The sequence below is a fragment of the Halocalculus aciditolerans genome (assembly GCF_014647475.1).
Classification (GTDB): Archaea; Halobacteriota; Halobacteria; order Halobacteriales; family Halobacteriaceae; genus Halocalculus; species Halocalculus aciditolerans.
The window spans coordinates 1-55,010 of the sequence record NZ_BMPG01000001.1 but is presented as its reverse complement, the minus strand read 5'-3'; the positions used below and the strand labels follow the sequence as shown (position 1 = coordinate 55,010).

The following is a 55,010-nucleotide window of genomic DNA, read 5'->3' as shown; positions in this document are numbered from 1 at the left end:
TCCACGAGCAGGACGGACTGCCACGTCCCGACGTCGAGCGCGCCGTCCGTCACCGGCACAGTGACGCTCTCCCCGAGCACGAGGGCGCGCAGATGGCTGTCGGCGTTCCCGTCCGACTCGTCGTGCGCCCACCCCGCGTCGGGCGCGAGCGTCTCGACGAACGCCTCGACGTCCTTCAGCAAGCGCGACTCGGCCTCGTTGACGACGACGCCCGCCGTCGTGTGCCGGACGAACACCGTCGCCACCCCGTTCGCGTCCTCGGGAATCGCGCTCTCGACCGCGCCCGTCACGTCGACGACGCCGGTGTGCGATTCCGTTTCCACCGTGAACTCGGGCATACTCGCCGTGGTCGCGCCACCGAGGAAACAGTTCGGTTCGCGTCGGTGTGGCTCGGCTCGACAGGCGTGACAGTACTTTCGACGCCACCAAGAGCACGCGCTGCGAAGACACGGGTGTGACTCCGGCGTCCGCATCTAGTGCGCCCGTCGCTGACGTCGCCGCGGAACTCGCCGCGACCCTGGTGGCCGTCGGGCCGCGCGTCGCGTCCATCGCGGCCGCCATCGCCGTCGGCCTCTTCTTCGCGAACCTCGCCGTCGAGTTCGGCGCGATCCGCCGCATCGGCGCGCTCGCCGCGCCCCTCGCCCGCGCCGCCAACCTCCCGACCGCCGTCGGCACCGCCATCCTCGCGACCACCGCCTCGCCGACGGCGGGCTACGGGATGCTCGCCGAGTTCCGCGAGGACGGCGTCCTCGACGACCGCGCCACCCTCGTCGCCGTCACCATCAACACCGTCTTCGGGTTCGTCCAGCACATCTTCACCTTCTACGCGCCCGTCCTCATCCCGATTCTCGGCCTCCGCGTCGGCCTCCTCTACGTCGGCGCGCGCGCCGCCGTCGCGCTCGCCGTCACGCTCACGGGTGTCCTCGCCGGCGCGCTCTTCCTCCCCGAGCGGAACGTCCGCCACGCCGCCGACGCCGAATCAACCGATTCGACAGCCGGTGAGCGCGCCGTCGACACCCCGGACGAGTCCGACGGCGACGCCGGCCGCGGCGAGCGCGTTCGCGACTCGCTCGGATCGACGTGGGCGAAGCTCCGCGACATCCTCCCGCGGCTCGCCGTCGTCTACACGCTCGTCGTCCTCCTCACGCGTAACGTCGACCTTACGGCGGTCGCTTCGCAGGCCGGGGCGGACCCGCTCGCCGCCGCCGTCGGTCTCCCCGCGGCCGCCGTCCCCGTCATCGCCGTGTTCGCCGTGGACACGACGAGCGGCGCGCTCGCCATCGCCCCGCTCGTCCCCGGCGTCTTCACGCCCGAGCAGGCCGTCGCGACGATGCTCGTCGGCGGCGTCGTCTCCTTCGCCGTCTCCACGTTCAAACGCTCCATCCCCTTCCAGTACGGCATCTGGGGCGCGGAGTTCGGCTCGAAAGTCATCGCCGTCAACGTCGCCGGAAAAGTCGTCTTCATCGCCGTCGCGCTCGCCATCCTCCTCTGAGCGCTCGCTATTCGCTCGTCGGCTTCCCGTCCACCGTCTCCGGCGCGAGATACGTGATAAACTCCTCCACGGACGGCTCGTTCACCGTCACGTCGACGTGGATGTCGCCGAGCTCGGACTCGCCTCCGACCGCGAAGTTCACGACACCCTCGAACGCCGCCTGCTTCTTCAACTCGAAGTCGAACCCCTCGCCGTCGGCGTTCGAGAGGAACTCCCCGCGCGCCGTGTCGAGAATCTGCTGGTCGAAGAGCCGCTCCCGGAACCCCTCCACCTCGTGGGTCTCTGCTGTCACGCGGTCGCCGTGGCGCTCCACGTCCGCGTTCGGGAACAACCGCTCCACGGCGGCCGCGACGCGCTCTTCGACCTCCGTCGGCTGCACCGGCGCGGACACGCGAACGTCGACGCTGTAAATCATACGCCGTCTTCGCCCCCGTCGCCCTTCGGCTCGTCGGTCTCCGCGCCTCCGTCAGTCTCCACATCCCCGTCGGCCTCCGCGTCTCCGTCGGAATCCGCGCTCTCGGTGAGGAGTTCGTGTATCTCCGCCTGAAAGTCTTCGAGCGTCCCCGTGTTCTCCACGGTCACGTCCGCCGCCTCGATGGCGTCCGCCATCCCGAACGACCGCTCGCGCTCGTCGCGGGCCTCTAGCCCTTCGCCTCCTCCCTCCTCGCCGACGTCGCGCCCCCGGCTCGTGATGCGCTCTCGCCGCAGGTCGAACGGCGCGTAGACGTTCACGAGCAGGAAATCGTCGCCGAACGCCTCCTCGAACACTTCTACCTCTGCGCCCGACCGAATCCCGTCGACGAGCACCGTCTCCGACTCCGCGAGAGCCTCCTGAATGAGCGGGAGCGACCGGTCCGCGATGGCCGCCGGCCCGCCCTCTTCGCGGAGCGCCTGCGCCACCCGCCCGTGGTCCTTCGCCGGATCCAACCCGCGCTCTCGCGTCTCCGCGCGAATCACGTCACCCATCGTCACCACGGGAATCCCGAGGTCCTCCGCCACCGCCGCTGCCTCGCTCTTCCCGCTCCCCGGGAGCCCCACGACGCCGATGACTCTCATGGAATCGGAGTAGTCCGGACCGACCCTTACCGTTTGCCATTCTTTATGCCCGAGCGGCCCGCAAACGCCTGTATGGCGCAGCGCTCCCTCTTCGTCCGACTCGTCTGGTTCCTCCTCGTCGGCTGGTGGGCCACCCCCATCGTCGTCAACTTCGCCTGGCTCCTCGGCGTCACCGTCCTCGGCATCCCCCTCGCGGTCAAACTCATCAACGTCGTCCCCACCGTCCTCACCCTCAAGGAGCCCCGCGGCTTCAACCGCCCCGACCTCCAACAGCCCCAGCGCTCGCTCCTCGCACGCGCCCTCTACTTCCTCCTCGTCGGCTGGTGGCTCTCCTTCCTCTGGGCGAACGTCGCCGCCTTCCTCGCCGTCACGATCATCGGCCTCCCCCTCGCCGTCTGGATGTTCAACCGCCTCCCCTACGTCACCAGCCTCTACCGCTTCGACGGCTAGGCTCCGTGCGCTTCTCTCTCGTTCGCGGACCGGGAGACGCCGCCGACGTCTCCGAAAGCGCCGTCGGCGACTCGGCCAGGGCGGGACGCTTTGCGTCCCGCTCGCCCTCACCCGCCCCTCTGGGGCTCGCGAGGACCCTCTCGATTTTCCACCCCGGTGTGCCGTCTCCCCCCGGCGCATCCCACTCCCTTTTTGAGCACGCCCCATCTACTCCACGCCGAGGGCACGTAGCTCAGTCCGGATAGAGCGTCGGACTTCTAATCATCCGCAGGTATCTGGGGTGAGGAGACATCCGACGGTCGCGGGTTCAAATCCCGTCGTGCCCGTTTTCCCGCGAACCTCCGGCTCGCGGAACACTGGGAGGACTCCGCGGGACCTGCGGTCCCGCTTAGTCTCGTTCGCTGGCGCTCACGAGACTCCCGTCGTGCCCGCTATTCTGCCGAGCGGAGCTCGCGTGACTCCCGTCGTGCCGTTTTCATCGTGGTATCCGCTGTTCCGTCGGTGCGTTCTTCCGGTAGGTCCGCGTTCGTCGGGTATGACTTACGTCGGCGTCGACGGGTGTCCGGACGGGTGGGTGGCGGTCGCGTACGGGGGCGAGTCGTTCGTCGGCGGCGGATTCTTCGAGTCGTTCGCGGGCGTCTGGGAGTCGTATCCGGACGCGGAGACGGTGCTGGTTGATACGCCGATTGGGCTTCGGGAGGGAGATGGGTCGCCGCGGGCGTGTGATACGGCGGCGCGGGCGTATCTCGGGTCGCCGCGCGGGCGGAGCGTGTTCCCGCCGCCGGTGCGGGAGACGCTGCAGGCCGAGGAGTACGCGGAGGCGAAGCGGATTCAGGAGGCGGAGACCGAGGGGAGTCTCGGCCGGCAGGCGTGGGCGATTGCGGACAAGATTCGGGAGGTGGACGAGTTCCTCCGAGCGGACCCCGCGGAGCGCGTGGGCGTCGTCCGGGAGGCGCACCCGGAGGTGTGTTTCGCGGCGCTCCGCGGGGGCGAGGCGACCGCGTACTCGAAGACGGGGCAGCCGGCGGCGGCGTTCTGGGAGCGCGTCGACGCGCTCGAAACCGTCGACGCGGACGTGCTCCGGGCCGTGCGAGAAGTCGGGGAATCGCTCGACTGCGCGGCGTCGAACGACGACGTCCTCGACGCGTTCGCGCTCGCGCTCACCGCGAGCCCGCGAACGCCGGAGACGACGACGCTTCCCGCGGAGCCCGACACTGACCCGTCTGTCGAACCGGGTCAGAACGACACTGACCCGCGTGGTCTCCCGATGGAGATGGTGTACGCGCCCGAGGAGTGACTGTCGGCGGGTGAGAACTGGCGTGGAGCCGGCTCAGAGGAGCTGACCGACGTCTTCGAAGTCGGCGCGGCAGAAGGGACACCGATAGTTCGTCTCGAACCCGGTCGTCTGCGCGACGGTCTTCGTCTCCAGTTCGTGCATCGCGATTCCGCGCTCACAGTCCGGACAGTCGAGCTTCGGCACGTGTCAGTGTCACGCACGCGTTCGGCTTAAATGATTGGTGGGTTTCGAGAGGACAGATTCCCGGAGGGCGGCCGGACGCGCGCCCCGTCGTCGGCGGCGGATCGCGGGGCGACCCGTTGGCGACGGAACGTTTTTCCGGCGCTCGCCCCCAACTAGGGGTATGAGCATGGGTTCGGACATGTACCGCCAGCAGATCCTTGACCACTACAAGAACCCCCGGAACTTCGGGGGGCTGGCGGACCCGACGTTCAGCCACGAGGGCTACAACCCCTCCTGTGGCGACGAGATCGAGTTCGACGTCGAACTCGACGACGACGAGACCATCGCGAACGTCTCCTGGGAGGGCGACGGCTGCGCCATCAGCCAGGCGTCCGCGAGCCTCCTCTCGCAGGAACTCCCCGGCATGACGCTCGACGAAGTCGACGACCTCGACCGCGATGACGTCCTCGACCTCCTCGGCGTCGACGTCACCCCGATGCGCATCAAGTGCGCCGTTCTCGCCGAGAAAGTCGTCCAGGACGGCGCGGACATCTACCGCGGCGAGAAAGAACTCGAACAGACGAAGACCGAAGACGACGACTGACGGCGTCTAAGGGCGTCTGAAGCGGCTTCGACTGTCCGCCACGCCCTCGACGGTCGTGCAAGCAGCTATGTCGTTCTCTGCCGAATAGGCGAGTATGAGTGCGCTTTCCGCGCGCGTCGCCGAGTTCCCGAGAGCCCACCCTGTCGCGTCCCTCGTCGTCGCCGTGCTCGCCGTGGAGGCCGTCGGCGCGTCCGGCGCGGTGTTCACCGCACAAGGGCTGGCGGAGTGGTACGGGACGCTCCGGCGGCCGGGGGTCGCCCCGCCGAACTGGGTGTTCGGCCCCGTCTGGACGACGCTGTTCGCGCTCGTCGGCGTCGCCGCGTGGCTCGTCTGGCGGCAGGGCGAAGAGAATCCTCGGGGCGTCCGACTCGCCGGCGGCGTCTTCGCCGTTCACTTCGCGTTCAACCTCGGGTGGTCCGCCGTCTTCTTCGGACTGCGAGAAATCGGCGCGGCGCTCGTCGTCATCGCCGTGCTCTGGGTGCTCATCGCGGCGACGACGTGGGCGTTCGCCAGAATCGACCGGCGCGCCGCAGCCCTGCTCGTTCCGTACCTGCTCTGGGTGTCGTTCGCCGCCTACCTCAACTACCAGTTCTGGCTGCTGAACTAACCCGAATCAGGTCCCGTGCCGCCAGGAGTCCATGTACTCGCGCTGGACGTCGGTGGGGACGTCGATGTCGATGCCTTCGGCGTCGAGTTTGGTCTCCGCGATCTCCTTATCGAGGGCGTCGGGGACGTCGTGGAGGCCGGCGTCGTAGTCGTCGCCGCGTTCGACGAGTTCGCGGACGCAAACAGCTTGAACGCCGAAGGACTGGTCCATGACTTCGACGGGGTGGCCGAGGGCGGTGGGGGCGGCGAGGTTGACGAGCCGGCCTTCGGCGAGGACGTTGACGCGCGTGCCGTCGACGAGTTCGTACTCCTGCACGCCGTCGCGGACTTCGCGCGTGCTCGTCGCGAGCTCGCCGAGTTCTTCTAAGTTGATTTCGATGTCGAAGTGGCCGGCGTTCGCGAGGACGACGCCGTCCTGCATGTCCTCGAAGTGGCGGGCGGCGAGGACGTCGCGGTTCCCGGTCGTGGTGATGAAGACGTCACCGCGCTCGGCGGCGTCGTCCATGTTCGTGACCTCGTAGCCCTCCATGTGGGCTTCGAGCGCTCTGCGCGGGTCGATTTCGGTGACGACGACCTTCGCGCCCTGCCCGTCGGCTTTCTTCGCGACGCCGCGGCCGCAGTAGCCGTAGCCGGCGACGACGACGGTCTTTCCGGCCCAGGAGAGGTTCGTGGTCATCGCGATGTTCGCGAGCGCGGACTCCCCGGTGCCGTGCACGTTGTCGAAGAGGTGCTTCATCGGGGTGTCGTTCACGTTGAACATCGGGTAGTCGAGTTCGCCGTCCTCGTCCATCGCGCGGAGGCGGTGGACGCCGGTGGTCGTCTCCTCCGTCCCGCCGATGATGGTGTCGATTTTCTCGGGGAACTCCTCGTGGATGCGGAAGACGAGGTCGCCGCCGTCGTCCACCGTGACCGTGGGGTCGTGGCCGATGACGGCGTCGATAGCCTCGTAGTATTCGACGTCGTCGATGCCGTGCTCCGCGTAGGACGTGATGTTCTCGTGCGCGTCGAGCGCGACGGAGACGTCGTCGTGCGTCGAGAGCGGATTACACCCGGTGATGGCGACCTCCGCGCCGCCGGCGGCCATCGTCTCGACGAGCGCCGCGGTCTTCGCCTCGACGTGCAGCGCCATTCCCACTGTCTCGCCGGCGAGCGGCTGGCTGGCCTCGAAGTCCTCGCGGAGCGCGGTGAGAATCGGCATGTGCTCGAACGCCCAGTCGATCTTCTGTCGACCGGACGTGCGCGCCTCGTCGACGTCGTCGACGCGGTCGCTGATAGGGTCGGCGGTCATACATCGAGCGTCGGCGAGCGCGCAGTTAACGCTACCGAACACTCCCTGCTCATCGAACGAAGCGGAAGTAGGGTATCGGAACGCGGCCGGCGGACCGCCCGTAACCGGTTCCGCCGGCGTGTGGTGGTGGGTTCCGATAGCGACCGACGGTTCGTCGTTCGCGTCGGGCGGAGATGGACTCCACCTCGACGGCACCTAAGTCAACCGTCGCCGACACAAAAAACACACTGGCCGCGACTAATTCGGATTGAATCGTCTCGTGACGCCGCCGAGACCGCTATCGCTATGACCCGGTTCGGTAGACGGGTCGGTGTCGATATGATCCGGTTCGGCAGACGGGTCGGTGTCGCTGCGTACGGTACGCGTTTCGCAGTTGAAAAACCGGCTCGACTAGGTGTGGCTTGCGGAGCGGCTCGGGATTACTTCCCGTTGCCGTGGCCGCGCTGCTCGCCGTTACCGTTCCCGCGAGCGTCACCGCCCTTGCGGTCTCCGTCTTCGTCGTCCGCGTTGTCTTCATCGTCCTCGCGGTCTTCGTGGTCAGCGCGCTGCTGGTCGTTCCCGTCGCGCTCCGCGTCGTCGTTGTCGGTCGCGTTCGCGTCGTCATCGCGGTCGTCGCCGTGGCCGCGCTCGACCGCATCGTCGTCGTCGGTCGCATTTGCGCCGTGGCCGTTCCCGTGACCGCGCTCGGTCTCGTTCTCGGCCGTCTCGTTCTCGTCGCGGTCAGTTTCGTTCTCGTCCGCGTGGCCGTCGTTCTCGTGGTCACGCTCGGTCTCGTTCTCGTCAGCGTGCCCGGGGGCGTCGTCAGCGTGCCCCGGTGCGTCGTCAGCGTGCCCCGGTGCGTCGTCAGCGTGCCCCGGTGCGTCGTCAGCGTTCCCGGGGTTGTGTCCGACGACGAACTCGGCGACGGCGCTCCCCTCCATCTGGTCGGTGTCGTGGAGGTACTGGACGAAGGCGGCGACGCGCTGCCCGAACGTCGCGTTCTCCGATTCGTCCGTGGCGTTCGTGTCGTTCGCCGCGTCGAGGGTCGCGGTCGTCGTCGCGGTGTCGTTGTGCGCGCTCGCGGAGAGCGTGACGGTCACGGTCTCGCTCGGCGCGGGGAGGTCGACCGTGCCGTTCGCGTCGGTGGTGTACGTGCCGACGCCCGCGTACGTGGAGTCGTTCGCGGCGTCGACGTCGACGCTGGCGTTCGAGACCGCCGTGCCGTCGTCGGTGACGGTCACCGTGGCGGCGTTCCCGGCCTCCGCCTGGTCGACGTCGATACCGAGGGTCGTGTTTCCGCTCGCGGCGACGGCACCGCCGAGCGCGCCGACGCCGGCGGCCGCGGCGGTGAGCACGAGCGTCGCGGTCAGGACTGCGGTGAGCTTTCGTCTCATCACACTCCCTCGTATCGGGGGACACTGCATAAACCGGGGAAACCGTCCACCCCCGTGCACTCCGTTGAAAAACCGTTCAAACCGTTCGAGAGCGTTTACCGGGCCGGTTGAACGGTTAATCGAGGTTCGCGGCGGCGTCGGCGGCGCGGGCGCGAACGGCGTCGGCGTCGAGCGTTTCGACCTCGCGGTCGCGCATGAGGACGCGGCCGTCGCAGACGGTGTGGCGGACGTCGCTCCCGCGCGCGGCGTAGGCGAGGTGGCTGACGTAGTCGTGGACGGGCGTGAGGTGCGTCGCGGAGAAGTCGACGACGGCGAGGTCGGCGTTCGCGCCGGGTTCGATGCGGCCGGCGTCGAAGCCGAGGGCGTCCGCGCCGCCGCGGGTCGCCATGTCGACGGCGGCTTCGGCGGGGACGGCGCTCGCGTCCTCGGCGGCGAGCTTGCCGAGCATCGCGGCGTCCCGCATCTCGTCGAAGACGTCGAGGTCGTTGTTCGACGCCGCGCCGTCCGTGCCGAGCGCGACCGTCGCGCCCGCCTCGCGGTACGCTTGGACGGGTGCCGCGCCCGAGGCGAGTTTCATGTTCGACGCGGGGCAGTGGACGACGGCGGTGCCGCGCTCCGCGAGGAGTTCGATCTCGCTCGCGTCCGAGTGGACGCCGTGCGCGACGAAATCCTCGTCCGTGAGCATCCCGAGGTCGTCGGCGTACGCGAGCGGGCGCATCCCGCGCTCCTCGACGATGGGGTCGACTTCGTCTCGCGTCTCGTTCGCGTGGAAGTGGAGGGGAACGCCGGCTTCCCGGGCTTCCGCCGTGAACTCGCGCAGGAGGGCTTCGTCTACTGTCGTGAGGCTGTGCGGCATGTACGCCGTCTTCACGCGCCCGTCCGCCGCGCCGTCGTACTCTCGCGCGAAGGCGAGGGATTCCTCGTTGTCCGCGACTGCGTCCGCCTCGTCCTTACCTACCGTTACGACGCCGTGGCCGAGGCGCGCACGCAGGCCGGCGTCGGCGACGGCGTCGACGACCTCCGGCTCGTGGAAGTACATGTCCGCGAAGCTCGTGACGCCGCTTTCGATGAACTCGAGGAGCGCGAGCTCCGTGCCGGCGCGGACGTCCTCCGGGGTGAGCGAGGCCTCGGCCGGCCAGATGTCCTCTCGGAGCCAGGCGTCGAGCGGCTTATCGTCGGCGTAGCCGCGCAGGAGGCTCATCGCGGCGTGCGTGTGCGCGTTCACCAGCCCCGGCATTATGAGGCAGCCGTCGGCGTTCAGCGTCTCGTCGCCGGTTTCGACGTCGCCGACGGCGACGATGTCGCCCGAATCCTGATTCACGAGGACGTCGCCGGTCTCGACGGACATGTCGGGGAGCAGAACGCGCCCGTCCGTGATCTGGAGCGTACTCATAGTTCCAGCGTGCGCCGCCGCCTCCTTAGCGGGTCCGATTACTGACCGCGCGCCTCGTGTGAGGAACAGTGGCGTATCGAGCGGGTGGACGGCCGGCATCGGCAGTCCTTAGGGCGACGCGTGCGAACGCCGGAGTATGAAAATCGCCGTTCCGAACAAGGGCCGTCTCCACGACCCCACGCTCGACCTGCTCGACCGCGCAGGTCTCGGCGTGGAGGGCGGGAGCGACCGACAGCTCTACGCCGACACCGTCGACCCCGACATCTCCATCCTCTTCGCGCGCGCCGCCGACATCCCCGAGTACGTCGCCGACGGCGCGGCCGACATCGGTATCACCGGCTACGACATGGTCCGCGAGGCCGGCGCAGACCTCGAAGAGCTCATCGACCTCGGGTTCGGGAACTGCCGCATCGTCCTCGCCGCCCCGCAGGACGGCGACATCCAGCAAGTCTACGACCTCGACGGGAAGACCGTCGCCACCGAGTTCCCCCACCTGGCAGAAGAGTACTTCGCGGAGATGGACGTCGACGCCGAAATCGTCGAGGTCTCCGGCGCGACCGAACTCACCCCGCACGTCGACATGGCCGACGCCATCATCGACATCACCAGCACCGGGACCACGCTCCGCGTGAACCGCTTAGAGGTCGTCGACGAGGTCCTCAAGTCGAGCGTCCGCCTCTTCGCCCGCGACGACGTCGCCGGTACTGAAAAGACCCAGCAGGTCGCGATGGCGCTCCGCTCCGTCCTCGACGCCGACGGCAAACGCTACCTCATGCTCAACGCCCCGCAGGACAACCTCGACGCCATCGAGGAGGTCATCCCCGGCCTCGGCGGCCCCACCGTCATGGACGTCGAAGGCCAAGACACCGTGGCCGTCCACGCCGTCGTCGAAGAACGCCACGTCTTCGAGACCATCAACGCCCTCAAAGACGAAGGCGCGACCGGCATCCTCGTCACCGAAATCGAACGCTTAGTGGACTGAGCGCGCCTCCTCCCGATCTCTCGAAAAACACGTTTCTGCGGACGCCACAGCCCACCGCTCCGAGAGCGAAACATCGTCCACGACTGCCAGCTAGAACCATCACTTCGGCGGCGAGTCGGAGCTCTCGCCCGAGCCGGTTACTCGACTCTCGCTCGACTATCGGTGTAACCCGTTGCTGTGCGGTCGCGGCCTCCCTGTTGCACCCGCTCGCCGGAGGCGAGCGGCCTTCTTCCGTGTCTTTTTACGCGAGAGGTTCCCGCAGTGAGCGCGAAGCGCTCACGAGGAAACCCGAGCGGAAAAATTTACTCGAGCAGACCGAGTTCTTCGAGGCGGGAGACGATTTTGTCGACGGCGTGTTCGGCGTCCTCGGGCTTCTTCCCGCCGGTGATGACGAGTTTGCCGGAGCCGAAGAGGAGCGCGACGACTTCGGGTTCGTCGAGGCGGTAGACGAGGCCGGGGAACTGCTCGGGTTCGTACTCGATGTTCTCGAGGCCGAGGCCGATGGCGATGGCGTTGAGGTTGAGCTGGCGGCCGAGGTCGGCGGACGTAACGATGTTCTGCACGACGATTTCGGGGTCGTCCTCGACCTTGATGTTGAGCTCGCGGAGCTTATCGAAGACGATGCGGAGGGATTCGTGGACGTCCGCGGTGCTCTTCGCGCCGGTGCAGACGATCTTCCCGGAGCGGAAGATGAGCGCGGCGGATTTCGGCTCCTGCGTGCGGTAGACGAGGCCGGGGAACTGCTCGGGGTCGTAATCAGCGCCTTCGAGGTCCATCGCGACGGACTGGAGGTCGAGCTCCTGGCCGATACCCGTCGACGCGACCACGTTTTCAATGTTGATGGTTTCCTTGGGGTCGGTCATCTCTCGACTTAAACTGCGTATTTAAGGTTTATAAATGTTGGCGGTCCTGCGAGCCTCGCCTTCATATCTCGGTCGAACCCGAGCGCCAGCCGGCGATTTCGCTCGTGCGAACTGACTGGCGGATGCGGTCGCTGCGGGGTGGGTATCGTATCGGCACGCTCAACGGGGTGGGGCGGCGAGTGGGTGGCGTGTACCTCCTCGAATTCGCGGGCGAGGACGACGGGTTCGCGGCGGCGGAGGCCGGCGTCGCCGCGGGCGGCGTCGACCGGTTCTCGGCCGGGCTGGCGACGGCGACGGTGCTGGACGCGGGGCGCGTGGCGACGCTCGCGTACACGCATTTCGCGAGCGAGCTCCTCGGCCGGACGGACGCCGACCTCGGGAGCGCGCGCGTCCTCCTCGAAGCGTCGAGCGTCGAGCGCGCGGGCAGCGTCGCGGTCCGCGCGCGGGACGTCCGCGGCGCGACCGGCGTCGACACGCAGCGCGTCGAGCGCGAGTTAGGAAGCGTGCTCGTCGACCGCGGGTTCTCGGTGGACCTCGACGACCCCGACCACGAGCTCCGCGCGGTCTTCAGCGAGCGCGCGGACGGCGACGGCGTCTGCGCGCTCGGCTGGCTGGAAGCGGCGAGCGTCCGCGATTACGGCGACCGCAAGCCCACGGACCGGCCGTTCTTCCAGCCGGGGAGCATGGCCCCGCTGGACGCCCGCGCGCTCGTGAACCTCGCGCGCGTCGACCCCGGCGACCGCCTCCTCGACCCGATGTGCGGGACGGGCGGCGTCCTCCTCGAAGCCGGTATCGTCGGCGCGAAACCGATAGGGAACGACGCGCAGGCGAAGATGGTTCGGGGGACCCGGAAGAACCTCAGCGAGCTCTCGGACTCCGCGTTCGACGTGCTCCGCGGCGACGCCACCCGACTCGCCCTCCGCGACGACTCCGTCGACGGCGTCGTCTTCGACGCGCCCTACGGCCGCCAGTCGAAAATCGAGACGCACGGGCTGAAAGACCTCGTCGCCGGCGCGCTCGCGGAAGCCCGCCGCGTCTCGACTGGTCGCTGCGTCCTCGTCGCCGACCGCGACTGGCGCGCGGAAGCCCGCGAAGCCGGCTGGACCGTGAAAAACCGCTTCGAACGCCGCGTCCACCGCTCGCTCGTCCGCCACGTCCTCGTCCTCGGCTGAGCCGCCGGCGCTATCGACCGAGTTCGGCGAGGAGGCGCGAGAGGTGAATGCGGTCGCTGGTGCCTTCGCTGCTGATTCCGAGCAGTCATGGTTCGACTACGACGCGAACCGGGACTCCTCGCGGAGCGCGTCGGCGTCGAGGTAGTCGGCGAGGAGGTTGAGAGCGACGACGAACCCGACGACGAGTTCGAGGAGCACTCCCGGCGGAAACGCGAGCCACCACGGCGCGCCGGCAACCGAGAGGCCACCCATCACGGGAATGCCGACGACGCCGCTCGCGGCGGCGACGAGGACACCGAGGCCGATCCGCTTCGAGAGCGTCGTCCCCGCCGACCACTTCTCGCGTTCGAACCACTCGACGCGAAACAGCGTCGCCGCAGCCACGAACGGAACGATGACCGGCGACGAGACGAAGCCCGCAAACACGACCGGAAGACCGACGAACGCCCCGAGCGAGACGAAGAGCACGAACCAGAGGACGATAGCCGAAACACCGTACGCGACCGCGACTCCGACCCGTCGCTGGGTGCTATCACTCGACTCCATTTACTCACCATATCTGTTCCTCTATTTATAACTTATACAGCTGCTATCGCACTTGTGAGCGCGAGTTCTGGTGCTATCGACCGAGTTCGGCGAGGAGGCGCGAGAGGTGAATGCGGTCGCTGGTGCCTTCGTGCATGTCGAAGTCGACGCCGCCGGCGAGGCGGTGGACGCGGGCGAGTTCGGAGCCGGTGTAGCGAGAGCGCGACACGCGGAGAATCTCGTCGAGGACTTCCGTGCCGTCCAGTCCGTCGTCGACGAGGAGGTCGTCGAGTTCGGAGCGGGCGTCGGTGAAACTCCCGCTCTCGGCGTGGTCGAGCATTTCCTTCACGCGGTCGCCGTATCCGATATCCTGGAGGGTTTCGTAGGCGGCCTGCATCGTGACTTCGCCTTCCGCTTCGTAGGTGGCTTGCGCGCCGAGCACCGCTCGCCGGAGGTTGCCGTCGCCGTAGCCCGCGAGATACTCGAGGCCGTCGCCGTCGTACTCGACGGCTTCGCGTTCGACGATACGCTCTAAGGCGTCGACCGCCTCGTCGGTGTCGGGCGAGCGGACGGGCACGGGGAAGCACCGCGAGCGAATCGGCGGGATGAGCTTCGTCGGCTGGCGCGTCCCGATGACGAACTGCGTCGTCTCGTGGTGGCGCTCCATCACGCGCCGAAGCGCCTGCTGGAAGTCCTCCCGAATCGCCTCGGCGTTGTCGAGCACGATGGTCTTGTAGTCCCCTGACACTGGTTGGTAGGACGCCGACTCCTTCAGCACGTGATTGATGAGGTCGGCCTTCGACGACTCGCGCTTTCGCTTCGCGGAGATGAAGTGGGAGAACCGCTCGTCGTTCGCGATCTCCTTCTTCGTCATCCCGAAGAAGTCCGCGACGTTCAGCTCCACGAGGTCGTTCTCCGCGTCCTCGTGCGCCTCGCGCGCGAGCGCCCGGACCGCCGCCGTCTTCCCCGACCCCACCGGCCCGTGTACCACCAGATTCACCGGATCCGACACCACGTCGCCCAGTCGCTCCCGCACCTCGCGCTGCGGGAGGTCCTCCAGGTCCGGCGCGTGCGTGTCCAGCCAGAGCGGCGACTCCATTACCTCCTCGTAGCGCGAGCGCGAGTAAGAATCGGTCGGTTGCTAGTCGTCGTATCTGATCCTGCTACTCTTACTCTCGTTTTCGCCTCCTCCGAAGCCCCGGGCGCGCTCGCGGCCTGCGACTCGCTGTGCTCCTCGCGCACTCCGTGCGCTCCGGTGCTTGCATCGTCTCGACTCGCGAGCGCGCCCGCCCCTTCGATTCCCTCCCCGCGGTGGTTTGAGCAACTGACCGGTTCCGGCGGTTGCTTCATCGCCGTCGACGGTGGTCCTCTCCCCGTTCGCGGTGGCGTTCGCTCGGAGAGGATAGGTTCCGAAGCCGGTATACACGCGACTCCCCCAGTTTCGACTATGACGCTTCACGCGACCTTCCTGGGGACGAGCGGGGCGGTTCCGACGGTGAACCGGAACCCGAGCTCCCTCTTCGTGCGACGGGAGGGCGACGCCTTCCTCTTCGACGCGGGCGAGGGGACGCAGCGGCAGATGTTGAAGTACGGGACGGGTTTCGGGGTGAGCGACGTCTTCGTGACGCACGTGCACGGCGACCACGTGCTGGGGCTGCCCGGGCTCGTGCAGACGATGGACTTCAACGACCGGGAGGAGCGGTTGACGATTCACACGTCGAAGGGGACGGCCGACCGCATCGAGCAGTTGGTGTTCGCCGTCGGCGGCGACGTCGGGTTCGACGTGCGGGTGAGCGAGGTGTCGCCGGGCGAGGTCGTGCTCGACAGAGAGGAGTACGAGGTGCGGGCGTTCCCCGTGGCGCATCGGACGAGCGCCGTCGGGTACGTCCTCGACGAGCACGACCGGAAGGGCCGGTTCGACAGAGAAAAAGCGGAGGAGCTCGGGGTTCCCGTGGGGCCGAAGTTCGGGCGGCTGCACGAGGGCGAGCCGGTGGAGCTCGAGGACGGAACGGTCGTGGAGCCGGAGCAGGTGGTGGGCGAGCCGCGCCCGGGGCGGAAGTTCGTCTACACGGGCGATACGCGGCCGACGAAGGCGACCGTGGAGGCCGCCGAGGGCGCGGACGTCCTCGTCCACGATTCGACGTTCGCGAACGACGCCGGAGAGCGCGCAGAACACACGGGGCACTCGACGGCGGGCGAAGCGGGGAGCATCGCGCGACAGGCGGGCGTCACTCGCCTCGTCCTCACTCACGTCTCCTCGCGGTACGCCGGCGACGCCGGCGTCCTCAAAGACCACGCCACGCGGGAGTTCACGGGTCGCGTCCTCGTCGCCGCCGACGGCATGGAACTCGACGTCCCCTACCCGGACCGCTAGTTAATCTTCACTTCCTCGTCGACGAGGAGCGAGTCGGAGTCGACGTGGATTAGCTGAATCCGGTACTTCCCGGGGGCGAACTCGCCGCTCTGTTCGGCCACCGTGATGGCTTGTCCGGAGGCGAACTTCCCGCTCGCGTCCGACTCCAGCGGCGCGTACCCGTTTTCTCGTTCGTACGTGTCCTTCGCGAGTATGGCGTTGTAGTAGACGTCGCCGTCCTGTCGAATCACGAGACGGAGACCGGTCGTTTCGAGGTCGTCGCCACCTTCGTGCGTGATCTCGAGGACGTTCGCGCCGGCGCTCTCGCCTACGAGTTCGCTCGCGTCCTCGACGGCGAGTTGCGCGTTCGGCTGCGTCGGCCCGACGTCGCCCCCGAGGTGGAGGGCGGCCGAGCCGACGACGGCACCGAGCAGGACGGTGATGCCGACGAGCATCACGATCCCGATGACGTTCGACACGCCGCGACTCTCCGACCCCAGCCTGTCCGCGCTATCTGGTAGCATCCCAATCCCTGTCTGATTCACTAGCTGTCACACAGATATACTTACCGGTGGTATGTACTGACGCTCTTGAACTTCGCTCGGGGGTGCGCTTATAGGCGTCAATCGCCTAGCACACTCCGTGAGTACGCGGACGAGTGCGCTCGACGCCCTCGTGTTCGGCGTCGACGTGCAGAGCGGCGACGTGCGCGGCGACAGTCCCTCCTACGCGCTCGTAGTGTTCGACGGCGAGGTCAGAGAGCGCGACGTGGTGAGCCACCGGAAGCTCATGCGGCTCGTCGACTCCGAGGAGCCGGACCTCGTCGCGACCGACAACATGTACGAGCTCGCGGCGGACAAAGACTCCCTCGTCCACCTCCTCCGGGGGTTCCCGGCGGAGACGAAACTCGTGCAGGTGACGGGCGCGGAGCGGCCCGAGCCGCTCTCGCGGGTGGCGAAACGCCACGGCGTCCCCTACGGGAAGCCGGCGATGGAGGAAGCGGAAGCCGCCGCGCGCCTCGCCGCGCGGAACGTCGGCGAAGAGGTCTCCGCCTTCACGAACGAGACAGAAGTGAAAGTCGCCCGCGGGCGCTCGACGGGGAAGGGCGGGTGGAGTCAGGACCGATACACGCGTCGCATCCACGGCCACGTGAAGAACGAGGCGCGGAACGTCAAGTCGAAACTCGACGACGCCGGCCTCGACTACGAGATGGACGCCACGGAGAAATACGGCGGGTACTCGAACGCCGTCTTCACGGTCGAGGCGCGCGAGAGCGAGATTCCCCTCTCGGGGCATCGGGCGGGCGACACGCGCGTCGAGATCGAACCGGTGCGTCGGGACGGTATCGAGTTCCGGTCGCTCGCGCGCCGCCGGGACCGCGTCTTCGTCGGTATCGACCCGGGGACGACGACCGCGGTGGCGCTCGTGGACCTCGACGGCCGCGTCCTCGACGTCCTCTCGACCCGGACCGCCGACACGGCCGCGATCAACGAGTGGATCATCGAGCGCGGCCGGCCCGTCCTCGTCGCCGCGGACGTCGAGCCGATGCCGCAGACCGTGGACGCGTACCGCCGCACGTTCGACGCCGCGGGCTGGCAACCCGAGAGCGACCTCCCCGTCGACGAGAAACAGCACCGGACCCGGGAGACGGGGTACGGCAACGACCACGAGCGGGACGCGCTCGCCGCCGCGCTCTTCGCCTACGACGCCCACGAAGAACGCATCGCGAAGGCGACCCGGCGCACCCCCCGCGACCTCGACCGCGGCGACGTCGTCGCGCGCGTCGTCGCCGGCGAACACGTCGACGCCGTGATTCGCGACCTCAGCGAGGACGACGACTCCGAGGAGGACGACCACGAACACGAGGAGCGCGAACTCACCGAGGAAGAACAGCGGATCCGCGACCTCGAGACGCAGGTCGGCCGCCTCCAATCCCACGTCGACGACCTCGAAGCCATCATCGAGGAACGCGACGCCCGCATCGAAGAGTTAGAAGGCGAGCTCTCCGAGGCCCGCCGCGAGGAACGCCAGGAGGCCCGCGAGCGCCGCGAAGTCACGAAACTAGAGTGGGAGAACAACCGCTTAGAGGAAGAGCGCGACGAGCAGCGGGAGCGCGCGGAGGCGCTCGCCGGGAAGCTCGAACGCCTGAAAGAGCTCTGGAAGCTCGACCACTCCAACTTCGAAGACGTCGACGACGGCAGCCTCGTCGCCGTCAAACCCGTCGAGCAGTTCACCGTCGACGCCATCGAGGAAGCGGACGCCGAGTTCGGGCTCTCCAAAGGGGACGTCGTCTACATCCGCGACGCCTCCGGCGCGGGGAAGCGAACCGCCGAAAAACTCGCCGACGCCCGCCCGCGCGTCGTCCTCCTCGACGGCCGAACGAGCGACATCGCCGAAGACGTCCTCTACGACCGCGACGTCCCCTTCGGCCCCGCCGACGACGTCAGCATCCGCGAAATCGACGAGCTCGCCATCGCCGACGACTCGGCTGTCTCCGCCGTCGAAGCCGACTACCGCGAGCGATACGAGGAACGCGAACGCCAAGAGCGAGAGCAGCGACTCGACTCCATCATCTCCGAACACCGCGCAGATAGCGAGTAGCGGTCGTGAAGCCGGATCGAAGACCCGGCGTCACCCTGGACGGACGCGGGGAAACCCCTTTGCCGACCTGCATACAACTGTATGCATATGTCGAAGAGCATCCGGCTCTCGGACGACGCCTACGAACGCCTCGAAGCCCACAAGCGGGAGGACGAGACGTTCTCCGAGGCTGTTCTCCGCCTCGCGGGAGAGCGGTCACTCCTCGAGATCGCCGGAATCCTGAGCGACGAGGAAGCGTGCGCCCTCCGCGACGCCGTGGCGGAACGCCGTGGTCGCCGTCGCGACGAACTCGAACGTATCGTTGACGACGTAAGTGAGGCGTAGCGTGCTCCTCGACACCGCATTTCTCATCGATCTGATGAACGGGGACGGAGGGGCCGTCGAGAAGGCCGAAGAGATCGAGGAAGAGTTGATCCAGCAGCGCATCTCCGCGATGACGTTGTTCGAACTCTACTACGGAATCGCGCGGTCGGACCAGTCTTCCGACGAGGCAGACCGGGTGAAGGATGTCCTGGCCTCGAAGCCGACGTATCCCGCGGATGCAGCGGTCGTGCGGAAAGCCGGACGGCTCTCTGGGGAACTGATGAACGACGGCAACGCGGTCGGAGACGGGGACGTAATCATCGGTGCGACAGCCGATGTGGTCGACGAACCGGTACTCACCCGTAACGTGGCGGACTTCGAGCGTCTCGATGTCGAGACCGAGACGTACTGACCACCGCTGTCTTCGAGAGCGTCCCGCCTCCCCCAGGGCGGGGGCTGCCGGCCTCCCAACAGCCAAGAATGAGGAGCGTCTGCCTCCGAGTATGCTGAACGAAGGCGACAGCGCGCCGAGCGTGGAGGCGCAGAACCAGGACGGCGAGACGGTTTCACTGGACTTCGAGGAGCCCACGGTCGTCTACTTCTACCCGCGGGACGACACGCCGGGGTGTACGGTGGAGGCGAAGCAGTTCAACGCCGAACTCGACACCTATCGCGAGGCGGGCGTCTCGGTCTACGGCGTGTCGACGGACGACGTCGACTCCCACGAGGCGTTCTGCGAGAAGTACGGGCTCGACTTTGACCTGCTCGCGGACCCGGACGGCGGTATCGCGGACGGGTTCGGCGTCGACGCGTCGAGCGGCGCGGCGGAGCGCGTGACGTTCGTGCTCGCCGACGGCGAGGTGAAGGCCGCGTACGGGGGCGTGAAACCCGACGGGCACGCGCGCGACGTGCTCGGCGACATGCTCGACGACGGCTTAGTCTCGCTCGACTGAGTCGACGATTCGGTCGGCGGTCTCGTGGACGCGCGCTCGCCAGTCGCTCGGGCGGTCGCCGCCGCGTTTCGGCGGCGTGAACCCGAGGTCGACGGCGTCGTAGGTGAAGCCGTCGAGGGCGTCGGTGGCGAGGCGGCCGACGAACTCCGCGTTCTCGCGCTTCGTAGAGACGCCGCCGCCGGCGAGGTCGTAGTAGCCGGAGAAGACCTGAACGAGGTGGACGGGAGCGTCGAACGCGCCCTCGTCGGCGTACCGCGCGAGTTTCACGGGGTTGTTCGCGGGGTCGGCGCGCCGCATCTCCACTTCGACGAGGATGACGCGGTTCGGAGCGAGCGCCGCGGGCGCGAGTGAGAACCGCGGGACGGGCGAGTGGGAGCGACCGGAGGGAGCGACACGCGAGGCGCGGCCGGCGTCGTCGTCGGTGGCGACGTCGACGGGCGTGCGCTCGACGTACCGTTCGGTCCGCCACTTCCGACTCGGGAGGCGGGCGGCGAGGGCGTCGCGGAGGTCGCGGTGTACGTCGTCGGCGAAGTCGCCCACGAGCTCGCACGAGGTGGGGGAGCGACTTCACTCTACTCGTCCCCGACATTCGGACCGCGTGCGGCGGCGGCTGACAGTCCGGCCAGTCAGCATAGGTGTTCTTTTGAGCGCGGCGGCAGATAGAACCGATAATGAGCTACGAGCCGCGGTCTATCGAGCGGAAGTGGCAGGACCGATGGGAGGACGGCGGACGCTACGAGGTGGACCCGGAGGAGGACGACGAGGACGCGACGTTCGTCACCGTCCCCTATCCGTATCCGTCGGGCGGGATGCACATCGGGCACGCGCGGACGTACACCGTGCCGGACGTGTGGGCGCGCTACCGCCGCCTGCAGGGCGACAACGTCCTCTTCCCCATCGCGTGGCACGTCACGGGGACGCCGATTATCGGCGCGGTGAACCGCTTGCAGAAGGGCGAAGAGGAGCAGCTCTCGGTGCTGCGGGACACGTACAACGTCCCGGAGGAGGAACTGGAGGAGCTGGAGACGCCGATGGGCTTCGCGCGGTACTTCATCGAGAACCACTACAAGACGAACATGAAGTCGCTCGGGCTCTCCATCGACTGGCGGCGGGAGTTCACGACGAACGACGAGCGGTACTCGAAGTTCGTGACGTGGCAGTACGAGACGCTGCGGGACCGCGATAGGCTCGAAAAAGGCCTCCACCCGGTCAAATACTGCACGGACGAGGAGAACCCGGTGACGACGCACGACATCCTGGAGGGCGAGGAGGCGGAGTTCCAGGAGTACACGCTCGTGAAGTTCGAGAGCGGTGACACCCTCCTGCCGATGGCGACGCTGCGCCCGGAGACGGTGCGGGGCGTGACGAACGCGTACGTCGACCCCGAGGCGGACTACGTCGAGGCGGACGTCGACGGCGAGCAGTGGATCGTGAGCCACGAGGCGGTGGAGAAGCTCGTGCTCCAGCAGCGCGACGTGGAGATCCTGGAGCGCTTCTCTGGGTCGGAGCTCGTCGGCGAGCGCGTGACGAACCCCGTGACGGGCGAGGACGTCCTCGTTCTTCCGGCGCGCTTCGTCGCCGCGGACAACGCCACCGGGGTCGTGATGTCCGTGCCCGCGCACTCGCCGGACGACTGGATGGCGCTGCAGGACGCGAAGGCGAACGACGACCTCATGCGGGAGTACGGCATCGACCCCGCGGAAGTCGCGGAGATTCAGCCGAAATCCATCATCGACGTCGACGGCTACGACGACCCGTTCCCGGCGCGCGCGGCCTGTGAGGCGTACGGCATCGAGAGCGCGGACGACCCGAAACTCGAAGAGGCGACGCAGGACGTCTACAACGCGGAGTTCCACGGCGGGAAACTGAAAGATATGTACGGCGAGTACGCGGGTCGCGTCGTCGAGGACGTCCGCGACGAACTCGCCGCCGCGTTCCGCGAGACCGGGGATTTCGACATGATGTACGAGTTCTCCGAGGAGGTCGTCTGCCGCTGCGGCGGCGACGTCGAAGTCGCGAAACAGGACACCTGGTTCCTCACCTACAACGACGAGGACTGGAAGGCGATGGCGCACAAGGCCGTCTCCGAGATGGATACGATCCCGGAGAACACGCGCGGGCAGTTCGACCACACCATCGACTGGCTGAACGAGTGGCCGTGCATTCGGAACTACGGCCTCGGCACGCGCCTGCCGTGGGACGAGGACTTCGTCATCGAGCCGCTCTCGGACTCGACGGTCTACATGTCCTACTACACTATCGCGCACCGCCTGCAGGACATCCCGCCCGAGGAGCTCACGCGCGAGTTCTTCGACGCGCTGTTCTACGGCGCGGACGCCGTCGACGGCGACGCGCCCGAGCGCGCGCTCGACCTCCGCGCGGAGTGGGACTACTGGTACCCCGTGGACTACCGGGTGTCGGGGAACGACCTCGTCAGCAACCACCTCTCGTTCTACGTCTTCCACCACACGGAGCTCTTCGACGAGGCGAACTGGCCGCAGGGCGTCGCCATCGCCGGGATGGGGCTCCTCGAAGGGAAGAAGATGAGCTCTTCGAAAGGCCACGTCGTGCTGCCCGCGGAGGCCATCGAGGAGTACGGCGCGGACACCGTCCGGTTCTTCCTCCTGAACTCCTCGGAGCCGTGGCAGGACTTCGACTGGCGGCGAGAGGAAGTGACGTCGACGAAGAAGCAACTGGAGCGCTTCTGGAACCGCGCCCAGGACGTCATCGATCTAGCGGAAGGAACGCGGGAGCTGAAGCGCATCGACCGCTGGCTGCTGAGCCGCCTCCAGCGGACGATTCGGGAAGCGACGGAGGCGATGGACGGCTTCGAGACCCGGAAGGCGAGTCAGGCGGCGTTCTTCGGGCTGGAGGAGGACCTGCGGTGGTACCGTCGGCGCGCGGACCTCGACCGGCCGGGGGCGCGGTGGACGCAGAAGCACGTGCTCTCCGCGCGCCTGCGGATGCTCGCGCCCGTGACGCCGTTCATGGCGAACGAACTCCACGAGCAACTCGCGGGCGTGCCCGTCGAGGACGCGGCGTGGCCAGACGTCGACCACGAGTTCGAATCGCGGCGCGTCGAAGTGGAAGAGCAGTTAGTCGAACGGCTCACGGAGGACGTCCGCGACATCATGGACGTCACGGACACCGACCCGGACACCATCCGGCTCTACACGGCCGCGCCGTGGAAGCACACCGTCTTCGAGGAGGTCGTGGAGACCGGCCCCGACGTCGGCGCGGTGATGGGGACGGTCATGCAGCACGAGGGCCTGCGCGAGCGCGGGAACGAGGTGAACCAGCTCGTCCAAGACCTCGTCGAGGACGTCCGCGAGCGCGGCGAGGAGACGAGCGAGACGCTGCTCGACGTCGACGAGTACGACGTGCTCGACGAGGCGACGCGGTTCCTCGAACACGAGTTCGACGCGGCCGTCGAACTCTACCGGGAGTCCGACGTCGAGGACGAGGCCGCGGGGAAGGCGAAGCCGTTCCGGCCCGCCATCCACCTCGAGTAATCAGCGGTCGGTCGACGCGTCCCCGGTCTCGTTCGCCGCGACGGTCTCGCTGAGGAGCGCTCGGAGGCCGCGGCGGAGGCGCTCGGACGCGGCGTTTCCGGAGATGCCGAGTTCGGCGGCGACGTCGCCGAGCGACGCGCTGCGCGGGATGTCGAAGTAGCCGGCGTCGAGCGCGACGCGGAGGAGTTCTCGCTGTCGGTCCGTCAGCCCGTAGCGGTCGCTCTCCTCGGCGGCTTCCTCGACGAGGAGCGTGTGGAGGACGAGGTCGATGTCGTGGTCGTCGCAGGCGGCGCGGAACTGCGCGAACGTCCGCTGGTCGGGGAACGCGACGCGGAAGTGCCAGCCGCCGTCGTCCGCGGTCGCCTGCCGGATGATGCCGCCCGTGTCGACGATGACGGGGTAGACGCTCATCTCCTCGCCGGCGTCGTCGAGGTCGACTTGGTAGAGCCGGCGGTCGTCGACGGCGGCGATTCGGTCGGCCGCGTACACGGAGGCGTCGTCCTCGAGCGCGGCCTCGAATCGGTCGAGGGCGGCGTCGTCCCCGAACGCCCACGCGAGAATCGTGTGGTGCGCCCCGTCCATATCCGAGCGCTCCCACTCCAGCGTCACGCCCGGCGTCCGCTCCAGCGCGTCACGGAGTATCGGATACCCCAGCGTGAACTCGGCGACGTTCATCGTGACCTGTTCCTCCCCCAATCTCTTTAATACCCTGAATGTTCGCGGTCGCATCCCGTCCGGTCGCCGGATACCCGCACGTATTAGGTGGCGGCACGGCTATCGTCGCGTATGAGCGAGGAAGGACTCGGCGACTTCATCCTACAGGCGTTGTTCCGGCCGCGCGACCGCGGCGCGCGCGAGATGACCGTCATCGGCCTCCTCATCGGCCTCCTCCTTCTGGTCATCGTCGTCCCACTCATCCCCGTTCTCGTCGTCCTCTGGATTCTCGACCTCGTCGTCGGCGATACCGAGAGCGAGGAGGAGTACGCGCCAGCGCATTGAGGACGCGGTTCTCGGCCGCTTCGCGGCCGAGAACCGCGGAACGGCGAGCGGGAGCGACCGATGGGGAGCGCGGTCGGAACGGAGTTCCTCCCTGCTCGCGCCTGCGGCGCTCGCTCGTTCCGTCGCGTTCCGCGACGTGCTGCTCGCACTCGCTATCGCTCGCGCGAACGACACGCGAGCCAGCGCGACGTCCTTATGCTTGGAGATGTAGGGCCGCCAGCAACGGCTGAGAATCGCGATTAGGCGAACACGGCCGGAAGGCGTTCGCTCGCATGAGAACTGCGAGAAAGCCGGTGCCGCTGGAATGTGGTTCGTGCGTCGGGTTAGACGCCGAGGAGGTCGAACTGGGTGCCGTTTTCGTGTTCGTTGGCGTGGGTGTAGACGACGTGGGCGGCGGCGACGTCCTGGATGGCGAGGCCGGTGGAGTCGAAGACGGTGACGCCGTCGTCGGCGGTGCGGCCGGCCTTCTTGTCGGTGACGATTTCGCCGATTTCGCCGTAGATGTCGTCGTCGTCGAGGACGCCGTCGCTCCACGGGACGTTGATTTCGCCGGAGTGCGTGGTCTGGGAGTAGTCGTCGATGACGAGTTTCGAATCGAGGAGGACGTCGTCGTCGATTTCGTGTTTGCCGGCGGCGTCCGCGCCCATGGCGTTGATGTGGGTGTGGTCGCCGACGTCGGTCTCGTGGACGATGGGGTCTTCGACGGGGGTGACAGTGGAGAGGATGTCGCAGTGGCCGGCGTCGGTGATGGAGCCTTCCTCGACGTCGAAGTCGTCGCCGAAGTGGTCGATGAAGCGGGCGACGCGGCCCTCGTTGAGGTCGCTGACGACGACTTTCTCGATGTCGCGGACCTGGCTGATGGCTTCTAACTGCGTGTAGGATTGGACGCCAGCGCCGACGAGGCCGAAGGAGGTGGCGTCGTCGACGGCGAGGTGGTCGGTGGCGACGGCGGCGGCCGCGCCCGTGCGCTTCATGGTGAGTTCGGTGCCGTCCATGATGGCGAGCGGGTAGGCGTTCTTCGGGTCGGAGTAGACCATCGTCCCCATGACGGTCGGCAGCTCGAAGGCGTCGGGGTTGTCGGGGTGGACGTTCACCCACTTGATGCCGGCGGCGTCCCAGTCGCCCGCGTCGAGGTAGGCGGGCATCGACCGGAAGTCGCCGTTGTACTGGGGGAGGTCGATGTAGGATTTCGCGGGCATCTGCGCGTCGCCGTTCTCGTAGGCCTGGAAGGCCTCTTCGACGGCGACGATGAGCTCCGCCATGGGCGTGTTCTCGTGGACGTCGTCTTTGTTCAACAGTAGCGTCTCCATACCCGCAATTCCTGCCCCCGAACGCATAAATCGACAGGAAACACTCTGCCATCGCCGTCCACGCAAATCAAACAGCGTCAAAGAGGCGGTAAAATACGTCGAACGCGAGTCAATCTCGCGGCCGCGAAACCGTCACCGATGCGGTCGAGGCGAGAACGGGCGCTGTCGCTCACCGGGTAGCGCGCGAAAGAAAAACGGTGTTCGAAGCGGACGATACTCGACCGGAAGCGAAGGGGTCTGGGCCGGGTGGCCGGCGGATGGAGTGGGTGTTCGGAACCGACGTTACATCATGCCGCCCATACCGCCGCCCATACCGCCCATGCCGCCGCCCATACCACCGGGGCCGCCGCCGGCACCGCCGGGGCCTTCGTCTCCGCCGCTGTCGGAGTCAATCTGGCCGCCCTTGAGGTCGCCGGCGGCGATGACGTCGTCGATGCGGAGGATCATCACGGCCGCCTCGGTGGCGGACTCGATGGCCTGCGTCTTCACGCGGAGCGGCTCGACCACGCCTTCGTCTTCCATGTCGATGATGTCGCCCGTGTAGGCGTCGAGGCCCGCGCCGGTCTCGCCGCCGTCGTGGCGGCTGCGGAGGTCCACGAGGGAGTCGATGGGGTCGTGGCCCGCGTTCTCGGCGAGGGTGCGCGGCCCGACTTCGAGGGCGTCGGCGAACGCCTCGACGGCGAGCTGCTCGCGCCCGCCGACGGAGTCAGCGAAGTCGCGGAGCTTCAGCGCGAGCTCGGTCTCCGGGGCACCGCCGCCGGGGAGGACCTTGCCGTCTTCGAGCGTGACGCGAACGACGCCGAGCGAGTCGTCGATGGCGCGCTCGACTTCGTCGACGACGTGCTCCGTGCCGCCGCGGAGGATGAGCGTGACGGACTTCGCTTCCTCGACGTCCTCGACGAAGATGCGCTCGTCGCCGCCGATGTCCTTCTGCGCGACGCTGCCGGCGTCGCCGAGGTCGTCGGCCTCGATGTCCTTGACGTTCGTGACGGCGGTCGCGCCCGTCGCGCGGCCGAGGCGCTTCATGTCGGAGGATTTCACGCGGCGGACGGCGAGGATGCCTTCCTGCGCGAGGTAGTGCTGCGCCATGTCGTCGATGCCGCCGTCCACGAAGACGACGTTCGCGCCCGCGTCCTTGAGGGAGTCGACCATCTCGCGGAGCTGCGCCTCTTCCTGGTCGAGGAACTGCTGGAGCTGGTCGGGGTCGGTGACGTTGACCTCGGTGTCGATTTCGGTCTCAGCGACTTCGAGACCGTCGTCGACGAGCGCGATCTTCGCGTCCTCGACGGCGAACGGCATGTTGTCGTTCACGCGCTCCTTGTCGACGATGACGCCCTCGACGAGCTCGGAGTCCTCGATGGAGGAGCCGGTGACCTTCTCGACTTTGATGTTGTCCGTGTCGACGACGCCGTCGTCGGCGACCGACTGGACGGCGCGTACGACGAGGCCGGCGAGGACGTCCTTCGCGTTCTCCGCGCCCTTCCCGGTCATCGCGGTCGCGGCGATCTTCTCGAGGTATTCGTCGTCGTCCTCGGAGACCTCGATGGCGATGTCGTCGAGGAGCTCTTTCGCTTTCTCCGCGGCCTGACGGTACCCCTGCGCGAGCGTGGTCGCGTGGATGTCCTGCTCGAGGAGGTTCTCGGCCTCGGAGAGGAGTTCACCGGAGACGATGACGGCGGACGTCGTACCGTCGCCGACCTCGTTCTCCTGCGTCTCGGCGACTTCGACGATCATGTTCGCCGCCGGGTGCTCGATGTCCATCTCCTTGAGGATGGTGACGCCGTCGTTCGTGACGACGACGGAGCCCTGCGAGTCGACGAGCATCTTGTCCATGCCCTTCGGGCCGAGCGTCGTGCGGACGGACTCCGCGACGGCCTTCCCGGCGGTGATGTTCATCGACTGTGCGTCTTTCCCGGACGTGCGCTGACTGTCGTCGGAGAGGACAATCAGCGGCTGGTTACCCATCTGCTGCGCCATAATCACTCATTGATTGATTGCCATTCTATATAAAACTTTGGCAAGTGGGCGTCGACACGGCGCACGACGGGTTAACAGGGTGTGTGAGACAATACCAATGACGCGGTTTATATACACTCCCTGCTCGACGTCGACGCACCACGACCACCCGGAAAACCGACGACTCGACCCGACGCCGCCGCAAACCACCCGGTTCTCCACCGGCCACTCAGCTGCCGAATCCCGCCATCTCCCGCACTCAGTCGCCCGGCTCGCGGCTTCGCCGCCCGCGCTATCGTGGTTCTCGCTGCTCGCGTGTCACTCCCGCTGGCCGTTCCTGCTCGCTAATTCCGTGGTTCTCGCTCGGCCGCCGTAGGTGGCCTCGCTCCGACCCACGCTCACCCCGAGTACTCGTGGTACTCCATCCCCTGGTGTTTCAGCTCCTCCACGTGCTTCCGTTCGAGGAAGGAATACACCGAGCCGTGGGGCGCGCCGTCGAGAATCATCTCCGCCGCCGACCGCGCGATATCGACCTCCTGCGGCTGACCGATGACGCCGAACGTCGACCCGTAGATGACGACGCTCGCGCCCGTCAGCTCCTCGATGAGCTGACGCGTCCGCCCGTTCTCACCGATGAGCCGGCCCTTCTTCCGCCGCAGGTCGTTGTCGTTCCGCGCCGCCCGCTCGATGTCGATCGTATCGAACATCCGCATGTCGTCGTCCAGCAGGGAGAGCGCCGCGTCCGGGTCGAAGCCGCGACCGATCGCGCGCACGACGTCCGGCCCTTTCAGCGCGCGAATGGGGTCGCCCGCCTTCTCGACGGCGACGGAGCCGTTCTCCGAGTCCACGTCCAGAGAGACCTCCGCGGTCCGCTCGATGCGGCGAAGCGTCTCACCACCCGAACCGATGAGGACACCGATTCGGTCCTGCGGAATCTTGACGTGTTGAGTCATTATACACCGAACTAGGAAGTCGACGCGTAAAAGTCTTCCAGAGCCTGCCGAACGGACGTTTCTCGAACTGTAACCTGTTTCGTCCCGACGTTTCTGACGCGTGGACGCGACGCCTCGGCCCCTTTCGATGCCCCTCCCCAAGCTGCCGTCTCGCCGGCCGAGTCGCGTTGTTCGTGTCGCTTCGCTGTTCCCGGTGGCTGCCTTGGTGGCTGAAAACCCCTTTACTCGCCGCCGTCGGCGACGACCGTGGAGTGGCGGTCGCGCTGGTGCGAGAGCGTCTCGACGGCGGTGGGCGCGCCGAGGCGGCGGAGGCTCGGGACGGCGAAGACGTACGCGACGATCCAGAGGAAGCCGACGCCGCCGACCCACATCACGGTAGCTGCGCCGAGGGCGTCGCCGCCCGCGCCGCCGAGGAGGGAGCCGAGCGGCATCGCCGCGGTGCCCACGCTCCCGAGGAGCGCCATCACGCGGCCGAGGAGGGCGTCGGGAACGAGGCGCTGTATCATCGTCGAGGAGACGACGTTCGTGACGCCGACGGGGACGAACGCGACGGCGAAGCAGGCGACGGCGGCGAGCGTCGCGGGCGCGAGGAGCGCGGCGAACCACGCGGCGGCGGCGAGCGCGAACCCGGCGATGGAGAGCGTCCCGTAGGGAACGCCGTCGAAGCGCGTGGCGACGAGCGCGCCGAGGAGCGTTCCGGCGGAGATACCGGCGAGGAGGAAGCCGTACGTCCCCGCGCCGCCGCGCGCGTCGGCGAACGCCGGGAGGACCGCCCACGTCACGCCGAGGAGGGCGTTCGCCATGATGGACGCGCCGAACAGCCGGGCGATGACGGTGCCGCGGACGAACCCGATGCCCTCCCGGAGGTCGTCGAGGTAGGAGGCGGGGTCGTCGTCCCCGTCGTCGGTGACCGGCGGGACGCGGAGGCCGGCGAAGCAGGCGACGGCGACGACGAACGTCAGGGAGTCGAGCGCGTAGAGCGCCACCGCGCCGACGGCGACGACGAGGAGGCCCGCGACCCCGTTCAGCGCCATATCGACGCCCTGGTAGGCGAGGGAGAACGCGGAGTTCGCGGCGGTGAGTTCGTCCTCCTCGACGATGCGGGGGAGCGCGGCGTTCTGCGCGGGGTAGACGAACTGATTGAGCATCGCCACGACCGGCATGACGACGAGGACGAGCTCGGCGGAGAGCGCGCCGAGGACGTGCGCCGCGGGAATGACGAGGACGAGGACGGCCTGTGCGGCCTGCGTCGCGACGAGCGTGCGGCGGAGCGACCACCGGTCGACGAGCGGGCCGACGAACACCTGGAGCGCCGACGGCCCCATCGTGAGCGCGCCGGCGAGGCCGGTGTAGAGCATCGACCCGGAGAGCGAGTAGACGAGCCACATCGCCGCCACCGAGTAGACGCTGTCGCCCATGTTCGTGACGAGCCGGCCCACGAAGAGCCGCCGGAAATCCGGATACCTGAGGAGCTCTCGCATACCCGGTCGGACGCCGCCGAACGGAATAAGTAATTCCTGAACGACAGTTCTGTAAACGCGAGGGCAGAACGCGAGTTCTGTCGGGACAGTGGTTCGAACGCCCGTGGCTACCGCTCGCCGCGCTCGAAGGACGCCACCGACGCCGACTCGTCCACCACCGCCGTCGCCGTCTCCCCCTCCACCGTCACGTCGAGCCGAACCCGCAGCGGCTCCGCCGAGACGACTACGCTTCCCGTCATGCCCTCTCAGAGAACGCTCGCCCCTATGGACGTATCGCCGGCCCGACGCGAACCGACCTGACACGTCCCGTGTCGCCCTCACACTGACCGCCGCGCGTCGCGCCCTCAGGCCGCGTCGTCGTCCGCGATTGGCTCGGTGACGTAGTCGTAGAGGTCGTCCGCGTCGACGTCGACGCCCTGTCGCGCGAAGAAGTTCGCGACGTTCCGGCAGTCGCGCTCCAGGAAGTCGTCCGCGTTCCCGTGGTGAACCGTCACCGCCTGCCCGACGTCGATGACGAAAATCTCGCCCTCCCAGACGAGGAGGTTGTACTCGGAGAGGTCGCCGTGGACGAGGCCCGCGCGGAAGAGCCGCCGCATGTACTCGCGGACGTTCTCGTACGCCGTCTCGGGGTTCTCAAGATGGACGTCGTGGAGCGTCGGCGCGGCGTCGTCCTCCTCGCCGAGGAGCTCCATCACGAGGACGTTCCGCTGCACCGCGATGGGGTCCGGCACCGGCACGCCCGCGTCCTGCGCGCGCTTCAGGTTCGCGTACTCCTTCCGCGTCCACGCCAACACGACCGCCTTCTTGTCCCCGCGCAACCCCTCGAAGCGCGGGTCGCCCTCCAGGTAGTCCCGCATCTGCCGGAAGCTCGACGCGTTCACCCGGTAGACCTTCATCGCGACGTCGCGCTCGCCGCCGTCCGCCGCGGCCTCGTAGACGTTCGCCTCCTTCCCCGTCGAAATCGGCCGGCCGATGGCGGAAACGTGCCCGTCCTGCACGAGCTTGTAGATGGCCGCGTACGTCGCGTCGTCGAACGCGCTGTCGTCCAGCTTCAACTGGTCCGCGTCCTTCAGGCGCTTGCGGAACTCCGAGAACTCGCGGTCGCGCTTCCGCGCGATGCGGTCCGCCTCGGTGTCAGAAACGTCGATGTCCTCCCACTCGTCGCCCGCGGTCTCGCCCTCCCCGACGGATTCGACTAACGGGTTCTCCTCCGTCATCGCGCGTGAAGAATCGTCACTGGATGTGGCCCTCCTCGCGGAGCTGGTCCGCCTCCGACTTCTCGTACCGCCACGTGATGTCCCCCTTCTCGTCCTGCCAGTCCCACGGCTCCACGAGCACGATGTCGCCCTCCCGGATCCAGATGCGCTTCTGCATCCGACCCGGAATTCGCGCCGTCCGCTCTGTGCCGTCCGCACACCGTACTTCCACGCGGTTCGCGCCGAGCATGTTCGTCACCTCGGCGAACACCTCGTCGTCCTCGGGCATCCGGAGATTTCGACGGCCGCCCGATTCGTCGTCGCTCATACCACCCGATTACCCCGGCAGGAATTTAAACGGTATGGGAACTCCCGACCGGTCACGACGCCGCGTACCGCCGAACCAGCGCCGCGACGAACGCGAACTTCGCCGCCATCACGCCGACCGTCCCGACCGCCGTCGCCACCGGCCGCCGCTTCCACGCCCCGTAGAGCGCAACGACGAAACACCCGAGATTGACGAGGTTCAAAACGTTCGGCCACCCGAAGAGACCGGTCTCCCCTGACGCCAGCCACGCTTCCTCCGCTTCCACCACTCGACGCATCCACGCGTCCTCGCCCTCCGCCGGAGCCGGGAACAACACCGGATTCAGGAGGAGGAAACCCACTGTGGCGACGCCCAGCCACGGCTTCCGGCAGTAGAGCGCCGCCACCAACACCGGCCACGCCAGCGCCCGCGACCACCCGCTCTTCGGGTTCGAATGCCGCGCCCACACCCCCGAGACACCGCGCTCACTCGAACTCGCCCTCGCGCTCGCACTGTCCATACCCGTGTCTACGCGGCGAACGTTCAAATACGAACACGGACCCAGACTCCCTATCACGTAACTGTGGCCTCGGCGCGTCCCGCGGGAGTGCGACGCCCCGCGCCGAGCGCGTACAACCGACGTCGGCGTCGCCCGTTCGCCCTACGCGCGCAGCTCCGCGAGTTTCTCGCGGCCGGGCGCGATGAGGCGGTCGAGGTAGTCCGCCAGCGCGCCCTTCGCGTCCGCCGGATGGAGCTCGCCCGACTCTAAGTCCGCCGCGAGCGACTCGTAGTCGCCGTACTCGAGGTCCCCGCCGTACTGCTCGGGGCGCTCGACCACGACCTCCTCGAAGCGCGGGAAGACGTGGTACTCGAAGATCTGGAGCACCGGGTTCTCCAGGTCGCCCTCCGGATCCCGCGTCGGCGGGCAGAACGCCGAGTTCACCTTCTCTTCCAGTTCCTCCGTCGAGTCCTCCATGCTGATGGAGACGCCGGACGACGAGCTCATCTTCCCCTCGCCCGAGGTGAGGTCCGCGATGAGCGGCGTGTGGAGGCAGGTCGGCGCGTCGTAGTCGACCTTCGGGAGGACGTCGCGCGCCAGCATGTGGACCTTCCGTTGCTCCATCCCGCCGATCGCGAGGTCGACGTCGAGGTATTCGATGTCGAGCGCCTGCATCAGCGGGTAGACCGCCTGCGAGACCCGTACTGATTCGCCGCTCTTGATCTCGCTCATCGCGCGTTCCGCCCGCGACAGCGTCGTCTCCAGCTCGACGCCGTGGAGGTCGAGGACGTACTCCTCGTCCATCTGGAACTCCGAGCCGAACCGGAACTCCGTGGACTCCTCGTCGAGGCCGTACGCGAGGAACTGCTCCTTCATCCGATTCGCGGTCTCCTGAATCTCCTCGAACGTCCCCTTGTCGTTGAGGTAGGCGTGGACGTCCGCGAGGAGCACTGTCACCTCGAAGCCGGCGTTCTGGAGGTCGATGAGCTTGTTCGCCGTCAGGAGGTGGCCGATGTGGAGGACGCCCGAGGGCTCGTAGCCGACGTACGCCCGCTTCCCGTCGGGGTCGTCGGCCAGCGCTCGGACTTCGTCTTCGGTCACGACTTCCGCCGCGTTCCGCGTGACCAACTCGTACGCGTTCATAGAACCTGAAAAACGGAGGAGGAGGTTAGGCGTTCTGGATTAGACGACGTGCGTGACGTCGTAGGAGCCGAGCGTCCGCACCCATCCGGACTCCGCGAGCGCTTCGATCTCGGCGACGGCGGCCTGCGTGCGGTCCTCGTAGAGGCCGGCGTCGACGTCGACGTGGAAGACGTAGTCGCCGAGACGCTCGCCGCTCGGCCGGGACTCCACTCTAGAGAGGTTCACGTCGCGGTCCGCGAACGGCGTGAGGAGTTCCAGGAGGAGCCCCGGGTAGTTCGCGTTCGGGTAGACGACGAAACTCGACTTTCCGCCCGCCTCCGAGCGGTCCTCTGGGGGTGCGACGACGAAGAACCGCGTCGCGTTCGAGGGCTGGTCCTGGATGTCCTCGCCGAGCACGAGCAGGTCGTCGCCGGCGTTGTCCGGGTGGCCGATTCCCGCGACGCCCTCGTTCTCCCGCGCGAGTTCGACGCCGCGCGCCGTCGACGCCACCGCCTGCACGTCCGCGTCCGGATAGTTCGTCTCGATGTAGTCTCGGCACTGCGCGAGCGCCTGACTGTGCGATGCGACCGTCTTCACCGACTCCGTCTGCGAGAGGAGCGCGTGCCGAATCGGCGTCACGACTTCCTTCACGACCGCCACGTCCTCCTCGGCGAGCGTGTCGAGCGTCTCCGTCACCGACCCCTCGATGGAGTTCTCGATGGGGACGACGCCCCGGTCGGCGTCCCCCGCGCTCACCGCCCCCACAATCGCGTGCACGGACTCCCGGAAGTCGATGTCCGCGTCGTCGGCGATGGATTTCGCTGCGCGATGCGAGTACGTCCCCGAGGGCCCCAGCGTCACGACCTGCATGTGTTTGACACTCGTAGGAGCCGACGGGGAGAAAAGCCCATCGCCGAGACAGCCAGCAATCCTGTGTGGGATGCGTACCACCGCCGGAGTGGACATCGATTTCGACGCCTCGGAAGCCCACCACCGTAGAGACCACGGAGTCGCGGCTATGCGGCCAGGTGTTCAGTCGACGAATCCGGCGAGCACACAGAGCGCCGCGACGAGGCCGACGAGCATCGCGATGCCGTCGTGTCCGAACGCGCCGACACCGAACGCGACGAGCGTGAGCCAGACCCCGAGCAACATCGTCTTCACGTCCCTCCGGGCGTCACCGGACCCGCTCTCCTCGCCATTCGTTCGTGACATCTACTCGACTCGACGCGACGGTGCGGGAAAAAACGCGGTGTCGGTTCGACGTTAGCGGTTGAGGGTGTGGATGGCGTGGCCGAGCGCGTGCTCGGCGGCCTCCATCACGCCCTCGGAGAGCGTCGGGTGCGTGTGGATGGTCGCGGCGATGTCTTCGAGGGTCGCGCCCATCTCGACGGCGAGCCCGAGTTCGGCGATGAGCTCGCTGGCTTCGGGACCGACGATCTGCGCGCCGAGGATGAATCCCGAATCCCCGTCGGCGACGATGCGGACGAAGCCCTCGTGGTCGTTCGTCGTCAGGGCGCGCCCGGACGCGGAGAACGGGAATTTGCCCACTGCCGGAGTGAACCCTTCTTCTTCGGCTTCCGCTTGCGTGAGGCCGACCGTGGCGATTTCGGGGTCGGTGAAGACCGCCGCGGGAACGGCCTGATAGTCCATCGCGGCGGGCTCGCCGGCGACGACTTCGGCGACGACCTGGCCCTCCTTGCTCGCCTTGTGCGCGAGCTGCGGGCCGGGCGCGACGTCGCCGATGGCGAAGATGCCATCCACGTTCGTCTCGCCGGTGTGGTCGGTTTCGAGGCGGCCCTGCTCGTTCGGTTCGAGGCCCGCCGCGTCGAGGTTGAGCGTGTCGAGCACGGGCTGGCGGCCGACGGCGACGAACGCCTTCTCCGCGTCGAACGTCGACTCTTCGCCGTCCTCGTTCTCCGTCGTGACGACGATTCCGGCGTCGTCTGCGCGCTCCCAGCCTTTCGCGGCTTGCCCGAAGTAGAAGTCGACGCCGAGCTCTTCCGCGCGCTTCCGCACCACGCGCTTCACGTCCTCCTCGTAGCCCGGGAGGATGTCGTCCATCATCTCGACGACCGTCACGTCACACCCCATCTTCGCGAGGATAGTGGAGAGCTCCATGCCGATGTAGCCGCCGCCGACGACGACGAGCGACCGCGGGACTTGCTCTAGGGCGAGCAGCTGCGTCGAGTCGAGAACCGGGTCGTCGTCGTACGCGAACCCGGGAATCTCGATGGGTCGCGACCCCGTCGCCACGACGCACTGCTCGAACTCGATGGTCTCGGAGCCCTGCCCCTCACCGCCGTGCGCGACGCGGAGCCTGTTCTCCCCGGCGAACTCCGCGCGGCCGTGCACGATGTTCACGCCGTTCGCCTTACAGAGCTTCTCGACCCCGGAGGTGAGCTGGTCGACCACGCCGTCCTTCCAGTCGACCATCTGCTCCATGTCGACTTTCACGTCCGCGTGAATCCCCATCTCCTCCGCGGTATCGGCCTCGTAGCCGACGTTCGTCGCGTGGATGAGCGCCTTCGACGGGATGCACCCGACGTTCAGGCAGGTGCCGCCGAGTTCGTCCTTCTCGATGAGCGTGGTGTCCACGCCGAGCTGTGCCGCGCGAATCGCCGCCACGTAGCCACCGGGGCCAGCGCCGACGACCGCGAGTTCCGTACCGGTTGCGACGTCTCCAACGACCATTATTCTAAGAGCAAGAGGGTGGGGTTGTTCAGGTACTCCATCACCTTGTTCGTGAACGCCGCGCCCTCAGCGCCGTCGATGACGCGGTGGTCGATCGATAGCGAGAGCGGGAGCGTCGGGCGCGCGTACACCTCGCCGTCCTCCGCGACCGGCCGCTCGTCGATCGCGCCCAGCCCGAGAATCGCGGTCTCGGGATAGTTGATGATCGGCGTGGCGTACTCGCCGCCGATGGCCCCGAAGTTCGTGAGCGTGAACGTCCCGCCCTGCATCTCCTCGCGCGTGATGGAGCGGTCCCGGGCTTTCGCCGCGAGCTCGTTCACTTCTTCGGCGAGCTCGAGGATGCCCTTCTCGTCGACGCGCTTCACGACGGGCACCATCAGCCCGGCGTCGGTGGCCACCGCGATGCCGATGTTGTAGTAGTGCTTGACGAGCACCTCCTCGTCGTCCTCGCGGAGCTCCGAGTTCAGAATCGGGTTCTCCTTCAGCGCCGCGACGACCGCCTTCATGATGAAGGGCAGGTACGTGAGCTTCACGTCCTGCTCCGCCGCGCGCTCCTTCAGCTCCGCGCGCACCTCCACGAGGTCGGAGATGTCGACCGTGTCGTGGTGGGAGACGTGCGGCGCGGTGTACTTCGACTTCGCCATCTGCTTCCCGATGGTCCGCCGAATCCCCCGATACGGCCGGGACTCCACGCGCTCCTCGCCCGCGGACGCCGACGACGCGGTCGCCGACGCCGACGAGGATTCAGCTCGTTCTTCGGCGGCTTTCGCCTCCCGCTGCGCCCGCGCGTACTGCGTCACGGCCTCCGGGCTGACGAACGCCTCGCCGTCGCGCTCCTCGTCCGTCGGCACCGCGTTCAGGTCGACGCCCTCGTCCGCGGCGAGCTTCCGCGTCGCCGGCGCGGCGAGCGTCTTCTCACGCTCCGCGTGCTCCGCTGCCTGCTCGCCGAGCGGCACCTCGGCTTCGACTTCTTCGTCCATTCGCTCGACCGCGTCCTCGGCGTCCTCCTCCACTCGCTCGACGGCGTCCGTGAGTTCGCTCTCGTCTTCGCGTTCGCCGCCTTCTGCGGCCTGCCGGACGTCGCCCTCCGTCACGCGTCCGGACGGCCCCGAGCCGGACACGGTCGAGAGGTCCACGCCGAGTTCGCGCGCGAGCCGCCGCACGGACGGCGGTGCGAACGTCCGCCCGCTCGACGACGGCGCTTCCGACTCGGCCGTGCCCGCGTCCGTCGCGTCTTCGGCTTCGGGCGCGCCAGCGCCCTCCTCGACGACGGGCTCCGCCGCCTCGGAGTCACCGGCCTCGTCCGGAATCTCGAACGTGACGATGACGCTCCCGACCTTCACGACCTCGCCGGCCGGGTAGTGGATTTGTTTGACCGTCCCGTTGTAGGGCGACGGCACCTCGACGACGGCCTTGTCCGTCTCGACTTCGGCGACCGGCTGGTCTTCCGTGACGGTGTCGCCCTCCTCGACGAGCCAGTCGACGATTTCGCCCTCCGCGACGCCTTCGCCGACGTCGGGGAGCTTGAACTCTCTCAGCGCCATTAGAACTCTACTGCCTCCCTGATGCCTTCAGTGATGCGGGCGGGCTCGGGCAGGTAGTAGTCCTCCAGCGCGTACAGCGGGAACGGCGTGTCGAAGCCCGTGATGCGCTTCACGGGGGCTTCCTGGTGGAGGAGCGCTTCCTCCTGAATCGTCGCGGCGATCTCCGCGCCGAGGCCCGCGGTCTGCGGGGCCTCGTGCACGACCGCCGCGCGCCCGGTCTTCTTGAAGGACTCGACGACGGTCTCGGTGTCCATCGGACTCATCGTCCGCAGGTCGACGACCTCGACGTCGATTTCGCCCTCCAGGTTCTCCGCCGCTTCGAGGGTGGGCCGGGTCATCGCGCCCCAGCAGAACACGGAGATGTCCGCGCCCTCCCGGCGCACGGCGGCCTCGCCGATCGGCACGGTGTACGTCTCGTCCGGGACTTCCTGACGGAAGGAGCGATAGATCTTCTTCGGTTCGAGGAAGACGACCGGGTCCGGGTCGCGAATCGCGGACGCGAGCAGCCCCTTCGTGTCGTACGGCGTCGACGGAATGACGACCTTCAGGCCGGCCTCGTGGGTGTAGAAGGCCTCCTTCGACTCGGAGTGGTGTTCGGGCGCGCGGATGCCGCCGCCGTAGGGCGCGCGGATCGTCATCGGCACTGAGTACCGCCCTCGGCTCCGGTTCCGGAGGCGCGCGACGTGACTCACGATCTGGTCGAACGCCGGATACATGAACCCGGAGAACTGCATCTCGGGGACCGGCTTCATGCCGTACGCCGCCATCCCGACGGCCGTGCCGATGATGCCCGACTCGGCGAGCGGCGTGTCGATGACTCTGTCGTCGCCGAACTCCTCGTAGAGGTCGTCGGTCGCGCGGAACACCCCGCCGTTCTTCCCGACGTCCTCGCCCATCACGACGACGTCGTCGTCCCTGGCGAGCTCGCCGCGGAGCCCGTCCCGCACCGCCTGCACTAAGGTGAGATTCTGTGTGTCACTCATGGGTTAGTCCTCCAGCATCGCGTCGTCGCCGTACTTCTCACGCACCTGCTCGAACCACTCCTCTTGCTCCTGCAGGCGCGGTGGTTTCTCCGCGTAGACGTTGTCGAAAATCTCCGACGGCTCGGGGCGCGGCTCGGACTCCGCGTCCGCGATGGCGTCGGCGACGCGCTCCTCGACCGCAGTCTCGATGTCCGCGACTCGCTCGTCGTCGAGCCGGCCGGTGTTCCGGAGGAACTTCTCTAAGCGCGGAATCGGGTCTTTCGCCTTCCACTCCTCGACTTCGCCCTCCTCGCGGTAGACCGTCGGGTCGTCCGCGGTGGTGTGCGCGCCGAAGCGGTACTGGACGGCTTCAATGAGGGTCGGCCGCATCTCGCCTTCCTGGGGGTTCCGGGCTTTCTCGAGCGCTTCCGTCGTCGCCTTGTAGACGGCGAGCGGGTCCATCCCGTCGATCTGGATGCCCTCGAAGCCGTACGCCGTCGCCTTCTGCGCGATGGTCTTCGCGGCGGTCTGTCGCTCGCGGGGGACCGAGATGGCCCACTGGTTGTTGTTGCAGAAGAAGACGTTCGGCGTGTTGAAGACGCCCGCGAAGTTCAACCCCTCGTGGAAGTCGCCTTCGCTCGTCGCGCCGTCCCCGAAGTAGCCGAGGAAGGCGGCGTCGTCGCCCTTGAGCTTCGCCGCCCACGCGAGCCCGGTCGCGTGCGGAATCTGGCTCGCGATGGGGACTGCGGGGGTGAAGACGTTCACGTCCTCGGGAATCTCGCTCCCGGCCTCGTTCCCCATCCAGTAGAGGAGAGTGTCTTTCAGCGGCTGCCCGTGGACGAGCGCGGCGGCGTGCTCGCGGTAGCTCGGAATGAGCCAGTCCTCGTCGCGGAGCGCGAGCGCGGAGCCGACCTGCGCGCCTTCCTGGCCGGAGAGCGGCGGGTACGTCCCCATGCGCCCCTGTCGCTGGAGGCTCACCGCGCGCTGGTCGAAGTGCCGCGCGAGCTTCATGTACTCGTACAGCTCGACGAACTCCTCGTCGGAGAGGTCGGGCACGCTCGCGCCGTCGACGACGCGACCGTCCGTGTCGAGGATACGGTACTGGTCGTCCGGGGCGCGGTCGAAGAGGTTCCGTGTCACGGTGATCCCCGTCCTGGCATACGTAGAGTGTCCCGTGCTCGGGGTAAATGGTTTTCGTAACGGTCGTTCCGGAGCGACTCTCGAACCCCCGATTCGTGGCTGATTCGTCCAGAACATCCTCGAAAAAACCGACGACTCACCGTCGAATCGACGATGGGTGGACGAACGTCTACTCTCGCAGAAATTGCCGGTGCAGGAGTGGACGAGCGTACAGCCCGAACCGCGAACTCCCCGCTCCCGGCCTCACCGCGCCGACGCGCGGGCTTCCGCGCGAGCGTCCTCGATGGACTTCCCCTCCTTCACGAGGGCGTCGACGAAGAACTCGCCCGCCTTGAACGACGACCGCACCATCGGCCCCGACGCGCAGTAGAGGAAGCCCAACTCCTCCTCGGCGACCGCGCGCCACGTGTCGAACTTCTGCGGGTGGACGTAGGACTCGACGTCGAGGTGGCTCCGCGACGGCTGGAGGTACTGCCCGAACGTCACGATGTCCACGTCCACCGCCTTCAAGTCCGAGAGCGTCTGGTAGACCTCGTGGTCGTGTTCGCCGACGCCGAGCATGATGGACGTCTTCGTGTAGCAGTCGCCTTCTGCTGCTGCTTGCGCGAGCACGTCGAGGCTCTGCTCGTAGCCCGCGCGCCGGTCCCGAACCGGGAACTGCCGGCGTTCGACCGTCTCGACGTTGTGCGCGAACACGTCGGGTCCCGCGTCGATGATCTTCCGCACGTCGTCGGGGTCGCCCTGGAAGTCCGGGACGAGCGCCTCGACGAGGATCGAGGGGTCGCGGCGCTTGATCTCTCGAATCGTTTCCGCGAAGTGACTCGCGCCCCCGTCGGGGAGGTCGTCGCGGTCGACGCTCGTGAGGACGACGTAGTCGAGGCCGATTTCGGCGACGGCGTCGGCGACGTTCGACGGCTCCTCTTCGTCGAGGGCGTCCATCCCGCCGGTGGCGACGTCGCAGAAGTTACAGCCGCGCGAGCACCGGTCGCCCATGAGCATGAAGGTCGCCGTCCCCGGGCCGTTCCGCCCGCTCCAACAGTCCCCGAGGTTCGGGCAGGACGCCTCCTCACAGACCGTGTGCAGGTCGTGGTCGCGGAGCGTCCGCTTGATCTCCGTGAACCGCTCCCCGGAGGGCATCTCCATCTTCAGCCATGACGGCTTCCGCCGGCTCTCCATGTGACGAACGTCCACTCGCGACGGCAAAAACGTACGGATTATCGCAGGGCGGGGCGCTCCACGGCACGCTCCGCGACGGGCGAATGGGTGCGGAATCCCGACGACCGAGAGCCCCGTCTGTCGGAGTCCCGACTGCCAGGGATTCCGACGGCAAGGCCTCCGTCGGTCGAGTTACTGCGCGGTGGCTTCGGGGACGTCCGTCGGGGCGGCGTCGACGCCGTCGAGCGCGGCCTGGAGCTTTTCGAGGGAGTCGTAGACGACGCCGTCGAGTTCGTACGTGTGCACGACGTCGTCTTCGGTGCGCTCGATGCGGGCCGTGATGCGGGGCTGGGACATCATATAATTTCGTATAACAGCCACCAACATTAAACTTACTCACAAGGAGTAAAAAGGTGTAATTTACATCTGACGGCTCCGAGAACCCCCATTTCTCTCTCGTTTCGGGGGTTCAGCGTGGGTGCTCGCGTGGCGGTGGCCTAGTATCCCATAGATTGATAGTGAGCGGACGGAACTGTACGGCAACCGTGCTGGTGACGTATGCTTGACGTTTCGGACGAGGACATCGTCGACGGGCCGATCACCCGGACACTCCTCGTACTCGCCGCACCGCTCGTCGCGCAGAACTTCGTCGTCATCGCCCAGCAGGTCGTCGACCTCTTCTGGGTCGGCCGACTCGGCGAGCCCCCCGTCGCCGCCCTCGGCCTCCTCGCGCCCGTCATCGGCTTGCTCTCCGCCGGCGTCTTCGTCGTCTTCGTCGGCGCGCAGGTGAACGTCGCCCAGCGCGCCGGCGCTGACGAACCGGACGCCGCGATCCGCACTGCCGTCCAGGGCGCGCTCCTCGGGTTCGCCGCGTACGCCGTCGTCACCGCCGCCGTGCTCGCCCTCGTCGACCCCGTCTTCGCGCGCCTCCCGCTCGACGCCGCCGTCGCCGGCGCGGCGGCCGCCTACCTCGGCGTCTACGCCCTCGGCCTCGCGCCTATGGCCGCGAGCAACGCGCTCGAAGCCGGCCTCGTCGGGTTCGGTGACACCCGCGGCGCGTTCGTCATCACCGCCGCCACCATCGGGACGAACGTCGTCCTCGACCCGCTCCTCATCTTCGGCTACGCCGGCGTCCCCGCCCTCGGTATCCGCGGCGCGGCGCTCGCCACCGCCCTCGGCTACGTCGCCGGCCTCCTGACCGTCCTCGTCCTCGTCGCCCGCGGCCGCCGCGGGTTCCGCCTCCGCCGCTCGCACCTCGCCATCGACGCCGCCCTCGCGCGCGACGTCATCGACGTCGGCGGACCGAACGGCGTCCAGAACGCCGCGCGGCAGGTCGCCCGCCTCCTCGTCGTCGGTGTCGTCTCCGCGGCCGGCGGCGCGGCCGGCCTCGCCGCCTACACCGTCGGCGCGCGCGTCGCCACCATCGCCTTCGTCCCCCCGCAGGGCCTCGGGCAGGCCGCGTCGAGCATCATCGGGCAGAGCCTCGGCGCGGACCGCCCCGACCGCGCCGAGCGGACCACGTGGGTCGGCATCGCCGTCGCGTGCGGCGGCCTGCTCGTCGTCGGCGCGCTCCAGTGGCGCTTCCCCGCCGCCATCGCTCACGCCTTCGCGCCGACCCTCGACGGGCAGGCGCTCGCGCACACCGTCTCGTACCTCCGCATCCTCGCGTACGGCTACTGGGCGTTCGGGGCTATCTACGTCTTCGAGGCGGGATTCAACGGCGCGAGCCGCACCCGCGTCTCCATGGTGATGACGATGCTGCAGTACTGGGCGGTCCGCCTCCCGGTCGCCGCCGTCGGCGCGCTCGCCCTCGGCTTCGGCGTCACCGCGGTCTTCTGGGCGGTCACGGCCTCGAACGTCGCCGCGGCCGTCGGCGCGGGCGTCTACTACCGCTACTCGACGCGGAACGGGATGCTGGAGCGCGCCGCCGACGCCGCCGGCTCCTGAACGCCGGCCGCCTGGCCGTTTCGGCAAGGGCTTTCCGCGCGCGTCGCTAACCCCGGCGGTAGATGGAGGTCGCCGACGCCGTTCCGGAGTTCGCGGACGCCTTCCCGTTCGACGAGTTCAATCGGATGCAGCGGGAGGCCGTGCCCGCACTGGTCGAGTCGAACGCGAACGTCGTCGCCGCCGCCCCCACGGGCTCCGGCAAGACGGCGCTCGCGGAACTGGCGATCTGTCGCGCGCTCGCCGCCGGCGGCACCGCCGTGTTCGTCGCGCCGCTCCGCGCGCTCACCAACGAGAAGGAGTCCGAGTGGGAGCGCTTCGAAGACCTCGGCTACTCAGTCTACGTCGTCACCGGGGAGCGCGACCTGAACCCGCGGCGCGCCGAGCGCGCCGACGTCCTCGTGATGACGCCGGAGAAGGCCGACTCGGCGACGCGGAAGCACGACTCGCCCCGCTACTCGTTTATCGCTGACGTCGACCTCGTCGTCATCGACGAAGTCCACCTGCTCGACTCCGAGCGACGGGGGAGCGTCCTCGAGGTCGTCGTCTCCCGGCTCCGCCGGCTCTGCGACCCCCGTATCGTCGCGCTCTCCGCGACCATGCCGAACGTGCGGGACGTCGCCGACTGGCTCGACGCCCCGCCCGAAGCCACCTTCCAGTTCGACGAATCGTACCGCCCCGTCGACCTGCACGCCGACGTCGTCACCTACAGCCACGGCGAGAACTCCTTCGCCGACAAGTACCGACGACTCTACCGCGCGCTCGACAAGGCCGAACCACACCTCCGTGAGGACGGGCAGGCGCTCGTCTTCTGCGCGTCCCGACAGGACGCCAAGCAGGCCGCGAAGAAGGCGCGCGACGAACTCGCCGAACGCGACATCCCGATGGGCGCGCGCGGCGACTACGACTTCCACAACGACGCCAAGGAACTGGAGAACTCCACCCTCCGCAAGAGCGTCCTCGACGGGGTCGCCTTCCACCACGCCGGCCTGAACAAGGGCGACAAAGACCGCGTCGAGCAGTGGTTCAAGGACGGGAAAATCGAACTGCTCTTCTCGACGTCGACGCTCGCGTGGGGCGTCAACCTCCCCGCGCGCTGCGTCGTGATTCGCGACACGAAATACCACGACCCCCTGGAGGGCGAAGTCGACATGAGCCCGCTCGACGTCCTCCAGATGCTCGGGCGCGCGGGCCGCCCCGGCTACGACGACGTCGGCTACGGCTGGGTCGTCACCGACCGCTCGGACGCCGACACGTACCGAACACTCCTCAGAGAGGGGAAGGAAATCGAGTCCCAGCTCGCCGCCGACCTCGTCGAACACCTCAACGCGGAGGTGGCGATGGGAACGGTGCACGGCGTCGAGGACGCCATCGACTGGCTGGAGACGACGTTCTACTACCACCGCGCGAAGTCGGAGCCCGACGAGTACGGATTCGACGGGATCCGCGACCGCGTGCGGGAGACCCTCGACGACCTCCGCGAGCGCGGGTTCGTCGAGGCGGACGGCGGCGTGCTCGCGCCGACGACCCTCGGCGTGCTCTGCTCGACGTTCTACCTCCGCCTCGACACCGCGAGCGCGTTCCACGCTCTCGCCACGCAGGACGGCGACTTCCGCGAGGACGACGTCCTCCAGGCCGTCGCGGCCGCCCGCGAGTTCGACAGCGTGAACGCCCGGCACGGCGAGAAGGACGCCGTCCGGAAGGTCCTCGGGAACCGCGGAGACGACCTCGAACCAGGGCAACAGAAAGTGCTCGCCATCCTCGTCGGGTCGATGCGCGGGAGCGTCCCGCCGGAGCTCCGCTCGGACGCGTGGGTCATCCGGCAGAACGCCCTCCGCCTCCTCGCCGCCGCCGGCGCGTTCATGGACCGCTACGACCGGCCGCGCGGCGAGAACCTCGCCGAACGCCTCGCCGCGCGCGTCGACACCGGCGTCCCCGCGGACGCCGTCGGTCTCACCGCCATCGACGGCATCGCGTCCGGGCGCGCGCACAAACTCGCCGACGCCGACGTGGAGACGCCCGCCGCCGTCATCGACGCCGGCGCGAGCGGCCTCGTCGACGCCGGGCTCAGCGAGAGCCTCGCCGACCGCGTCCTCGACCAGGCAGAGGGTCTCCCCGCCGTCACCTTCGACTGGGGCGACTTCCCCGACCGCGTCGCGATGGGGGAGAATGAGGCCTGCGAAGTCACGGTTCGAAACGCCGGCGGCGGCGGACGCGCGCACGTCCGCGTCACCGCCACCCCCGACGACGGCGACCCCGTCGAGATGACCACCACCACCGGCTACCTCGACGACCCGCTCACCGTTCCCGTCGGCGTCTTCGGTGCGAACGCGGAGTCGCTGACGTACACCGTCGAAGTCACGTTCCCCGACTATCCGCTCCGCCCCGACTCCGACTCTCGCACTGTCCGCGTCACCTGAGACAGGTACTCCCGGAGGCCGTCGGGGCCGTCGACGACGACGTCCGCGCCCGCCGCGTCGAAGTCGAACGCCTGGTTGTGCCCGGTTCGGTACGCGACGGCGGTCGCGCCCGCGCGGCGCGCCGACTCCACGCCGTGGAGCGAATCCTCGACCGCCACGCAGTGCTCGGGGTCGACTCCGACGTTCTCGGCGGCGAGCGCGTAGATGCCGGGGTCGGGCTTCGAGGGCCCGTCCACGTCGTCGGCGCTCACGCGCACCGCGAACGCACCCTCCAGACCGAAGCGCGCGACCACGAGGTCGATCCAGTCGTGGGGCGCGGCGGAGACGAGCGCGACCGTCACGCCCGCCTCGCGTAACGCCGCGACCACGCCCTCGAACCCCGGCATGAGCGTCGCCTGCTCGCCGTAGACCGTCTCGGCAGCGTCCTCGTACTCGGCGAGGAACGCCTCGCGCTCCATCTCGAGGCCGTACTCCGCGACGAGCAGGTCGTATATCTCCTCGTACTGCATCCCCGCGATTTCGCCCTCCACGTCGACGACGCCCGGGCCCAGGAGCTCCGCGAACAACGCTTCCTCCCGCTCTATCCAGTGGGCTTCCGAATCCACGACCACGCCGTCCATGTCGAAGAGAACCGCCTTCGGCTCCATACGCCCCCTTCGCCGTGCGTGAGTTTATGCGTGGTGACGCGGCGAACTCCTCGTGATGCAGGACGCAATCCGCGTCGTCGCCGGCGACTGCACGACGACCTCCGACGGCCGCGACGCCCGCCGCGAACGCGGCGAGATCGTCGCGCTCGTGAAACCCGACAACACCGTGCTCGTCCACGACGCCCGAGGGTATCAGCCCGCCGCGTGGCTCACGCGCGCCGAAACGGTCAGGTTCACCGACGGCGAGGACGGCACGCGACTCGTCGCCGGAAAGGGCGACGAATCCCTCCGCCTCGACTTCCACGCCGTCCACGGCCGCGCCTTCTACCCCGCCTCTCCCAGCGGCCCCGAAGTCGGTACCTGTCCCGACTGCGACGGCCCGCTCGTCCGGAGCGGCAGCGACCTCGCCTGCATCTCCTGCCGGCGCACCCACGCGATTCCCCGCGACGCCGACGTGCTCGGTACGCCCTGCGAGGACTGCGGGCTCCCGCTGCTCCGCGTCGAACGCGGCCGCGTCTTCGAGGTCTGCGCCGACCCGTCCTGCGACCCGCTCGCCGACGCCGTCGCCGCCGAATACGACGGCGCGTGGCCCTGCCCCGATTGCGGCACGGGCATGAACATCGAGTGGCGACGCGGCGTCCGCGCCGTCTGCCCCGACTGCGAGCGCGTCCTCGCCGTCCCCCACGGCACGACCGACGCGACCTGCGACTGTGGCCTCCCGCGCTTCGAGACGCCCGGCGGCACGCGCTGTCTCGACTCGACCTGCGACGCCGACTGAGTCGGGGAGACCGCAGTCGCTTTGGTGTTCGCCGCGCACCTCCCGCCCATGCACGGAGAGCGACGCGACGGCGAGATACACGTCGGTGGTGACGCGCGACAGCGGTTCCACGACTCGCGAGGGTACGGCCGTCCCCTCCAGGGGAACGAGATCGCGCTCGCCCCCGTGGAAGCCGCCCACCTCCTCTTCCGCGGGGACCTCGACGCCGTCGACGGCGACGGCTTCCGCGAGTTCGTCGAACGCGGCGGCGACGGGTTCGCCGCGCGCTTCTTCGTCTACGCGGACCTCCGCGACCGCGGCTTCTACCTCTCTCCCGCCGCGCTCGACTGGGACGTCGTCCCCGATACCGGCGACCGCACGGACTTCGTCGTCTACGAACGCGGCACCGGCCCCCGCGACGGCGACGTCGCCCACGAGATTCGCGTCGTCGGCGAACGCACCCCCGTCGCCGTCGACTCGCTCGGCGAGAGCGTGCTCGCCGTCGTCGACGAGGAGTCCGAAATCACCTACCTCGACTCCGACAGCGTGACGCCGGACGGCGACACGGACTACGAACCCGACGCGGCTCTCACCGGCGTGCTCCTCGACGACCGCGTGATGGTCTGGAACCCGCCCGAAGCGCTCTACGAGTCCGGGTTCTACGGCCAGCCGCTCTCCGGGCGCTCGACCGAGCACGACGCTCTCCACCTCTCTCTCGTCGAAGCGGCCTACCTCGCCGCGCGCGGCACCCTCACGCTCGAAAACGACGAGGACGCCGACGGCTCCGTGGCCGTCGAAGAGGGGTCCGCCGACGCGGGCGTGAACGCCGTCGTCTCCCGCGGACGCGCCGTCGAAGGCGACCGCTTCGACCGCCGCCTCCGCGCGTACCGCGCGCTCCGCGACGCCGGCACCGTCCCCAAGACCGGCTTCAAGTTCGGCGCGGACTTCCGCGTCTACCAGACCGTGGACTCCGTGGAGAACCTCGGGCACTCGACCTGGCTCGTGCGCGCGCTCCAGCGAGACCACGCGTTCGAACCGCGCGACCTCGCCCTCGACGTCCGCCTCGCCCACGGTGTCCGGAAGACAATGGTTTTTGCGCGCGAAGACCACGAACGAGACACGACTGACTGGGTCGCCGTGACCCGCCTCACGCCATGACTGACGACGATACACACGACGGCGGACCGAACGGGACCGACACGGACGACCACGCGACTGACCTCCGTGCGGACGGCGCAGGCGTCGACGCCGAAGGCGCGGACGACGTCGCGCTCGACCCGTGGGGCTCGTCCACCGTCTCGGACTACGAGAAGCTCTTCACGGAGTTCGGCATCGAGTCCTTCGACGACGTCATCGACGAAGTCCCGAACCCCCACTACCTGATGCGGCGCGCCATCATCTTCGGCCACCGCGACTACCGCCGCGTCCTCGACGCGATGCGGAACGACGAGCCGTTCGCCGCGCTCTCCGGCTTCATGCCGACCGGCGACCCCCACATCGGCCACAAGATGGTGTTCGACGAGATCATCTGGCACCAAGAACAGGGCGGGGACGCCTACGCGCTCATCGCGGACCTCGAAGCGCACTCGGCGCGCGGGCTCTCCTGGGCGGAAATCGACGAGCACGCCCGCGACTACCTCCTGAGCCTGCTCGCGCTCGGCTTCGACCCCGAGGAGGGCGAGCTCTACCGACAGTCCGAGAACCGCGAGGTGCAGGACCTCGCGTTCGAACTCGGCATCGAGGCGAACTTCTCGGAGTTCGAGGGTATCTATGGGTTCGACGGGGAGACGGACGTCTCGCACATGCAGTCGGTAGTGACGCAGATGGCGGACATCCTCTACCCCCAGTTAGAGGAGCCGAAGCCGACGGTGATTCCGGTCGGCCCGGACCAGGACCCGCACGTGCGGTTCGCGCGTGACCTCGCTTCTCGCGTCGGCTACTTCCGCGTCACCGAAGCCTACGCGTCCTTCGAAGTGGACGACGACGAGCGCGCGCTCCTCGCGGACGCCTACGACGCGCTCGACACGGACGACGACACGGTCCGCTGCGAGGACGCCGCGACGTGGCTCGCCGCGCAGGACGCGAAGGACGTCCCCGACCCGGCCGGCGTCCGCGACGACCTCGAAGCGAAACTCGCGTCCGCGGGGAAGGAACCGCTCCGGCCGCGCGTCCGCTTCCTCGACCGGAACGCGAGCGAGGAAGCCTTCGAGGCGCTCATCGAGTCCGTGGAGGGCGAGAAACGCGTCTACGACGAACACGTCGACGCCTTCGACCTCGACCGCGACGAGGCGGAAGACCTTGCGCGCGACGTCGCCGTCGCCCACGGCGGCTACGGCTTCCTCCCGCCGTCCTCCATCTACCACCGCTTCATGACCGGGCTGACGGGCGGAAAGATGAGCTCGAGTATTCCCGCGAGCCACATCAGCCTCCTCGACGACCCCGAAGACGGCTACGACAAGGTGAAGGCCGCGACCACCGGCGGACGGACGAGCGCCGAAGAACAGCGCGAGAAGGGCGGTCGGCCCGACCAGTGTCCCGTCTACGAACTCTACGCCTACCTCCTCGCGAGCGACGACGACGCCTTCGCCGAACGCGTCTACGAGGAGTGTCGGAACGGCGAGCGCCTCTGTGGGGATTGCAAGGAGCAGGCGGCCGAGCTGATGCGGGAATTCCTCGAAGACCACCAGGAGAAACGCGACGAAGTCGAAGGCCTCCTCGAAGAGACGGACCTCACGCTGGAGAGCCCGCGGAACCGCTGATACGCCTACAAGAATCGCGGACCCTCCGCCTTTTTGTCGCCGCCCACCGACGGCCCGTGTATGGGAGTCGAACCCACCGTTCGTGGCTCCGTCGCCGAGCGCACCGCGACTCTCCAGTTCGGTTTCGGCTTCGGTTTTTTCTCCGCGTGAGGCGAGCGGACGACGCGGGGGAGTGAGACCTCTCTCGCGTCCGAAACTCGCTGCGAGGCGTTCGCAATAGCTTTCCGACTTACCCACAGACACACGATAAATGAAGCTACCACGACAGCAGGTCTCGGTGCTCGAAGCCGCGAGCGCCGACGAAGCGAAGACGATGGACGAACTGGCCGCCGCGACCGACCTCGAACCGGAGACGGTCACGGGCGCGGCGTTCGAACTCGAAGAGCGCGGCCTCCTCGAACTCACGGAGACGGCGGAGACGTCCGTCGCACTCACCGACGAGGGCGAGACGTACGCGGCCGAGGGGCTGCCGGAAGTCCGGCTCTACGAGGCCGCCGTCGACGCCGGCGCGACCGACGACGCCGTCCAGATGGGACAGGTCATCGGCGCGTCCGGCCTCGAAGGCAACGAGGTCGACGTCGCGCTCTCCAACTACGCGCGGAAAGGGTACGGCGAAATCGACAGCGGCGAACTCACCGCGGACGCCGACGCGGACCCGAGCGAGGACGCCGAAGCCGCGGCGCTCGACGCCCTCGCAGGGGACGCGGACGCCGCCGGCCTCGACGCCGACGTGCTCGACCAGCTGGAGCGCCGCGGCCTGGTCGACGTCACCGAACGAACCGTCCGCTCCGCGCGACTCACGGAGACCGGCGTCACCGAACTCATGGCCGGCGTCGAAACCACAGGCGAAGTCGGCCAGCTCACCCCCGAGATGCTCTCGTCCCGTGCGTGGGAGGACGCCGACTTCGCCGAGTACAACGTCGAAGCCGACGCCGAGGACCTCCACGGCGGCACCACCCACCTCCTCCGGCAGACCGCAGAAGAAGTGAAGGACGTCCTCGTCGGGATGGGCTTCTCGGAGATGGAGGGCCCGCACGTCGACGCCGACTTCTGGATCAACGACGCGCTCTTCATGCCGCAGGACCACCCGGCGCGCACCCACTGGGACCGCTTCGCCGTCGCCGAACCCGACGGGATTCAGGAGCTCCCCGAGGACCTCGTCGACCGCGTCGAGGACGCCCACCGGAACGGCGTCGGCCCCGACGGCGACGGCTACCACAGCCCGTGGAGCGAGGACTTCTCTCGCTCCCTCGCCCTCCGCGGCCACACCACCAACCTCTCCATGCGCTACCTCTCCGGCGAACAAATCGGGGACCTCGAACCCCCGGAGCGCTACTTCAGCGTCGAGAAAGTATACAGAAATGACACTCTCGACTCGACCCACCTCCTCGAGTTCTTCCAGATCGAGGGCTGGGTGATGGCCGAAGACCTGAGTGTACGAGACCTCATGGGCACCTTTACCGAATTCTACAGCCACTTCGGCATCGAGGACATCGAGTTCAAACCCCACTACAACCCCTACACCGAACCCAGCTTCGAGCTGTTCGGCCGCCACCCGCGCACGGGAGAAGTCATCGAAATCGGGAACTCCGGAATCTTCCGCCCCGAAGTTCTCGAACCGCTCGGCGTGGAGTGCGACGTGATGGCGTGGGGGCTCGCCTTAGAGCGGCTCCTGATGCTCGTCTCCGGCTTCGAGGACATCCGCGACGTCCACGGGACCCTCGTCGACCTCGACTTCCTGCGGAACGCGGAGGTGGTCTATTAGATGCCCGTCGTCGACGTCGACCCCGACGAACTCCGCCGCCTCACCGGCCACGACGAGAAGAGCACGGACGAACTGAAGGACGACCTGTTCGCGCTCGGTCTCGAGTACGAAGGCGAGACGGAGGAGGGGGAACTCCAGCTCGAGTTCGCGCCCGACCGTCTCGACCGCCTGAGCGTCGAGGGCGTCGCCCGCTCGCTGCGCTACCAGTACGGCGACGACCGCGGCGTCTACGTCCCGTCGACGAACGACGCCGACTGGACCATCGACGTCGACTCGTCTGTTCCCGACGAGCGCCCGTACGTCACCGGTGCGGTCGTCCGGGGCGTCGACCTCGACGAGGCCGCGCTCGACTCCCTCATTCAGCTCCAGGAGAAACTCCACGCGACGATGGGGCGGAAACGCGCGAAGGGCGCGATCGGCATCCACGACCTCACGATGCTCAAAGGCCGCCCCGCGACCGAGGCCGGGGAGACCGCGAACTCCATCCGGTACACGGGCATCGACCCCGCGGGCGACGAGTTCGTCCCGCTCGACGCCGACGCCGAGCTAACGCCCGAGGCCGTCCTCGAAGAGCATCCGACCGGCGAGAAGTACGCCGACCTCCTCGACGACTACGAGCGCTACCCCGCCATCTACGACGACATCGGGCTCTTCTCGTTCCCGCCCGTCATCAACGGCCGCCGCACCGAGGTCTCTACTGACTCCCGCGACCTCCTCATCGAGCTCACGGGCACTGACCAGTGGACTATCGACAAGATGTGCGCCATCCTCTGTTACGCCCTCGACGCCCGCGGCGGCAGAATCGAGGAAGTCCGCGTCCACTACGACGACCACGACCTCGTCCGCCCCGACTTCGACGTCGACGAGAAGTACGTCCTCCACAGCGACATCGAATCCACGCTCGGCGTCGACCTCGACGAAGACCGGGTGCTCGACTACTTCGAACGCGCCGGCCTCGACGCCACCCCCGAACCCTGGGGCGACGACACCGAGTACGAAGTCGAGATTCCGCCCTACCGCGTCGACGTCCTCCACCCCGTCGACCTCGTCGACGACGTCGGGCGCGCGCACGGCTTCAACAACCTCGTCCCCCGCTACCCCGACGTCGCCACCGTCGGCGAACGCACGGAGCGCAACGAACTCGAACGCGCCGTCCGCGGGGTGCTCACCGGCCTCGGCTTCCAGGACCTCCTGAACTTCCACCTCACGAGCGAGGCGCAGAACTTCGACCGGATGGGCGTCGACCCCGGAAGCGACGTCTACGGCGGCGGGAAACCCGCCGTCATCACCGAACCCTACAGCGAGGACTTCGACATCCTCCGCACGTGGGCGCTCCCCGGCATCGCGCAAGTCCTCGAGAACAACACGCACCGCGCGTACCCACAGGACCTCGCCGAAATCGGGTTCGCCGCCCACCGCGACGACACCGAGAACACCGGCTACCACGAGTTCCGCACGGTCGCCGCCGCCGTCGCCCGCCACGACGCCTCCTACGAGGACGCCAAAGCCCGCCTCCAGGCGCTCTGCCGGCACTTCGACGTCGACCTCGAAACCCCGCCGACCGACCACCCCTCGTTCATCGACGGCCGCACGGCGGCAGTCGAAATCGACGGCGAACCAGTGGGTGTCATCGGCGAACTCCGCCCGCGCGTCCTCGTCGACCACGACCTCGAACTCCCCGTCGCCGCCTTCGAGTTCCGCCTCGACGCGCTGAAGTAACCGACCCCGCTCTCCCTTCTTTCTCTTCTCGCGTCTACGGCTGTCGTGACTTCGAGAAAACGAGCGGCTTCGGCGAGGAGGCGAACGACGATGGCTCCGAACTCCCGACTCGTGAGTCAGAGGTCCGCGCCGACGGCATCCTCGACGCTATCGAAGCCGTCGCGGTCGAGGAGCGTGAGGAGGCCCTCGTTGATGTCGTGCGCGAGCGACGGCCCCTCGTAGACGAGGCCCGTGTAGAGCTGGACGACGCTCGCGCCCGCACGGATCTTCGTGTACGCGTCCGCCGCCGACGCCACGCCGCCGACGCCGACCACGGGCAGGTCGGTGCGGGACGCCACGAACCGAACCCGTTCCGTTGCGCGGTCACGCAGCGGCTGCCCCGAGAGCCCGCCGGTCTCGTCGCGGTGCTCGCCTCGCAGGGAGTCCGGCCGGTCCGTCGTCGTGTTCACCGCCACGATACCGTCGAGGCCGAGGTCCTCCGCGAGGTCGACCGCGTCCGCCGTCGCCCCCTCGCTCAAGTCCGGCGAGAGCTTCACGAGCAGGGGCGCTGCGCCCGCGTCCAGCAGTCGCGCGAGAATCCGCTCTAAGCCCTCGCGGTTCTGTAAATCGCGCAGCCCCGGCGTGTTCGGACTGGAGACGTTCACCACGTAGAAATCGCCCGCACCCGCGACGCGCTCGTACGTGTACGCGTAGTCCTCCGGCGCGTCCTCCGGACTCGCCGACTTCGACTTCCCGATGTTCACGCCCACCGGCACGTCCGGCAACGGCTTCTCGTGGAGTCGCCGCCCGACGACGTCCGCGCCGTCGTTGTTGAACCCCATCCGATTGACGACGGCCTCGTCCTCCGGGAGCCGGAACATCCGCGGGCGCGGGTTGCCCTCCTGGGCTTCCGCCGTCACACCACCGACCTCCAGGTGGCCGAATCCGAGCGCCGCGAGCGCACGCGGCACCTCCGCGTTCTTATCGAACCCCGCGGCCACACCGACGGGATTCGGGAACGACTGCCCGAACGCCTCGACGCCCAACCGCTCGTTCTCCACGCCGTAGACGCGGTCGAGCACGCCGAGCGCCGGCGTCGCCTGCACCGTCCGCAACAGCTCTTTCACTCCCTCGTGCGCCGTCTCCGCCGGCAGCCGAAAGAGCAGCGGCTTGAGGGCGTCGTACATCCCCTAGAAATCGTGTTCGACCTCGTCCGGGTCGGCCTTCTGAATGATGATCTTGTCCTCGCGGACGCGCACGAACACTTCGTCGCCGATCTCGAGCCCGGCGACCGCGAGTTCGTCCTCGTGGAGGTTCACGTGGGCGTTGTGATACTCGCCGTCCTCGCCTTTCGCGCCACTCGGGCTGAGCTTCTTCTTGCGAACCATCGAGCTATCCTACGTGAACCTTCACCGTAGGACGTACTTAAGCCCTTCCGACCGCCGGCCGCCTCGCCGCCACTACGGCCCGTCACCGCGCAGTCGACGCGTCTACCGGCACATCTTCCTCGCGTACCCATCTACGCACCCGCCCGGCGAAACACGGGGAAAACCACCGAAAACCAGCCGATATCGCCGATATGTTTATCACACACTGTGTGTTCCTTTCGCATGGACGTAACCATGGCACGAGAGGATGGGAAGCGCAACTTCGCGCTCCGAGATGTCGACGGGAACGAGACGAGCGTCTTCAGCGGGAACACACCCCGACAGGCCGCACTCAAAGCAGCGCGCCGCCTCGAAGACGTCGCGAAAACCGAACAACAAGCGAAACACCACGAGATCCGCCTCCGCGAGAAAGGGACCGACAAAGTACACATCTACGACGCCTGGGCCTGGAAATCGGACTCACCCGACGACAAGCCCGACTGGATGCCCGGGAACATCACCGAAGCGAACGTCTCCAAGAAGGGAATCGAGCACCTCCAGTCGTAGCCCGAACTGACTACGTTATTCTCGCGCGCACGTGTGCCGCCGCCGAGCCGAGCAGACGCACTTTTCACGCAGCCCCCGCTACGTCACGCTGCGCGGGTACCACCCGGCTCGACCACACGCACGACGCGTCGGGATGACGAGCCGGCCTCCGCCCGCGCGACACGCTTCTCACAGACCGAACTCCACAGTCACAACGACACCACCCCCACCCCTGCACCACGGTACAAATCGCCATGCCGCGGCGTCCCGGAGAGGGTGGTGGTTCGACGGCCTTTTACGTAACCCACCCATCGAATGGAATGCAGACGACGTGAGGTGGTCCGGGCCTGACCCGGAACCACTGATTGACGCCCTCATCCAACCAGGAGACGTCTACACCGGACCCATTTCGAGTCCGGTTCGTAGGCCTTATACGTATCTCCGACATTCGGACTAATGCGAACGATGAGGTGGCCGGGGTCACCCCGTGCTACCGACGCATGCATCCGATTCCGGGGATCCCCTCCGACCCGCCTCTCACGAGGCCGGTCCGGAGGCCTTATGTACTCCCCACGCTTCGAATGAGTTGCGAACGATGAGGTGGCCGGGTCCACTCCCGCGCTACCGACGCACTCATTCCGGCCGGGGTCGACGCCGGCTCGGTCTAACCGAGCTTGGAACGACGTCCTTAAGTGTATCCTGGTACTCGGATGAGATGCGAACGTCGCGCCGAACACAGTTCGGCGAGTCGGACCTTGGAAGCCGATGGGCTTAAGGCCCGCCGCTTCCGACTACTAGGTCCGA

Annotated in this window: 55 protein-coding genes and 1 tRNA gene (1 of these 56 running past the window's edge); 23 read left to right on the top strand and 33 right to left on the bottom strand. The window is 68.0% G+C overall.

Translation table 11 applies throughout. The features are described 5' to 3' along the window. Positions 1-338, bottom strand: the 5' portion of a protein-coding gene (locus IEY26_RS00275) for a secondary thiamine-phosphate synthase enzyme YjbQ (RefSeq protein ID WP_188974659.1). 46 nt of this gene lie to the left of the window's left edge; only the first 338 of its 384 coding nucleotides appear in the window; it begins with the start codon at positions 336-338; its stop codon lies beyond the left edge, outside the window. 179 nt (positions 339-517) lie between these two features. Here IEY26_RS00275 and IEY26_RS00270 point away from each other — a divergent pair, with 179 nt between their 5' ends. Then, entirely contained in the window at positions 518-1,492 is a 975-nt protein-coding gene (locus IEY26_RS00270; RefSeq protein WP_188977050.1) for a hypothetical protein, read from the top strand. Positions 1,493-1,499: 7 nt separating this feature from the next. Here the strand turns inward: IEY26_RS00270 and IEY26_RS00265 are convergent, their stop codons facing one another. Both IEY26_RS00265 and IEY26_RS00260 read right to left on the bottom strand, forming a co-directional pair. Continuing rightward, entirely contained in the window at positions 1,500-1,907 is a 408-nt protein-coding gene (locus tag IEY26_RS00265; protein WP_188974657.1) for an RNA-binding domain-containing protein, read from the bottom strand. Beyond that, positions 1,904-2,548, bottom strand: coding sequence for an AAA family ATPase (locus IEY26_RS00260; RefSeq protein WP_188974655.1), 645 nt, complete (start codon positions 2,546-2,548; stop codon positions 1,904-1,906). The genes IEY26_RS00265 and IEY26_RS00260 overlap by 4 nt, the downstream gene beginning before the upstream one ends. A 72-nt stretch (positions 2,549-2,620) precedes the next feature. On the opposite strand from IEY26_RS00260, the gene IEY26_RS00255 reads away from it, so the two are divergent. The 3 genes from IEY26_RS00255 (at position 2,621) to IEY26_RS00245 (ending at position 4,295) form a co-directional block, all read left to right on the top strand. Next, positions 2,621-2,998, top strand: coding sequence for a YccF domain-containing protein (locus IEY26_RS00255; protein ID WP_188974653.1), 378 nt, complete (start codon positions 2,621-2,623; stop codon positions 2,996-2,998). A 221-nt stretch (positions 2,999-3,219) separates the two neighbouring features. Then, a tRNA-Arg gene (locus IEY26_RS00250) sits at positions 3,220-3,324 on the top strand. A gap of 209 nt (positions 3,325-3,533) precedes the next feature. Further along, complete coding sequence (locus IEY26_RS00245) at positions 3,534-4,295, top strand: DUF429 domain-containing protein (RefSeq protein ID WP_188974651.1); 762 nt, start codon at positions 3,534-3,536, stop codon at positions 4,293-4,295. 33 nt (positions 4,296-4,328) lie between these two features. Here IEY26_RS00245 and IEY26_RS00240 read toward each other — a convergent pair whose 3' ends face one another. After that, on the bottom strand, positions 4,329-4,478 hold the full coding sequence (locus tag IEY26_RS00240; protein ID WP_188977138.1) for a hypothetical protein: 150 nt from the start codon (positions 4,476-4,478) through the stop codon (positions 4,329-4,331). A 160-nt stretch (positions 4,479-4,638) separates the two neighbouring features. On the opposite strand from IEY26_RS00240, the gene IEY26_RS00235 reads away from it, so the two are divergent. Beyond that, entirely contained in the window at positions 4,639-5,061 is a 423-nt protein-coding gene (locus IEY26_RS00235) for an iron-sulfur cluster assembly scaffold protein (RefSeq protein ID WP_188974649.1), read from the top strand. 94 nt (positions 5,062-5,155) lie between these two features. Beyond that, the gene (locus tag IEY26_RS00230) at positions 5,156-5,668 is read left to right on the top strand and encodes a TspO/MBR family protein (protein ID WP_188974648.1); all 513 of its coding nucleotides are present in this window, start codon (positions 5,156-5,158) and stop codon (positions 5,666-5,668) included. Positions 5,669-5,674: 6 nt separating this feature from the next. Here the strand turns inward: IEY26_RS00230 and IEY26_RS00225 are convergent, their stop codons facing one another. The 3 genes from IEY26_RS00225 to IEY26_RS00215 all read right to left on the bottom strand — a co-directional run bounded on the left by IEY26_RS00225 (position 5,675) and on the right by IEY26_RS00215 (position 9,721). Then, positions 5,675-6,955 carry an adenosylhomocysteinase gene (locus IEY26_RS00225; RefSeq protein WP_188974647.1) on the bottom strand — a complete coding sequence of 427 codons (1,281 nt, stop codon included), beginning with the start codon at positions 6,953-6,955 and terminating at the stop codon, positions 5,675-5,677. Positions 6,956-7,374: 419 nt separating this feature from the next. Then, the gene (locus IEY26_RS00220; protein WP_188974646.1) at positions 7,375-8,328 is read right to left on the bottom strand and encodes a hypothetical protein; all 954 of its coding nucleotides are present in this window, start codon (positions 8,326-8,328) and stop codon (positions 7,375-7,377) included. 115 nt (positions 8,329-8,443) lie between these two features. Continuing rightward, positions 8,444-9,721, bottom strand: coding sequence for an amidohydrolase (locus tag IEY26_RS00215; protein ID WP_188974645.1), 1,278 nt, complete (start codon positions 9,719-9,721; stop codon positions 8,444-8,446). 136 nt (positions 9,722-9,857) lie between these two features. Between IEY26_RS00215 and hisG the strand changes: the two genes are divergently transcribed. Then, entirely contained in the window at positions 9,858-10,703 is an 846-nt protein-coding gene (hisG, locus tag IEY26_RS00210; RefSeq protein WP_188974644.1) for an ATP phosphoribosyltransferase, read from the top strand. Positions 10,704-11,005: 302 nt separating this feature from the next. On the opposite strand, the gene IEY26_RS00205 is transcribed toward hisG, so the two are convergent. Next, positions 11,006-11,566, bottom strand: a complete 561-nt coding sequence (locus IEY26_RS00205) for a TATA-box-binding protein (RefSeq protein WP_188974643.1) — start codon at positions 11,564-11,566, stop codon at positions 11,006-11,008. Between the two features lie 188 nt (positions 11,567-11,754). Here IEY26_RS00205 and IEY26_RS00200 point away from each other — a divergent pair, with 188 nt between their 5' ends. Further along, on the top strand, positions 11,755-12,738 hold the full coding sequence (locus tag IEY26_RS00200; protein ID WP_229773859.1) for a methyltransferase domain-containing protein: 984 nt from the start codon (positions 11,755-11,757) through the stop codon (positions 12,736-12,738). Positions 12,739-12,834: 96 nt separating this feature from the next. Here the strand turns inward: IEY26_RS00200 and IEY26_RS00195 are convergent, their stop codons facing one another. Both IEY26_RS00195 and IEY26_RS00190 read right to left on the bottom strand, forming a co-directional pair. Continuing rightward, positions 12,835-13,284 carry a hypothetical protein gene (locus IEY26_RS00195; RefSeq protein ID WP_188974642.1) on the bottom strand — a complete coding sequence of 150 codons (450 nt, stop codon included), beginning with the start codon at positions 13,282-13,284 and terminating at the stop codon, positions 12,835-12,837. A 73-nt stretch (positions 13,285-13,357) separates the two neighbouring features. Continuing rightward, the gene (locus tag IEY26_RS00190) at positions 13,358-14,362 is read right to left on the bottom strand and encodes an AAA family ATPase (RefSeq protein WP_188974640.1); all 1,005 of its coding nucleotides are present in this window, start codon (positions 14,360-14,362) and stop codon (positions 13,358-13,360) included. 348 nt (positions 14,363-14,710) lie between these two features. Between IEY26_RS00190 and rnz the strand changes: the two genes are divergently transcribed. Beyond that, entirely contained in the window at positions 14,711-15,637 is a 927-nt protein-coding gene (gene rnz / locus IEY26_RS00185; RefSeq protein ID WP_188974637.1) for a ribonuclease Z, read from the top strand. Here the strand turns inward: rnz and IEY26_RS00180 are convergent. Continuing rightward, positions 15,634-16,095 (bottom strand): type IV pilin, encoded by a 462-nt coding sequence (locus IEY26_RS00180; RefSeq protein WP_188974635.1) that lies wholly within the window; start codon positions 16,093-16,095, stop codon positions 15,634-15,636. The two genes, rnz and IEY26_RS00180, sit on opposite strands and share 4 nt — an antisense overlap. Positions 16,096-16,258: 163 nt before the next feature. On the opposite strand from IEY26_RS00180, the gene IEY26_RS00175 reads away from it, so the two are divergent. From IEY26_RS00175 to IEY26_RS00160, 4 genes are all read left to right on the top strand, one after another. Further along, the gene (locus tag IEY26_RS00175) at positions 16,259-18,217 is read left to right on the top strand and encodes a DUF460 domain-containing protein (protein ID WP_188974633.1); all 1,959 of its coding nucleotides are present in this window, start codon (positions 16,259-16,261) and stop codon (positions 18,215-18,217) included. A gap of 87 nt (positions 18,218-18,304) precedes the next feature. After that, a complete protein-coding gene (locus IEY26_RS00170) occupies positions 18,305-18,541 on the top strand; it encodes an antitoxin VapB family protein (RefSeq protein WP_188974631.1) in 237 nt (78 codons plus the stop codon). Position 18,542: 1 nt separating this feature from the next. Continuing rightward, positions 18,543-18,932, top strand: a complete 390-nt coding sequence (locus tag IEY26_RS00165; RefSeq protein WP_188974629.1) for a type II toxin-antitoxin system VapC family toxin — start codon at positions 18,543-18,545, stop codon at positions 18,930-18,932. A gap of 91 nt (positions 18,933-19,023) precedes the next feature. After that, entirely contained in the window at positions 19,024-19,473 is a 450-nt protein-coding gene (locus IEY26_RS00160) for a peroxiredoxin (protein WP_188974627.1), read from the top strand. Here IEY26_RS00160 and IEY26_RS00155 read toward each other — a convergent pair. Then, a complete protein-coding gene (locus tag IEY26_RS00155; RefSeq protein ID WP_188974625.1) occupies positions 19,456-20,013 on the bottom strand; it encodes a hypothetical protein in 558 nt (185 codons plus the stop codon). The two genes, IEY26_RS00160 and IEY26_RS00155, sit on opposite strands and share 18 nt — an antisense overlap. 131 nt (positions 20,014-20,144) lie before the next feature. Between IEY26_RS00155 and leuS the strand changes: the two genes are divergently transcribed. Beyond that, positions 20,145-22,985 (top strand): leucine--tRNA ligase, encoded by a 2,841-nt coding sequence (gene leuS / locus IEY26_RS00150; RefSeq protein ID WP_188974623.1) that lies wholly within the window; start codon positions 20,145-20,147, stop codon positions 22,983-22,985. Here the strand turns inward: leuS and IEY26_RS00145 are convergent, their stop codons facing one another. Beyond that, positions 22,986-23,660, bottom strand: coding sequence for a helix-turn-helix domain-containing protein (locus IEY26_RS00145; protein WP_188974621.1), 675 nt, complete (start codon positions 23,658-23,660; stop codon positions 22,986-22,988). It lies immediately after the preceding gene. Positions 23,661-23,771: 111 nt separating this feature from the next. Here IEY26_RS00145 and IEY26_RS00140 point away from each other — a divergent pair, with 111 nt between their 5' ends. After that, positions 23,772-23,984 carry a DUF7535 family protein gene (locus IEY26_RS00140; RefSeq protein WP_188974619.1) on the top strand — a complete coding sequence of 71 codons (213 nt, stop codon included), beginning with the start codon at positions 23,772-23,774 and terminating at the stop codon, positions 23,982-23,984. A 323-nt stretch (positions 23,985-24,307) separates the two neighbouring features. On the opposite strand, the gene IEY26_RS00135 is transcribed toward IEY26_RS00140, so the two are convergent. The 17 genes from IEY26_RS00135 to IEY26_RS00060 form a co-directional block, all read right to left on the bottom strand. Then, the gene (locus IEY26_RS00135) at positions 24,308-25,294 is read right to left on the bottom strand and encodes an ornithine cyclodeaminase family protein (protein WP_188974617.1); all 987 of its coding nucleotides are present in this window, start codon (positions 25,292-25,294) and stop codon (positions 24,308-24,310) included. 282 nt (positions 25,295-25,576) lie between these two features. After that, on the bottom strand, positions 25,577-27,259 hold the full coding sequence (thsA, locus tag IEY26_RS00130; protein WP_188977046.1) for a thermosome subunit alpha: 1,683 nt from the start codon (positions 27,257-27,259) through the stop codon (positions 25,577-25,579). Between the two features lie 389 nt (positions 27,260-27,648). Beyond that, positions 27,649-28,203: a KH domain-containing protein gene (locus IEY26_RS00125; protein WP_188974615.1), complete on the bottom strand. Its 555-nt coding sequence runs from the start codon at positions 28,201-28,203 to the stop codon at positions 27,649-27,651. Positions 28,204-28,424: 221 nt separating this feature from the next. Continuing rightward, the gene (locus IEY26_RS00120; RefSeq protein ID WP_188974613.1) at positions 28,425-29,684 is read right to left on the bottom strand and encodes an MFS transporter; all 1,260 of its coding nucleotides are present in this window, start codon (positions 29,682-29,684) and stop codon (positions 28,425-28,427) included. 107 nt (positions 29,685-29,791) lie between these two features. Further along, complete coding sequence (locus IEY26_RS17615; RefSeq protein ID WP_268239789.1) at positions 29,792-29,923, bottom strand: hypothetical protein; 132 nt, start codon at positions 29,921-29,923, stop codon at positions 29,792-29,794. 105 nt (positions 29,924-30,028) lie between these two features. Beyond that, complete coding sequence (gene rio1 / locus IEY26_RS00115; protein ID WP_188974610.1) at positions 30,029-30,901, bottom strand: serine/threonine-protein kinase Rio1; 873 nt, start codon at positions 30,899-30,901, stop codon at positions 30,029-30,031. A 16-nt stretch (positions 30,902-30,917) separates the two neighbouring features. After that, a complete protein-coding gene (gene eif1A / locus IEY26_RS00110; RefSeq protein WP_188974608.1) occupies positions 30,918-31,208 on the bottom strand; it encodes a translation initiation factor eIF-1A in 291 nt (96 codons plus the stop codon). A gap of 52 nt (positions 31,209-31,260) precedes the next feature. Further along, positions 31,261-31,707, bottom strand: coding sequence for a DUF6653 family protein (locus tag IEY26_RS00105; protein ID WP_188974606.1), 447 nt, complete (start codon positions 31,705-31,707; stop codon positions 31,261-31,263). A 141-nt stretch (positions 31,708-31,848) separates the two neighbouring features. After that, positions 31,849-32,829, bottom strand: coding sequence for a tyrosine--tRNA ligase (locus tag IEY26_RS00100; protein WP_188974604.1), 981 nt, complete (start codon positions 32,827-32,829; stop codon positions 31,849-31,851). A gap of 39 nt (positions 32,830-32,868) precedes the next feature. After that, positions 32,869-33,678 carry a prephenate dehydratase gene (gene pheA, locus IEY26_RS00095; RefSeq protein WP_188974602.1) on the bottom strand — a complete coding sequence of 270 codons (810 nt, stop codon included), beginning with the start codon at positions 33,676-33,678 and terminating at the stop codon, positions 32,869-32,871. A gap of 162 nt (positions 33,679-33,840) precedes the next feature. Beyond that, positions 33,841-34,023: a hypothetical protein gene (locus IEY26_RS00090; protein WP_188974600.1), complete on the bottom strand. Its 183-nt coding sequence runs from the start codon at positions 34,021-34,023 to the stop codon at positions 33,841-33,843. 51 nt (positions 34,024-34,074) lie between these two features. Beyond that, complete coding sequence (lpdA, locus tag IEY26_RS00085) at positions 34,075-35,502, bottom strand: dihydrolipoyl dehydrogenase (RefSeq protein ID WP_188974598.1); 1,428 nt, start codon at positions 35,500-35,502, stop codon at positions 34,075-34,077. Beyond that, positions 35,502-37,046, bottom strand: coding sequence for a dihydrolipoamide acetyltransferase family protein (locus IEY26_RS00080; protein ID WP_188974596.1), 1,545 nt, complete (start codon positions 37,044-37,046; stop codon positions 35,502-35,504). The genes lpdA and IEY26_RS00080 overlap by 1 nt, the downstream gene beginning before the upstream one ends. Further along, a complete protein-coding gene (locus tag IEY26_RS00075; RefSeq protein WP_188974594.1) occupies positions 37,046-38,029 on the bottom strand; it encodes an alpha-ketoacid dehydrogenase subunit beta in 984 nt (327 codons plus the stop codon). The genes IEY26_RS00080 and IEY26_RS00075 overlap by 1 nt, the downstream gene beginning before the upstream one ends. Positions 38,030-38,032: 3 nt before the next feature. Next, positions 38,033-39,148, bottom strand: a complete 1,116-nt coding sequence (gene pdhA / locus IEY26_RS00070; protein WP_229773858.1) for a pyruvate dehydrogenase (acetyl-transferring) E1 component subunit alpha — start codon at positions 39,146-39,148, stop codon at positions 38,033-38,035. 243 nt (positions 39,149-39,391) lie between these two features. Continuing rightward, complete coding sequence (gene lipA / locus IEY26_RS00065) at positions 39,392-40,339, bottom strand: lipoyl synthase (RefSeq protein ID WP_326838269.1); 948 nt, start codon at positions 40,337-40,339, stop codon at positions 39,392-39,394. Between the two features lie 156 nt (positions 40,340-40,495). Beyond that, the gene (locus tag IEY26_RS00060) at positions 40,496-40,663 is read right to left on the bottom strand and encodes a hypothetical protein (protein ID WP_188974588.1); all 168 of its coding nucleotides are present in this window, start codon (positions 40,661-40,663) and stop codon (positions 40,496-40,498) included. Positions 40,664-40,861: 198 nt separating this feature from the next. Here IEY26_RS00060 and IEY26_RS00055 point away from each other — a divergent pair, with 198 nt between their 5' ends. Both IEY26_RS00055 and IEY26_RS00050 read left to right on the top strand, forming a co-directional pair. Further along, entirely contained in the window at positions 40,862-42,250 is a 1,389-nt protein-coding gene (locus tag IEY26_RS00055) for an MATE family efflux transporter (protein WP_188974586.1), read from the top strand. 62 nt (positions 42,251-42,312) lie between these two features. Next, positions 42,313-44,667: a DEAD/DEAH box helicase gene (locus tag IEY26_RS00050; protein ID WP_188974584.1), complete on the top strand. Its 2,355-nt coding sequence runs from the start codon at positions 42,313-42,315 to the stop codon at positions 44,665-44,667. Here IEY26_RS00050 and IEY26_RS00045 read toward each other — a convergent pair. Next, positions 44,619-45,314: an HAD family hydrolase gene (locus tag IEY26_RS00045; RefSeq protein WP_188974582.1), complete on the bottom strand. Its 696-nt coding sequence runs from the start codon at positions 45,312-45,314 to the stop codon at positions 44,619-44,621. The genes IEY26_RS00050 and IEY26_RS00045 overlap by 49 nt on opposite strands. Before the next feature lie 55 nt (positions 45,315-45,369). On the opposite strand from IEY26_RS00045, the gene IEY26_RS00040 reads away from it, so the two are divergent. The 5 genes from IEY26_RS00040 to pheT all read left to right on the top strand — a co-directional run bounded on the left by IEY26_RS00040 (position 45,370) and on the right by pheT (position 52,314). Further along, on the top strand, positions 45,370-46,092 hold the full coding sequence (locus tag IEY26_RS00040; protein WP_188974580.1) for an endonuclease NucS domain-containing protein: 723 nt from the start codon (positions 45,370-45,372) through the stop codon (positions 46,090-46,092). 48 nt (positions 46,093-46,140) lie between these two features. After that, positions 46,141-47,229, top strand: coding sequence for a tRNA-intron lyase (gene endA / locus IEY26_RS00035; RefSeq protein ID WP_188974578.1), 1,089 nt, complete (start codon positions 46,141-46,143; stop codon positions 47,227-47,229). Then, positions 47,226-48,830 (top strand): tryptophan--tRNA ligase, encoded by a 1,605-nt coding sequence (locus tag IEY26_RS00030; protein ID WP_188974576.1) that lies wholly within the window; start codon positions 47,226-47,228, stop codon positions 48,828-48,830. The genes endA and IEY26_RS00030 overlap by 4 nt, the downstream gene beginning before the upstream one ends. Positions 48,831-49,080: 250 nt before the next feature. Continuing rightward, positions 49,081-50,595, top strand: a complete 1,515-nt coding sequence (gene pheS / locus IEY26_RS00025) for a phenylalanine--tRNA ligase subunit alpha (RefSeq protein WP_188974575.1) — start codon at positions 49,081-49,083, stop codon at positions 50,593-50,595. Next, entirely contained in the window at positions 50,596-52,314 is a 1,719-nt protein-coding gene (gene pheT / locus IEY26_RS00020) for a phenylalanine--tRNA ligase subunit beta (protein ID WP_188974574.1), read from the top strand. A 116-nt stretch (positions 52,315-52,430) separates the two neighbouring features. Here pheT and IEY26_RS00015 read toward each other — a convergent pair whose 3' ends face one another. Beyond that, positions 52,431-53,480, bottom strand: a complete 1,050-nt coding sequence (locus IEY26_RS00015; RefSeq protein WP_188974573.1) for a quinone-dependent dihydroorotate dehydrogenase — start codon at positions 53,478-53,480, stop codon at positions 52,431-52,433. 3 nt (positions 53,481-53,483) lie between these two features. Further along, entirely contained in the window at positions 53,484-53,681 is a 198-nt protein-coding gene (locus IEY26_RS00010) for an AbrB/MazE/SpoVT family DNA-binding domain-containing protein (protein ID WP_123074594.1), read from the bottom strand. Between the two features lie 234 nt (positions 53,682-53,915). On the opposite strand from IEY26_RS00010, the gene IEY26_RS00005 reads away from it, so the two are divergent. Then, the gene (locus tag IEY26_RS00005; protein ID WP_188974572.1) at positions 53,916-54,227 is read left to right on the top strand and encodes a non-histone chromosomal MC1 family protein; all 312 of its coding nucleotides are present in this window, start codon (positions 53,916-53,918) and stop codon (positions 54,225-54,227) included. Positions 54,228-55,010 lie beyond the last annotated feature (783 nt).

Bases quoted from the DNA above. Each gene is read 5' to 3' on its own strand.
- IEY26_RS00265 (WP_188974657.1), bottom strand. From the start codon at position 1,907: ATGATTTACAGCGTCGACGTTCGCGTGTCCGCGCCGGTGCAGCCGACG.
- IEY26_RS00260 (WP_188974655.1), bottom strand. From the start codon at position 2,548: ATGAGAGTCATCGGCGTCGTGGGGCTCCCGGGGAGCGGGAAGAGCGAG.
- IEY26_RS00255 (WP_188974653.1), top strand. From the start codon at position 2,621: ATGGCGCAGCGCTCCCTCTTCGTCCGACTCGTCTGGTTCCTCCTCGTC.
- IEY26_RS00245 (WP_188974651.1), top strand. From the start codon at position 3,534: ATGACTTACGTCGGCGTCGACGGGTGTCCGGACGGGTGGGTGGCGGTC.
- IEY26_RS00235 (WP_188974649.1), top strand. From the start codon at position 4,639: ATGAGCATGGGTTCGGACATGTACCGCCAGCAGATCCTTGACCACTAC.
- IEY26_RS00230 (WP_188974648.1), top strand. From the start codon at position 5,156: ATGAGTGCGCTTTCCGCGCGCGTCGCCGAGTTCCCGAGAGCCCACCCT.
- IEY26_RS00225 (WP_188974647.1), bottom strand. From the start codon at position 6,955: ATGACCGCCGACCCTATCAGCGACCGCGTCGACGACGTCGACGAGGCG.
- IEY26_RS00220 (WP_188974646.1), bottom strand. From the start codon at position 8,328: ATGAGACGAAAGCTCACCGCAGTCCTGACCGCGACGCTCGTGCTCACC.
- IEY26_RS00215 (WP_188974645.1), bottom strand. From the start codon at position 9,721: ATGAGTACGCTCCAGATCACGGACGGGCGCGTTCTGCTCCCCGACATG.
- hisG (WP_188974644.1), top strand. From the start codon at position 9,858: ATGAAAATCGCCGTTCCGAACAAGGGCCGTCTCCACGACCCCACGCTC.
- IEY26_RS00205 (WP_188974643.1), bottom strand. From the start codon at position 11,566: ATGACCGACCCCAAGGAAACCATCAACATTGAAAACGTGGTCGCGTCG.
- IEY26_RS00195 (WP_188974642.1), bottom strand. From the start codon at position 13,284: ATGGAGTCGAGTGATAGCACCCAGCGACGGGTCGGAGTCGCGGTCGCG.
- IEY26_RS00190 (WP_188974640.1), bottom strand. From the start codon at position 14,362: ATGGAGTCGCCGCTCTGGCTGGACACGCACGCGCCGGACCTGGAGGAC.
- rnz (WP_188974637.1), top strand. From the start codon at position 14,711: ATGACGCTTCACGCGACCTTCCTGGGGACGAGCGGGGCGGTTCCGACG.
- IEY26_RS00170 (WP_188974631.1), top strand. From the start codon at position 18,305: ATGTCGAAGAGCATCCGGCTCTCGGACGACGCCTACGAACGCCTCGAA.
- IEY26_RS00160 (WP_188974627.1), top strand. From the start codon at position 19,024: ATGCTGAACGAAGGCGACAGCGCGCCGAGCGTGGAGGCGCAGAACCAG.
- leuS (WP_188974623.1), top strand. From the start codon at position 20,145: ATGAGCTACGAGCCGCGGTCTATCGAGCGGAAGTGGCAGGACCGATGG.
- IEY26_RS00145 (WP_188974621.1), bottom strand. From the start codon at position 23,660: ATGAACGTCGCCGAGTTCACGCTGGGGTATCCGATACTCCGTGACGCG.
- IEY26_RS00140 (WP_188974619.1), top strand. From the start codon at position 23,772: ATGAGCGAGGAAGGACTCGGCGACTTCATCCTACAGGCGTTGTTCCGG.
- IEY26_RS00135 (WP_188974617.1), bottom strand. From the start codon at position 25,294: ATGGAGACGCTACTGTTGAACAAAGACGACGTCCACGAGAACACGCCC.
- thsA (WP_188977046.1), bottom strand. From the start codon at position 27,259: ATGGGTAACCAGCCGCTGATTGTCCTCTCCGACGACAGTCAGCGCACG.
- IEY26_RS00125 (WP_188974615.1), bottom strand. From the start codon at position 28,203: ATGACTCAACACGTCAAGATTCCGCAGGACCGAATCGGTGTCCTCATC.
- IEY26_RS00120 (WP_188974613.1), bottom strand. From the start codon at position 29,684: ATGCGAGAGCTCCTCAGGTATCCGGATTTCCGGCGGCTCTTCGTGGGC.
- IEY26_RS17615 (WP_268239789.1), bottom strand. From the start codon at position 29,923: ATGACGGGAAGCGTAGTCGTCTCGGCGGAGCCGCTGCGGGTTCGGCTC.
- rio1 (WP_188974610.1), bottom strand. From the start codon at position 30,901: ATGACGGAGGAGAACCCGTTAGTCGAATCCGTCGGGGAGGGCGAGACC.
- eif1A (WP_188974608.1), bottom strand. From the start codon at position 31,208: ATGAGCGACGACGAATCGGGCGGCCGTCGAAATCTCCGGATGCCCGAG.
- IEY26_RS00105 (WP_188974606.1), bottom strand. From the start codon at position 31,707: ATGGACAGTGCGAGCGCGAGGGCGAGTTCGAGTGAGCGCGGTGTCTCG.
- IEY26_RS00100 (WP_188974604.1), bottom strand. From the start codon at position 32,829: ATGAACGCGTACGAGTTGGTCACGCGGAACGCGGCGGAAGTCGTGACC.
- pheA (WP_188974602.1), bottom strand. From the start codon at position 33,678: ATGCAGGTCGTGACGCTGGGGCCCTCGGGGACGTACTCGCATCGCGCA.
- IEY26_RS00090 (WP_188974600.1), bottom strand. From the start codon at position 34,023: ATGTCACGAACGAATGGCGAGGAGAGCGGGTCCGGTGACGCCCGGAGG.
- lpdA (WP_188974598.1), bottom strand. From the start codon at position 35,502: ATGGTCGTTGGAGACGTCGCAACCGGTACGGAACTCGCGGTCGTCGGC.
- IEY26_RS00080 (WP_188974596.1), bottom strand. From the start codon at position 37,046: ATGGCGCTGAGAGAGTTCAAGCTCCCCGACGTCGGCGAAGGCGTCGCG.
- IEY26_RS00075 (WP_188974594.1), bottom strand. From the start codon at position 38,029: ATGAGTGACACACAGAATCTCACCTTAGTGCAGGCGGTGCGGGACGGG.
- IEY26_RS00060 (WP_188974588.1), bottom strand. From the start codon at position 40,663: ATGATGTCCCAGCCCCGCATCACGGCCCGCATCGAGCGCACCGAAGAC.
- IEY26_RS00055 (WP_188974586.1), top strand. From the start codon at position 40,862: ATGCTTGACGTTTCGGACGAGGACATCGTCGACGGGCCGATCACCCGG.
- IEY26_RS00050 (WP_188974584.1), top strand. From the start codon at position 42,313: ATGGAGGTCGCCGACGCCGTTCCGGAGTTCGCGGACGCCTTCCCGTTC.
- IEY26_RS00045 (WP_188974582.1), bottom strand. From the start codon at position 45,314: ATGGAGCCGAAGGCGGTTCTCTTCGACATGGACGGCGTGGTCGTGGAT.
- IEY26_RS00040 (WP_188974580.1), top strand. From the start codon at position 45,370: ATGCAGGACGCAATCCGCGTCGTCGCCGGCGACTGCACGACGACCTCC.
- endA (WP_188974578.1), top strand. From the start codon at position 46,141: ATGCACGGAGAGCGACGCGACGGCGAGATACACGTCGGTGGTGACGCG.
- IEY26_RS00030 (WP_188974576.1), top strand. From the start codon at position 47,226: ATGACTGACGACGATACACACGACGGCGGACCGAACGGGACCGACACG.
- pheS (WP_188974575.1), top strand. From the start codon at position 49,081: ATGAAGCTACCACGACAGCAGGTCTCGGTGCTCGAAGCCGCGAGCGCC.
- pheT (WP_188974574.1), top strand. From the start codon at position 50,596: ATGCCCGTCGTCGACGTCGACCCCGACGAACTCCGCCGCCTCACCGGC.
- IEY26_RS00015 (WP_188974573.1), bottom strand. From the start codon at position 53,480: ATGTACGACGCCCTCAAGCCGCTGCTCTTTCGGCTGCCGGCGGAGACG.
- IEY26_RS00010 (WP_123074594.1), bottom strand. From the start codon at position 53,681: ATGGTTCGCAAGAAGAAGCTCAGCCCGAGTGGCGCGAAAGGCGAGGAC.
- IEY26_RS00005 (WP_188974572.1), top strand. From the start codon at position 53,916: ATGGCACGAGAGGATGGGAAGCGCAACTTCGCGCTCCGAGATGTCGAC.